Origin of the sequence: Oribacterium sp. oral taxon 102 (assembly GCF_013394775.1) — a bacterium.
Lineage (GTDB): Bacteria > Bacillota > Clostridia > Lachnospirales > Lachnospiraceae > Oribacterium.
In genome coordinates this window covers 1818194-1875864 of sequence record NZ_JABXYT010000001.1, presented here as the reverse complement: position 1 = coordinate 1875864, position 57671 = coordinate 1818194, and the positions used below count along the sequence as shown (strand labels likewise).

General features: G+C 57.8%; 40 protein-coding genes and 2 tRNA genes (2 of these 42 running past the window's edge). 35 read left to right on the top strand and 7 right to left on the bottom strand.

What is annotated here, in order from left to right; translation table 11 throughout:
- The 15 genes from HW273_RS08450 to HW273_RS08380 all read left to right on the top strand — a co-directional run.
- Window positions 1–1240: the 3' portion of a polyribonucleotide nucleotidyltransferase gene (locus HW273_RS08450; protein WP_179011465.1), read on the top strand. It extends 851 nt beyond the left edge of the window; the window shows 1240 of its 2091 coding nt (coding positions 852–2091); its start codon lies beyond the left edge, outside the window; it ends in the stop codon at window positions 1238–1240.
- Between the two features lie 211 nt (window positions 1241–1451).
- Window positions 1452–2909, top strand: a complete 1458-nt coding sequence (gltX, locus tag HW273_RS08445; protein ID WP_179011463.1) for a glutamate--tRNA ligase — start codon at window positions 1452–1454, stop codon at window positions 2907–2909.
- Window positions 2910–3257: 348 nt separating this feature from the next.
- Window positions 3258–4202, top strand: coding sequence for a DNA-directed RNA polymerase subunit alpha (locus HW273_RS08440; RefSeq protein ID WP_179011460.1), 945 nt, complete (start codon window positions 3258–3260; stop codon window positions 4200–4202).
- An 82-nt stretch (window positions 4203–4284) separates the two neighbouring features.
- Window positions 4285–4357, top strand: a tRNA-Lys gene (locus HW273_RS08435).
- A gap of 158 nt (window positions 4358–4515) precedes the next feature.
- Window positions 4516–5337, top strand: a complete 822-nt coding sequence (locus tag HW273_RS08430; RefSeq protein ID WP_179011458.1) for a hypothetical protein — start codon at window positions 4516–4518, stop codon at window positions 5335–5337.
- A gap of 325 nt (window positions 5338–5662) precedes the next feature.
- The gene (locus tag HW273_RS08425) at window positions 5663–6184 is read left to right on the top strand and encodes a hypothetical protein (RefSeq protein ID WP_179011456.1); all 522 of its coding nucleotides are present in this window, start codon (window positions 5663–5665) and stop codon (window positions 6182–6184) included.
- 9 nt (window positions 6185–6193) lie between these two features.
- The gene (locus HW273_RS08420) at window positions 6194–7144 is read left to right on the top strand and encodes a hypothetical protein (protein WP_179011454.1); all 951 of its coding nucleotides are present in this window, start codon (window positions 6194–6196) and stop codon (window positions 7142–7144) included.
- 123 nt (window positions 7145–7267) lie between these two features.
- A complete protein-coding gene (locus HW273_RS08415; protein ID WP_179011452.1) occupies window positions 7268–9403 on the top strand; it encodes a hypothetical protein in 2136 nt (711 codons plus the stop codon).
- Between the two features lie 94 nt (window positions 9404–9497).
- Window positions 9498–10724 carry a heme-binding Shp domain-containing protein gene (locus HW273_RS08410; protein WP_179011450.1) on the top strand — a complete coding sequence of 409 codons (1227 nt, stop codon included), beginning with the start codon at window positions 9498–9500 and terminating at the stop codon, window positions 10722–10724.
- Window positions 10709–11656 carry a heme ABC transporter substrate-binding protein IsdE gene (gene isdE, locus HW273_RS08405; protein ID WP_179011448.1) on the top strand — a complete coding sequence of 316 codons (948 nt, stop codon included), beginning with the start codon at window positions 10709–10711 and terminating at the stop codon, window positions 11654–11656. Before HW273_RS08410 ends, isdE begins: the two co-directional genes overlap by 16 nt.
- 62 nt (window positions 11657–11718) lie before the next feature.
- The gene (locus tag HW273_RS08400) at window positions 11719–12699 is read left to right on the top strand and encodes a FecCD family ABC transporter permease (protein WP_243206772.1); all 981 of its coding nucleotides are present in this window, start codon (window positions 11719–11721) and stop codon (window positions 12697–12699) included.
- Window positions 12689–13507, top strand: coding sequence for an ABC transporter ATP-binding protein (locus tag HW273_RS08395; RefSeq protein WP_330603979.1), 819 nt, complete (start codon window positions 12689–12691; stop codon window positions 13505–13507). Before HW273_RS08400 ends, HW273_RS08395 begins: the two co-directional genes overlap by 11 nt.
- A 12-nt stretch (window positions 13508–13519) precedes the next feature.
- Window positions 13520–15238, top strand: a complete 1719-nt coding sequence (locus HW273_RS08390; RefSeq protein WP_179011444.1) for an ABC transporter ATP-binding protein/permease — start codon at window positions 13520–13522, stop codon at window positions 15236–15238.
- On the top strand, window positions 15235–16974 hold the full coding sequence (locus HW273_RS08385) for an amino acid ABC transporter ATP-binding/permease protein (RefSeq protein WP_179011442.1): 1740 nt from the start codon (window positions 15235–15237) through the stop codon (window positions 16972–16974). Before HW273_RS08390 ends, HW273_RS08385 begins: the two co-directional genes overlap by 4 nt.
- A 105-nt stretch (window positions 16975–17079) precedes the next feature.
- Window positions 17080–17787, top strand: coding sequence for a methyl-accepting chemotaxis protein (locus tag HW273_RS08380; RefSeq protein ID WP_179011440.1), 708 nt, complete (start codon window positions 17080–17082; stop codon window positions 17785–17787).
- Window positions 17788–17939: 152 nt separating this feature from the next.
- Here the strand turns inward: HW273_RS08380 and HW273_RS08375 are convergent, their stop codons facing one another.
- The 6 genes from HW273_RS08375 to flgB form a co-directional block, all read right to left on the bottom strand.
- Window positions 17940–18971, bottom strand: a complete 1032-nt coding sequence (locus HW273_RS08375; protein ID WP_243206771.1) for a C39 family peptidase — start codon at window positions 18969–18971, stop codon at window positions 17940–17942.
- A gap of 71 nt (window positions 18972–19042) precedes the next feature.
- Complete coding sequence (locus tag HW273_RS08370) at window positions 19043–19663, bottom strand: CheB methylesterase domain-containing protein (protein ID WP_179011436.1); 621 nt, start codon at window positions 19661–19663, stop codon at window positions 19043–19045.
- Between the two features lie 109 nt (window positions 19664–19772).
- Window positions 19773–20594 (bottom strand): CheR family methyltransferase, encoded by an 822-nt coding sequence (locus HW273_RS08365; RefSeq protein ID WP_179011434.1) that lies wholly within the window; start codon window positions 20592–20594, stop codon window positions 19773–19775.
- A gap of 1 nt (window position 20595) precedes the next feature.
- On the bottom strand, window positions 20596–21084 hold the full coding sequence (locus HW273_RS08360; protein WP_179011432.1) for a chemotaxis protein CheW: 489 nt from the start codon (window positions 21082–21084) through the stop codon (window positions 20596–20598).
- Between the two features lie 22 nt (window positions 21085–21106).
- Window positions 21107–23215, bottom strand: coding sequence for a chemotaxis protein CheA (locus HW273_RS08355; RefSeq protein WP_179011430.1), 2109 nt, complete (start codon window positions 23213–23215; stop codon window positions 21107–21109).
- 308 nt (window positions 23216–23523) lie between these two features.
- Entirely contained in the window at window positions 23524–23904 is a 381-nt protein-coding gene (flgB, locus tag HW273_RS08350) for a flagellar basal body rod protein FlgB (protein ID WP_179011428.1), read from the bottom strand.
- 306 nt (window positions 23905–24210) lie between these two features.
- Between flgB and HW273_RS08345 the strand changes: the two genes are divergently transcribed.
- The 11 genes from HW273_RS08345 (at window position 24211) to HW273_RS08295 (ending at window position 42851) form a co-directional block, all read left to right on the top strand.
- On the top strand, window positions 24211–26862 hold the full coding sequence (locus tag HW273_RS08345) for a methyl-accepting chemotaxis protein (protein WP_179011426.1): 2652 nt from the start codon (window positions 24211–24213) through the stop codon (window positions 26860–26862).
- Between the two features lie 182 nt (window positions 26863–27044).
- Entirely contained in the window at window positions 27045–29123 is a 2079-nt protein-coding gene (locus HW273_RS08340; protein WP_179011424.1) for a methyl-accepting chemotaxis protein, read from the top strand.
- 170 nt (window positions 29124–29293) lie between these two features.
- The gene (locus HW273_RS08335; RefSeq protein ID WP_179011422.1) at window positions 29294–30085 is read left to right on the top strand and encodes a prepilin peptidase; all 792 of its coding nucleotides are present in this window, start codon (window positions 29294–29296) and stop codon (window positions 30083–30085) included.
- Between the two features lie 281 nt (window positions 30086–30366).
- Window positions 30367–31404, top strand: coding sequence for a pilus assembly protein PilM (pilM, locus tag HW273_RS08330; protein ID WP_179011420.1), 1038 nt, complete (start codon window positions 30367–30369; stop codon window positions 31402–31404).
- Window positions 31405–31464: 60 nt separating this feature from the next.
- A complete protein-coding gene (locus tag HW273_RS08325; RefSeq protein ID WP_179011418.1) occupies window positions 31465–32406 on the top strand; it encodes a hypothetical protein in 942 nt (313 codons plus the stop codon).
- A gap of 12 nt (window positions 32407–32418) precedes the next feature.
- The gene (locus HW273_RS08320; protein WP_179011416.1) at window positions 32419–33189 is read left to right on the top strand and encodes a hypothetical protein; all 771 of its coding nucleotides are present in this window, start codon (window positions 32419–32421) and stop codon (window positions 33187–33189) included.
- A complete protein-coding gene (locus tag HW273_RS08315) occupies window positions 33190–34134 on the top strand; it encodes a hypothetical protein (protein WP_179011414.1) in 945 nt (314 codons plus the stop codon). It abuts the gene before it with no gap.
- 3 nt (window positions 34135–34137) lie between these two features.
- A complete protein-coding gene (locus HW273_RS08310) occupies window positions 34138–34497 on the top strand; it encodes a hypothetical protein (RefSeq protein ID WP_179011412.1) in 360 nt (119 codons plus the stop codon).
- A 19-nt stretch (window positions 34498–34516) separates the two neighbouring features.
- Window positions 34517–35137 (top strand): prepilin-type N-terminal cleavage/methylation domain-containing protein, encoded by a 621-nt coding sequence (locus HW273_RS08305; RefSeq protein WP_179011410.1) that lies wholly within the window; start codon window positions 34517–34519, stop codon window positions 35135–35137.
- A 32-nt stretch (window positions 35138–35169) separates the two neighbouring features.
- Window positions 35170–42471: a hypothetical protein gene (locus tag HW273_RS08300; RefSeq protein WP_179011408.1), complete on the top strand. Its 7302-nt coding sequence runs from the start codon at window positions 35170–35172 to the stop codon at window positions 42469–42471.
- A gap of 128 nt (window positions 42472–42599) precedes the next feature.
- Window positions 42600–42851, top strand: coding sequence for a helix-turn-helix domain-containing protein (locus HW273_RS08295; protein ID WP_179011406.1), 252 nt, complete (start codon window positions 42600–42602; stop codon window positions 42849–42851).
- A gap of 120 nt (window positions 42852–42971) precedes the next feature.
- Here HW273_RS08295 and HW273_RS08290 read toward each other — a convergent pair.
- A tRNA-Leu gene (locus HW273_RS08290) sits at window positions 42972–43055 on the bottom strand.
- A 155-nt stretch (window positions 43056–43210) separates the two neighbouring features.
- On the opposite strand from HW273_RS08290, the gene HW273_RS08285 reads away from it, so the two are divergent.
- The 9 genes from HW273_RS08285 to rlmH all read left to right on the top strand — a co-directional run.
- Window positions 43211–44644 carry an extracellular solute-binding protein gene (locus HW273_RS08285; protein ID WP_179011403.1) on the top strand — a complete coding sequence of 478 codons (1434 nt, stop codon included), beginning with the start codon at window positions 43211–43213 and terminating at the stop codon, window positions 44642–44644.
- A 21-nt stretch (window positions 44645–44665) separates the two neighbouring features.
- A complete protein-coding gene (locus tag HW273_RS08280) occupies window positions 44666–46498 on the top strand; it encodes a sensor domain-containing diguanylate cyclase (RefSeq protein ID WP_179011402.1) in 1833 nt (610 codons plus the stop codon).
- Between the two features lie 221 nt (window positions 46499–46719).
- The gene (locus tag HW273_RS08275; RefSeq protein ID WP_179011400.1) at window positions 46720–49296 is read left to right on the top strand and encodes a heavy metal translocating P-type ATPase; all 2577 of its coding nucleotides are present in this window, start codon (window positions 46720–46722) and stop codon (window positions 49294–49296) included.
- Window positions 49297–49318: 22 nt separating this feature from the next.
- Entirely contained in the window at window positions 49319–49636 is a 318-nt protein-coding gene (locus HW273_RS08270) for a metal-sensing transcriptional repressor (RefSeq protein ID WP_179011398.1), read from the top strand.
- Window positions 49637–49745: 109 nt separating this feature from the next.
- Entirely contained in the window at window positions 49746–52208 is a 2463-nt protein-coding gene (locus HW273_RS08265; RefSeq protein ID WP_179011396.1) for a DUF5717 family protein, read from the top strand.
- On the top strand, window positions 52205–53599 hold the full coding sequence (locus HW273_RS08260; RefSeq protein ID WP_179011394.1) for a DUF5716 family protein: 1395 nt from the start codon (window positions 52205–52207) through the stop codon (window positions 53597–53599). The genes HW273_RS08265 and HW273_RS08260 overlap by 4 nt, the downstream gene beginning before the upstream one ends.
- Window positions 53599–54381, top strand: a complete 783-nt coding sequence (locus HW273_RS08255) for a hypothetical protein (RefSeq protein ID WP_179011392.1) — start codon at window positions 53599–53601, stop codon at window positions 54379–54381. The genes HW273_RS08260 and HW273_RS08255 overlap by 1 nt, the downstream gene beginning before the upstream one ends.
- A gap of 23 nt (window positions 54382–54404) precedes the next feature.
- Entirely contained in the window at window positions 54405–57041 is a 2637-nt protein-coding gene (locus HW273_RS08250) for a valine--tRNA ligase (RefSeq protein ID WP_179011390.1), read from the top strand.
- Between the two features lie 212 nt (window positions 57042–57253).
- On the top strand, window positions 57254–57671 hold the 5' portion of the coding sequence (gene rlmH / locus HW273_RS08245; protein ID WP_179011388.1) for a 23S rRNA (pseudouridine(1915)-N(3))-methyltransferase RlmH. The gene runs 62 nt beyond the window's last position; the window shows 418 of its 480 coding nt (coding positions 1–418); it begins with the start codon at window positions 57254–57256; its stop codon lies off the right edge, out of view.

The window sequence follows — 57671 nt, the reverse complement described above, 5'->3', positions numbered from 1 at the left end:
GGAGGCGCTTGCGATTCTGCCGGACGCGATCTATCAGTATGAGAAGAAGACCGTACGCAAGATGATCCTGAAGGACAGGAAGCGTCCGGACGGCAGAAGGATCGACGAGATCCGTCCGCTGGAGGCAGAGGTGGATTTGCTGCCGAGAGTACATGGCAGCGCCATGTTCAAGCGCGGACAGACTCAGATCATGAATATCACGACACTGGCGCCGCTTTCTGAGGTGCAGAAGGTGGAGGGTCTTAATGAGTATGAGACAGAGAAGCGCTATCTGCATCAGTACAATTTCCCGGGCTACTCTGTAGGAGAGGCAAAGGCATCCAGAGGGCCGGGAAGAAGAGAGATCGGCCATGGCGCGCTCGCGGAGAAGGCACTGCTTCCTGTGCTGCCGAGTGTGGAGGACTTCCCGTATGCGATTCGTGCGGTTTCGGAGACGATGGAGTCGAACGGCTCCACCTCCATGGCATCGACCTGTGCCTCCTGCATGTCTTTGATGGCGGCAGGCGTCCCGATCAGGGAAATGGTGGCAGGGATCTCCTGCGGTCTGGTGACGGGAGAGACGGATGAGGACTACATTGTCCTGACTGACATCCAGGGGCTCGAGGATTTCTTCGGAGACATGGATTTCAAGGTAACCGGTACGCACAGCGGCATTACAGCAATCCAGATGGATATCAAGATCCACGGTCTGACCCGTCCGATCGTCGAGGAGGCAATTCGCCGTGCGCATGAGGCGAGAAACTTCATTATGGACGGAGTCATGCGTGCCGCGATCGCGGAGCCGCGGAAGGAGCTCTCCGAGTACGCGCCGAAGATCATCACGATCCAGATCAACCCGGAGAAGATCGGCGATGTTATCGGCAAGCAGGGCAAGGTCATCAACGGAATCGTCGAAGAGACCGGTGCAAAGATTGATATCGACGATACGGGTATGGTTTCTATCTCCGGCATCGATATGAACGCGCTGCAGAGGGCGAAGGAGATCGTAGAGTCCATCGTGATGGAGATTGAGCCGGGACAGATCCTGAGGGGTACGGTCGTCCGCATTATGAACTTCGGCGCATTCGTGCAGCTCAGCCCGAACAAGGACGGCATGGTACACATCTCGAAGCTTGCCGACGGACGCGTCAATGAGGTCGAGGATGTGGTGCATATCGGCGATCAGGTTACGGTCAAGGTGCAGGAGATCGACAAGATGGGCAGGATCAATCTGACGATGCGGCCGCAGGATCTCGCATAAATCTGCGGGAGGGGAAGAGGAGGGCTCCAGCGCGCTGCGCCGGAGTCCTTTTCCTGCCTCCGGAGGAGCATTCCGTACGGACAGAGATTTGACTGCCGAAAACCTGCCGACACTGCGAGGGTTCCGAAGAAGCGGAGCTGCGCATATACTATGGGATACCGAAGACTTCGGCATACGGATTTTTCTGGAAATGGAGAAAAGAGGAGAGAGGATGAAGATCAGAACACGTTACGCGCCCTCCCCGACAGGGCGGATGCATGTCGGGAACCTGAGAACGGCGCTGTATGCTTATCTGATTGCGAAGCATGAGGGCGGGGACTTCCTGCTTCGCATCGAGGATACCGATCAGGGAAGGCTCGTGGAGGGTGCCGTAGAGCTTATCAATGAGACGCTCGCGGACACGGGACTGGTTCCGGACGAGAGCCCGGAGAAGCCGGGGAGCTGCGGACCCTATGTACAGTCCGCGCGGGTACAGGCGGGGATCTACCGCAAATATGCGGAGGAGCTCGTCCGGAGAGGACAGGCATATTACTGCTTCTGCACGAAGGAACGCCTTGACAGCCTGAAGACGACGGTGAACGGTGAAGAGATCCTGCATTATGATAAACATTGTCTCGCACTTTCTCCGGAAGAGATTCGGGAGAAGCTCGATGCGGGCGTGCCCTATGTTATCCGGCAGAACAATCCGGCTGAGGGGACGACGAGCTTTCAGGATGAGCTTTACGGCGAGGTAACGGTAGAGAATTCCGAGCTGGACGACATGGTGCTGATGAAGTCGGACGGCTTCCCGACCTATAACTTCGCCAATGTGGTGGACGATCATCTGATGGGGATCACTCATGTCGTTCGCGGCAATGAGTACCTCTCCTCCAGCCCGAAATACAACCGCCTCTATACGGCGTTCGGCTGGGAGATCCCGAAGTACATTCACTGTCCGCTGATTACAGACGAGAACCACAGGAAGCTCAGCAAGCGTTCCGGACATTCCTCCTTCGAGGATCTGCTCGAGCAGGGCTTCGTGGCGGAGGCCGTCGTGAACTTCGTGGCGCTGCTTGGCTGGAGTCCGGAGGGGAATACGGAGATCATGAGTCTCCCGGAGCTGATCGAGAGCTTCGATTACCACAGGATCTCGAAGTCCCCGGCGGTTTTCGACATGGGGAAGCTGCGCTGGATGAACGGGGAGTATATCAAGACGATGGATTTTGATGCTTTCTATGCGCGGGCTCTCCCGTATATCCGGGAGAGTCTTCACAGAGAGCTGGATTTCCGCCATATCGCGGAGCTGCTAAAAACCCGGATCGAGGTTTTCCCCGATATCCCGGCGCAGATCGATTTCCTCGAGGCGGTTCCTGATTATAATGCAGCGCTCTTTGTGAACAAGAAGTCGAAGACGGATCCCGCCAATTCCCTGCAGCTTCTCATGGAGGTACTGCCGCTGCTCCGTGCACAGGAGGATTTCTCCAATGACGCGCTCTTCGAGCTGCTCTCTGCCTTCGGAAAGGAGAAGGGCTACAAGACGGGCTTCATGATGTGGCCGATCCGCATCGCGCTGTCCGGGAAGCAGATGACGCCGGCGGGCGCCACGGAGATCATGGAACTGCTCGGCAGGGAGGAGTCTTTAAGGAGAATCGAAGCGGGAATCGAAAAGTTAAAAGTGAAGCAGGCTTGATTTTGGCTGTAAATGCGCTATGATATGAAATATAAGGAATGGAAAATATTCTGCTTCATTATGAAAAAGAGTGCATTATGAGTAAACAGTCATGGGAAGCAGGCTGAGGATACGGATAAGATCAAGGCAGGCGGGAAGTCCGGAAGGGATCTCCCGCCTGCGCTTTACCTAGCAGTTGCTTCTGTTTGATTTAATTGCGAATGTCTTATCTGAATTGTTACGAACCCGAATCGATAGAAAGTATTTGCAAAGTCAAAAAAAAAATGTATAATTACTAAGTTAATGGATAAGGGGGGAGTCTGCGCTTTTCAGCCCTGGCGTTTCCCTGCGGATAAGAGGAGTTTATAGATGGAAAATATGTTGAAACCAGAGTTAGAGGTTGTGGAGCTTTCGGACGATCAGAAGTACGGACGATTTGAATGCGGCCCTCTCGCCAGCGGAGAGGCGGTCGTTCTGGGCAATTCCCTTCGCCGGATTCTCCTTTCCTCTATGCCGGGCGCGGCGGTCAGCGAGGTCAAGGTCGACAGCGTATATCATGAGTTCTCCTCGGTTTCCGGGGTGAAGGAGGATGTCTCCGAGATTATTATGAATCTGAAGAAGCTCGCGATCCGCGACGATTCCATAAGCGACGAGCCGATCACTGCGTATATTGACTTTGCGGGAGAGGGCGTCGTGACCGCGGCGGATATCAAGGTCAGCTCCGAGGTAGAGATTATCAATAAAGAGCAGGAGATCGCGACACTGTCCGGCAAGGATGCGAAGATCTACATGGAGCTGAAGATCACGAAGGGAAGAGGCTATGACGGTGCCAATACCAGAGATCACAGCGAGCTTCCGATCGGCGTGATCGCCGTGGATGCGATCTATGCGCCGGTCAAGAGGGTGAATACTGCCATTGAGGAGCTTGGCCCGGGCAGGGAGAAGCTCGTGCTAGATGTCTATTCCAACGGGACGATGGCTCCGGAGGAGGCGGTTTCTCTGGCGGCGCGTATCATGCAGACGCACCTCCAGCTTTTTATGAGCATGGATGAGGCTTCGCGGGAGAATGCGGTGCAGAGCAGCGGCGGCTCTGAGGACAGCTATGATGAAATGAATAAGAGCATCGATGAGCTGGAGCTCAGCGTCCGCTCCTACAATTGTCTGAAGCGCGCCAATATCAATACTGTAGAGGATCTCTGTGACAAGACCATGGATGACCTGATGAAGGTTCGCAATATGGGGCGGAAATCACTGGATGAGATTCTGGGCAAGCTGGAAAGCATGGGGCTTTCCCTCGCAACGAAGACGGAATAAGGGCAGGATAGCTGAAAAATGTATTGACATTGTCTGTATGATTTGATATGATACTACGGTCGTCGTAAGCGGCCGCAGAAATGCGCCCTTAGCTCAGCTGGTAGAGCAGTAGACTCTTAATCTATTTGTCCAGGGTTCGAGTCCCTGAGGGCGCACGAAAAGCTCCGGATTTCCGGAGCTTTTTGTGTGCAGTTTATGTGAGTGGATATTTGGCGCTTCTTCTCCGCATCCTGCGGTTCATGGCTTGAAAGAAAGCGAAAGTTAGTATAAACTAATTAAGAACTGTTAAAAATCTGTTAGGATGTGGAGAAAAATGGAGAAATTGACGCCTGTGAAGGCAAGGCTGCTGATGAGCCTGATAGAAATTGATGAACACTGCCGGAGCATAAGCTATATGGCAGCACAGCACAATGTGGCGAAGTCCACGATCAGCAGAGCCGCGGATTGGTGCGAGGAGCAGGGGCTGCTGCGCAAGGATCGTGAAAAGCGGATGTATCTTACAGAGCATGGAAGGCAGATAGCGACGCGGCTCGCGCGGGGAAAGAAAATCGCAGACGAATGGTGCAGGCTATATGCCGTTTCCGCACAGAATGCGGAGGAGGACGCGGAGGCGCTTTATCTGGGCTGCTCGGAGGAGCTGCTGGAAAAGCTGTCCGCACAGACCTTGCTTTACAGCGCCAGTCGGCAGATGCACAAAACGCCCTTTCCCAGCAGCTATCAGCTCTGCAGGGCGCTGCCGGACGGAGAATATCAGCTGGACTTTGTATTTTATAAATATGGGGAGCAGCCCGGCTTCCATGTTTCCATGGCAAATGAGGGCTTCGTGCATCCCCTCCGGCTGAAGGTTCACGGGAGCGACGGAACCGTAGTGCTGAGCGCGCTGTCCATCCAGTGCAGGAGCCGGGAGACGGGAAGCTATATGGCAGGAGAGGCAAGGAGCCTTCGCTATGTGAAGGAGGAGCTTTCCTATGACGCTGTCAGGACGGGAAATGAGTTTTTCATTCCCTTTGAAATATTTCATATAATCAGCATTTCAGATTGTAGCTGCCATGCTGTAGCGGAGCTCTGCATCAGGAGTACTGTGGCGGAAATGCACATGCCGGAGAGCAGAGTGTCTCTTCTGCTGATCCTGTAAGGCTCTGCCGGATTTTCAGTGTCATCGGCACTGTGTGCTGCCCTGCCGCACCGCCGGAGTGAAGCGCAGCGCGGCATTTGCAATACGAATATTACGAAGTATGTGCATCGCTGTTGCGGGTGTGCAAAACAGGAAAAGACTGCATGTGAAATATAAAACATGCTTTATTCAGCCATAAATTGTAAAATTTGGATAAAAATAGAGAAAAGCCTATGACAATGGTTGCGGAAGCGCAACAACTGTCTGATTGACGCAGGGAGCGGGGAGCTCCTATAATTCTAACTGCTTAGTTAGTTTCTTCTAACCAAAAGAAAGCGAGAAGCTTATGGCAGACTCAAACAGAAAAACACCAGACGGTTTCCATAAGAAGCCATCCTTGCAGAATGGGATCATCCTGCTGCTCCTTCTGGCACTGCTGGCTACCGGCGCCTACAGTATGTCCGGAAGCAGGAGGAGCTGGTCAGCGGAAGCGGAAACAACGGCTCCGCAGTTTGAAGAGGAGCAGACGAAGGTATCCTCCGAGGGTGACGCGGACAGGGGGATCCGGATTCCGGGCTACTCTGTCATTATGGTTCCGGCAGGAACAAAGAATGTGTCGGTGGATCTGTATAATCCGGAGGAGAATGAGGTGTACTTCAAGGTGAAGCTCACACTCAGCGATACCGGGGAGGAAATCTATGCATCCAAGCTGCTGAAGCCTGGACAGCATCTCTATGAGATCGAGCTGAACAGGGCGCTGGAGGCAGGAGATTACAGACTGCTGCTGGAGTACGAAACGCTTTCCATGGATGGGAGCTACAGCGGTAAAAACGGTGCGAAACTGAACTGTATATTGAGAGCGGCATAGGAGGTTGAAATGAAGCTGAAGAAGATCTTGGCAACGGTAGTGGCAGCGGCGCTGCTGGCAGGAAATATGACGATCCCGTCCTTCGCGGAGCAGGTGGGCCGCGTGGACGGAGCGTATACGGCGAAGCTCACCATGCTTCAAAAGGGGAAGACAAGTCCCAGTATGTGCGACCCTTTGTTTGTGGAGAAGGCGGATGTGACCATATCCGGAAATGACGCGGTGATCCGCAGCTATGTGGCATTTCCGGTTCCGGGATTTCCGACAGACGGGGCGGACGGGACGGTAAAGGACGTGAAGCTGAGCTATCAGGGGCAGAGCTATGAGGCGGAGCTGGATCTGGAGACGAAACCCCTGAAGCCCATGAAGAAAACCGTGTCGATGTTTGGGACGACAGAGGGGGAGGAGATTTCGACGGAGATCGTGAGCTTTACCGTTCCGAAGGCGGCGCTGGAGGAAACAGTGCTTCCGGTATCGGCCTACGTCGGTGTAGTGATGCATTCCAACGTGAGCTTTGATATGAAGCTGGAGGATCTGACGCTGGTCAAGGCTGCAGAGGGAAGCGGCGGAGAGAGCGGACAGACGGAGGATAAAAACAACAGAAGCCTCACGGTGAGGGCAACAGTGGCGGCGACACCGTCTGCCTATACCGTCACCATTCCGGAAGCGATCTCCATGGGAGAGCTGGATCTGAAGCAGGACAATGAGAAGAACTACGATGTGAAGGTCGATATCGAGGCGGGAAATGATGACGGCTATGTGAAGATCAGCGCGGCGGAGAAGGGCGACCTGAAGGCAGGCGGCAGCAGCATCGCCTTTACCAATAGCTTCGGAACCAGAGAATTCCGGCAGTCCGGGACGGAATCTGCGACCCTTTCCGTTTTGGCGAAGGAGCTGAAGAATAAGAAGCCGGGAGACTATACCGGAACCACCGTATTCCATATCGAGTATCTCACGAAATAAACTTCAAGTGATAAAGCACATCACACGGTATCTGTCTTTCGTGCCGCCCCGTCTCAGAATCGGGGCGGTGAAGCCTGCTTCAGATCCGCGGACAGGCTTCGGCGGGAGCATGGGAGAGAGAAAATGAAAAGAGGATTTCGCACGATTGCCATACTGACCGCAGCCATGCAGATCTGTTTCTCCGCGGTGCCGGCGATTGCGCTGGCGGAAGAAGCTGTATCGCAGAATGACTGTGCCGCTGTACAGGAAAATAAGGACGTGGAGGGAGAGCAGCCTGCAGAGGATGGGAAAACCGGAGAGAGGGAGCAGCCTGCGAAGGATGAGGGGGCCGGCAACGGCGGGCTCCCGGAAGGAAATGAAGCCGCAAAGGACGGCGAGGAGAAAAATGCTGTAGCGAGCAGCTCTGTTTTGCGGGAGAGCATGGATGCCGCCGGGAGGATGCCGGAGGAGGAAGCGGTGCAGGAGCCCATGGATATCTCTGCGACGATTCCGACGGGAAACGAAGCGGACTTTACGGTGATCATTCCCTCGGAAATTGTCGCCGGTACACTGCGCACGGATCTGGATACGGAGCTTCGCTATTCCATATCGGCAGAAATGACGGATGGAGAGGAGGGCTATCTGCGAATCAGCTCCGCGCGGGAGGGCGTGCTGTATCATGAAGAGGACAGCGCCTGCGGCATTCCCTTCGAGAATCGTTTTGGGACGAAAAAGCTGAGAAGTACTGAGCTGGATTCCAGAGTTGTGATAGATTCCAGCCTGCTGATCCGGAGAGAGGATGTACGGAAAGCCAAGGCAGGCGAGTACATGGGAACGATCCTGTTTGAAATAGAATATGTCCCGAAGGAGGGAGGAAAAACAGGGGAGGACCCCGGCACGGGGAAACCCGACAAAAAGGATCCGCAGAAGCCGGAAAAGAAGCCGGGGCAAAAGGGAGAGAAGCTGGAGGAGACCGGGAAATATTATGCCAGAATGTCCCTGAGAAGGAATGATGATTTCGAGGAGAAGAGCATGTGCGAGCCGCTTTTCTTCGAAAAAGCGGATCTGGATGTGGGGGAGGAGAATACGAAGCTTACGATGTATATCATCGATCCGGTTCCCAGCTATCCGGAATACGGGACGCCGCTCAAGAACGTTCGTTTTCTTTATAATGGAAAGAGCTACAAGGCAAAGGTAGGAGGCGGAAGGAAGCTTATTAAGCATTTCTCACAGGCGGACGGCTTCATTGATGCGGAGGGGGATTATGAGACCAGCGTCGTGACGGTAACGCTCCCCAATGCGGCGATCCGGGATTCTGTCAACGGAGACCTGCAGTGCGAGGCATATGTCAATGCGGTGATGAAGTCTACGCAGAAATTTCGTGTGGTGCTGGATGACATTGAAAAGGGAAAGTCGGAGACGAAAAAAACCAGCTCTATTGTGCTGGAAGATAAGGCGTATATTTCTGATCTTACCCTTGCGGAGGGGAAAAACAAAAAAAAGAAAAGCGCGCTTCATGCGCTGTTCTCTCATAAGGCGGATATTCTGCCGGATGGAGACAGCGTCTCGCTGACACTGTACTTCATCGATCCGGTGCCTGCCTTTTCCGAGGAGGGCACCGCCTTTTCCGAAGCATACTTCCTCTACGAGGGACAGGAATACGAGGCTTCTATCGATACCTCCGATTCGTCGCTGATCCGGAAATATCAGAAAACGGAGGGAAATATCCCGGAGACAGGAGACTATAAAAGCGGGAAAATGCAGGCGGAGCTGCCCGGCGAGGCAGTGAATGCGTCAAGATCCGGGAAGCTGCGTCTGCGAATGCAGGTGAAGGCGGGACAGGACAGGGAAATGACGGTCTCCGTATTTCTGGAGAACCTGAAGGGCGGAAGCACGAAAAATTCCGCGAGAGTAGCAGGCATCGACCGTGCGAATGCCTCGGAGGGCGGAGGCAGCGCGATTCCGGCAGCTGCGAGCGCGGGTGTTGTGCGTCCGGAAGTCCGGCGTTTTTCAGCCGGTAAGCCTGTGATGAAGCAGGCGGCGCAAGCTCTGTCTGCCGCGAATGCCTCGGAGAGCGGAGCCACCGCAGGGCCGGAGAAGCTTCGTGCATACAGAAGTCCTGCGGAGGAGCGGAAGGAAGCGGGGAACGCTTCCGGGAGGGAGGGGCTACACCTCCCCGAATTGCAGAGAGAAAGGGCGCTGCTGAAAAGGCTGATCAGCATAAGCCTCCTCTTCATCAGCTCCGGCGTGGGTTATGGTCTGAAAAGGAAATTTCTGTGATGGAAAGGAAGAAGATACGGCGGTGGAAATTTTTGCGGAGGCGCAGCAGGCACAGCGGAGATTCTGCAGAAGCCGGAAGCAGAGGAAGGATGAAATGAGGGAACTGCTGAGGGAAGCGCTGCGGAGAAAAAACAGGGGAATCATCGTTTTACTGCTGCTCTGCATTTTCGGTGCAGCCTTCGGGCTTCCTTCCTTTGCCGCAGACTTTACGATGAACATACACGGGAGCTACCGGCATCCTCTCACCGGTGTGATCGAGGATGCCGGCGGAGAGGCAAGCGAGGCGCTGGGCCAGTCCATGGTGCAGAGGATCATGGGAGATAAGGCGTACTATGAGGAGGTGGGGGAGGAACGCTTTTTAAGCGTCGCGTTTGGTATGAGCGACAGCATCAGCAGCTTCCGCTTCGATGTGGATACGGGAAATGGCTTCGCGGAGACGAGCAGCGAGCGATTCTTTGATGGCGACAATGTGGCAGACTATCGGATCCGGACAGTTTCCAAGGAGACTGTGCTCCGAGCGCGGCTCTTTGTGGAGCCCATGGGCAGAAATGTGGTATTTTATATCTATGGAACCGATTTTGTCCCGGGAAATGCCACCTCCTTTCCCTCTCTGATCAGTCACGCGGAGGAGACCGCCGCAGGCGGGGCGGAAGCCGTTCCTCTGCCCGCAGCAGAGAACGTCTCGGAGGCGGCTATGCCGGAAGACGGCTATGCGGAGGCTTCCGCCGCGGAGAACGGTGAAAATCCCGAAGCGATGCCCTCCCTTCCGCTGACTGCGGATGAGCTGCTCGAAACGGCGGAAGGAATCGTCGCAGGGCCTGAGACAACGAGGGCTTACGGCGCGTCTTCTGCGGAGCAGCAGGAGGGCGGCGCGGCAGGAGAAGCCCGTCTCTCTCTGGAGGAGGATTTTGCGGGAACCATTTTTTTATTTGTTCTGGCGGCGAATCTTCTCTCCGGTATCCTTCTGATCGCATTTTATTTCTCACTTCGTTTCCTCTATGACAGCAGAAAGGAGAGGAGAGGAAGGATGGCGGAAGGCCTGAAAAGAAGCTCCATTCTGGATCTGGACGTAGAGGCTCTGGATGCGGAGGATCCGGAGCTTCTGGAAGCCTTTACAGACGACTATGACTTCAAGGCGGATCCGGAACAAGCAGAGGATGCGGATTCGGAGGCGGCATCTAAGGAGGATTTCTGGCCGGAGGACGAGATAGAGCTGCTTTCGAATGAGGAGGCGCCTCTGCCGGAAGCGAGGACGGAGCATTCTGCAGAGACAGGGAAGCAGAGAGGGAAAAAGGAGCGGAGAGCATGCGGAGCAGGGTGAGAGAACGGAAGGGAGAGAGGGCGGCGCGGCGCTTCTGTGCAGGGGCTGCCGCTCTTTTTCTGGGGTTTCTGCTCCTTTCCTGCGGGGCACGGCGCTCCGCGGCGCCGGCTCCCGGAGACGGCACGGCTGCTTCTGCGGGAGTGGACGGGGGAGAACCGAGGCTGGCAGCCACCAGCATGTCGATCGTGGAGATCTGCGATAAGCTGGATCTGCCTCTCGTCGGGGTGCCGGAGAGCAATCAGTTCACACTGCCGGAGCGGTATCAGGGACTTAGGAGAGTGGGAGCGCCTATGTCTCCGGATCCGGAGATTCTCGCGGATCTCGCGCCGGACTATGTGCTGAGTCCACTGACGCTCCGGCAGGATTTGCAGGAGAAGTATGAAAAAATAGGCGTAAAATACCTCTTCCTAAATCTGAAAAGCGTCCCCTCCATGTATAAATCGGTAGAGGAGATGGGGACGCTTTTTCACAGAGAGCAGGAGGCGGAGCAGCTTCTCACGGAGTTCCGTCAGTTTTATCAGAGATTCCGGCAGAGTCATATCGGGAAGGAGGGGCCCAGCGTTTTGATTCTGATGGGGCTTCCCGGCGCCTATGTGATCGCCACGGAGAATTCCTACTGCGGCAGTCTGGTGGAGCTTGCAGGAGGGAGAAACGTCTACAGTGGCACGGACAAGGACTTTCTGAATGGGAATACCGAGGATATGCTGAAGCGGGACCCCGACGTGATTCTCAGGACGGCGCACGCCATGCCGGAGGAGGTGATGCAGATGTTTGATCAGGAATTCCGGGAAAACGATATCTGGCGGCATTTCCGCGCGGTGAAGGAAAACCGGGTGTATGATCTGCCGAGCGAATGCTTCGGCATGAGTGCGAAATTCAATTATCAGGAGGCGGAAGCGTATCTTGATACGATATTTTACGGCGGAGAATGAGGGAGATCGGGCGCAGAGGATGAGAAACGTATCATATGAAAAATGAGAATCATAGGAAGCATATGAGGATAATACTGGCGTTCCTCGCGGTGTCGGCGGGACTGTTTTTCATGCTGCTCCTCTCTATTCGGACAGGGAGCATTTCCATCGATGTGGGAACGCTGCTGCGGGGGCTGTTTTCGACGAAGAACGAGCAGTTTAATATGATCTGGGATCTGCGCTTCCCGCGGATTCTGGTGGCGCTTCTGGCAGGCGCAGCGATGGCGGTATCCGGCGTACTGTTTCAGGCGGTGCTGAAAAATCCGCTGGCGGATCCGGGTCTGATCGGGATTTCCAGCGCGGCGGCGTTCACGGCATCGGCAGTGCTCCACTTCTTTCCGATGCTGTTTTCCTACATTCCGCTGTTTTGCCTGCTCGCCGGGGAGCTATGCTTCTTTCTGGTGTACAGCCTTTCCTGGAAGCATGGACTTTCCCCGCTCCGAATCCTTCTGGTGGGGATTGCGGTGCAGGCTGTGTTCACGGCGCTTTCCCAGTGCCTGAATACCATGACGGGAGCGGCGCAGAGCGGCGCGGCAGCCATTATAAGCGGGAACATCAGCATGAAGACATGGACGGATGTAAATTGTCTCCTCTGCTACCTGCTTCCGGGACTGCTGCTCGCGCTGCTCGCCTCTCCTTACTGCGATCTGCTGGCGTTTCAGGACAAAACCGTGCGCAGCCTCGGCATCGAGGTGAATCTGCTGCGCTTCCTGATCAGTCTGATTGCGGTACTGCTGGCGGCGAGCGTCAGCGCGGTTGTCGGAGTCATCGGTTTTCTGGGGCTGCTGGTGCCGCATATCGGGAGACTGTTCGTGGGAAACGGGCACAGAGTCCTGATCCCCTTCACGATACTGCTGGGCGCATTCCTCTTCCTCTTCGCCGATACTGCCGGACGGATGATCGCCTATCCCTATGAGGTCAGTCCGGCGGTAATAATGTCTCTGGCGGGAGGACCGGTCTTCATTCTATTGTTGAGAAGAAGCGAGGCGCTGCGTGGAAAGTAGGAGAGAAAAGAGAAAAGTCGAGGAAAGGGGCGATGCCTTCGTGGCAGAGCATCTGTCCTTTGCATATGACAGTTCCGCTACGGTGCTTCGGGATCTTTGCTTCCGGATCAAGAGGGGAAAGATTACGACGCTGATGGGGGCGAACGGCTGCGGCAAGTCCACGCTTTTTCATCTGCTGACGAAAAATCTGAAGCCGGTTCTGGGGAATATTTACTGTAAGGGCAGGAACCTCGAGGAGATCCCGCTTCGGGACTTCGCGAGGAATGTAGCAATTGTGCATCAGCACAATGCCGCCCCGCCGGATATGACCGTGCACCAGCTGGTAAGATACGGGAGGACACCGTACCGGGATATGCTGCGGGGGCATGCGGGGAGAGAAGAGGAGGAGAGGCGGGTGGCGAACGCCATGAAAATCACGGGCGTATATCCGCTCAGAGATCGCCCTGTAGAGAGGCTGTCCGGCGGGCAGAAGCAGCGGGCATTTCTCTCGATGGCGCTGGCACAGGATACGGACATCCTGCTGCTGGACGAGCCTACGACCTATCTGGATATCCGCTATCAGCTGGAAATCCTCCGCCTGATCCGGCGCATCAACAGAGCCTTCGGGATCACCATTGTCATGGTGCTGCATGATATCAATCAGGCGATGCGCTACAGTGATGAAATCATCGCCATGTCTCCCCGCGGAACGCTGCTCGCCGGAGGCGCCGCGGACAGTGTCATGGACGAGACGCTGATTCAGCGGATCTACGGGGTCAAACTGAAGCTGTGCAGGACGGAGGAGGGAGCCTTCGTCCTGACAGTATAGACGGAGGAAACGATGATTAAGCTAAGGCTGATCCGCATGGCGCCGGGCTCCATGAAGCATGTAGGGAAGAAAGTTCTTTTTCAGTGGATATCCCTTGCGGCGGGCATTCTCTTCCTGTGGAATCTCACTTCCTTTCTGTGTATGCTGCGGGAGCAAAGGGCGGGGAAGAGGGAGCTTGTGTTATTTCTCCTGCTTTCGCTGGGAGCAGGCTGCCTGCGGCACTGCTGTGCGGAAGGGGCTGCCCGGGAGGGCTTCCTTGCTTCTCGGGAAATCAAGAATCTGCTCCGTGACCGTATTTACAGGAAGCTTCTCGAGATCGGCGAACGCGCCGGCGGGGAGACGAGCTCTGCAGAGCTTTTGCAGAATGCCATAGACGGCGTAGAGCAGCTGGAGAGCTATTTTTCCGCCTACCTGCCGCAGCTGTTCTACGCCATGCTGTCCGCATTGACCCTGTTTTTCGTGGTTTTCAGGATACAGCCGAGGGTGGCGCTGCTCCTCCTGCTCTGTGTCCCGTTGATTCCGCTCTCTATCATCGCGGTTCAGAAGCTTGCCGGACGAATCGTAAAGGGATACTGGGGGCAGTATCTGCGGCTCTCCGACCGATTCCTGGAGAATCTGCAGGGCTTCACGACGCTGAAGATCTATCAGGCGGATGAGGAACGGCACAGACAGATGAATCTGGAGGCGGAGCGCTTCCGGAAAGCGACGATGAGAATGCTGATGATGCAGCTGAATTCCATTGCGGTCATGGATCTGATCGCCTATGGCGGCGCAGGCATCGGGACAATTCTGGCGGTGCGGAGCTATGCCGCCGGAGAGATTGGCTTCTCCGGCGCGGCGATGATCCTGCTGCTCAGCGCAGAGTTTTTTCTCCCGCTTCGGATGCTGGGCAGCTATTTCCATGTCGCGATGAACGGGATCGCCGCCAGCGAGCGGATTTTCCGGCTGCTGGAGGAGGCGGTGCCTGCGGATTCCGGGCTTCGATGTGAAAGCTTTGATATATCGGCGCGGGGGCTCAGCTTTTCTTATCCGGACGGGAAGGAAGCGGTTCGTGATCTGACATTGGAAATCCCTAAGGGGAGCTTCGCCGCGCTGGTGGGCAGGAGCGGCTGTGGAAAATCCACAGCGGCGGCGCTCCTCGCGGGACATGAGCCGGGGTATCAGGGGACACTCTGCCTCGGCAGGACAGAGCTCCGGACGCTGGATCGGCGTTTCGTCAGAGAGAAAATCACGCTTCTCGGCATGCAAAATTATATCTTCAAGGGAACGATTGGGGAAAATCTGAAAATAGGGAAGCAGGATGCCTCTTCGGAGGAGATGAAGCGGGTATTGAAGCGGGTGCGGCTCCCGGAGTTTGCGGAGCGGCTGGACTGGGTGCTCGCAGAGGGCGGCTCGAACCTCTCCGGAGGGCAGAGACAGCGGATAGCGCTGGCAAGAGCTCTGCTCCATGAATCGGAGATCTATATTTTTGACGAGGCGACCAGCAACGTCGACGTGGAGAGCGAGGAGGCGGTGCTGTCTGTGCTTCACGAGCTTGCGGGAGAAAAAACCGTCCTGCTCATTTCTCACCGTCTCGCCAATGTGGCAGAGGCGGATCGAATCTTCGTCATGGAGGAGGGGCGGCTCATGGAGGAGGGAACACACGAGGCGCTGCTTCGGGCAGGCGGGATATATGCCGGGCTCTGGGAAAAGCAGGCGGAGCTGGAAAGCTACAGGAGGAGCGGACAATGAAGAGGTATTCTGCGGTGCATGTGATGTGCAGGCTGATCGTTTTGGTGAAGCCTCTGCTTCTCTTCATGCTTCTGGCGGTTTTTATGGGAGTGCTGGGACAGCTGGCGGCGCTGCTGATCCCGGTGCTGGGAACCTGTGCGCTGCTTACGCAGCTTCAGCTCATGCGGGCGGAGCTGCGATGGGTTTACGCCGGAATCCTCTTCTGCGCGGTGAGCCGTGGGATTTTCCGTTATGTCGAGCAGGAGACGAATCATTATATCGCGTTTCGGATTCTGGCGATCCTCAGAGATCGGATCTTTCTTGCGCTTCGGAGGCTGGGACCTGCCAGACTGGAGGGGAGGGATAGGGGGGATATCCTGACACTGATTACGAGAGATATTGAGCTTCTGGAGGTCTTCTATGCGCACACCATCTCGCCGGTCTGCATTGCGATAATTCTCAGCCTTGCGCTGACGCTCTTTCAGGCGCAGATCGCGCCGGGCTTCGGTATGCTCGCGGCGCTTGCCTATCTTTCGGTGGGCGTCCTCCTGCCGAGGCTGCTCTCCGCCCGGGCAGAGAGAGAGGGGGATGGCTTCAATGAAAAATTCGCGGAAATCAATTCCTTCTTTCTGGAATCTCTCCGGGGCATCCGGCAGAGTATCCAGTACGGGGACGGGGAACGGCGGCTCAGGCGTTTCCGGGAGCTGCGGTGCTCCATGGGGAAAAATGAGGAGAAGCTGGCGGTACAGGAGGGACGCGGGAGTGCAGTGAACGGAAGCCTGATTTACGGCTTTACGCTGCTGCAGCTCCTGTATGGACTGCATCTTCTGAAGGCGGGAAGGATCGGCTTCGCGGGACTGCTGCTCGGCTTTGTGACGCTGTTTTCCTCCTTTGGTGCGGTGACGGCGGTTTCCCGGCTCGGAACAGGGCTTAGCAGAACTATCGCCTCGGGAAGACGGGTGCTGAAGCTTCTTGAGGAGGAACCGGTGGTCAGGGAGCAGACGGCAGGGGGGTATCCGGATTTTACGGGCGCAGAGCTCAGGGATCTCTGCTTTTCCTATGGAGACGCCCCTGTGCTTCGGCAGGTGGATCTCGACATAAAGCAGGGGGAGATTCTGGGAATCGTTGGAAAATCCGGCTGCGGAAAATCCACGCTGCTGAAGCTCCTGATGCGCTTCTGGGACAGGGACAGCGGAAGGCTGGAGATCTCGGAGACAGATATCAGGGAGATCAATACAGCTTGGCTTCGCGGGATGGAGTCGTATCTTACGCAGGAGACAATGCTGTTTCACGACAGCATTGAAAACAACATTCGCATCGCCAGACCGGAAGCGAGCCGCGAGGAGGTAGAGGCAGCGGCGGAAAAGGCATCGATCCATGCGTTTATCCTCGGATTGCCGGAGGGCTATGCCACCAATGTCGGCGAGCTGGGAAGTCGGCTCTCGGAGGGAGAAAAGCAGCGAATCGGTCTGGCGAGAGCATTTCTGCATGCGTCGCCGCTGCTGCTGCTGGATGAGCCCACCAGCAATATCGACAGTCTGAACGAGGCGGTGATCCTCCGCGCTGTCCGAGAGGAAAGGGAAAGAACGGTGGTTCTGGTGTCGCACAGACCATCTACGATCCGGATTGCCGATGCGATTTGTGAGATGGAGGACGGAAGGCTGGAACGAAGGGAGAGTCCGAGTCCGGAGCCTCCGGACAGCTCACCTGCCGCAACACATAATGTTTTTCGGGAAGAGGGGGACAGACTATTATAATCTGCCGGGAAGCGGTCGATAGAATAATATGGCAGCAGGAGTCTATGTGACTTGCGGGCTCCGAGGAACAGACCGCAGTTTTAAAGAATAGGAAGGGCAGGATATATGGCGCTGAAAATGCAGGATTTGGTGGAGAAAGGGCAGATCGAGGAGCTGGTGCGCGGCTGGGAGCTCGTGACCGGCTTTCAGGCAGTGGTGCTGGGTACGGATGAGAGAGTGGTATATGCCGCGGAGAATGTCAATGCGCAGGCTTTTCTGGAGAATGCCGTGGGCAATAGCTTCGATATCCTTGTAGGTGGGCAGAAGCTCGGCACAGCTGCGGTCGGGAGAAGAGAGCACGGCTGGGAGAGCGAGCTTTTACAGGCGGCGAGGAATGCCGGCGCGGAGGAATACGGCTTCGGAGAGGCGCTGCGGCAGTCGGAGCTTTGCTCTGAGGAGCGCTTTGCGAGGGCGAAGACCTTTCTGTCCGACGCACTGAACGGACTCCTGCAGGGGATCTATACCGCGAAAAACTACCAGAGCGTGGTAGAACGGCTGTCCTCCGGAATCGCGGAGACGCAGGCGCTGGTGAAGGAGATCCGCAAGAGCACCAACGACTTGAAGAGCATACAGAGCCGGCAGAAGATTCTGGCGCTGAATGCCAATATCGAGGCGGCGAGAGCCGGAGAGCATGGCAAGGGCTTCGGCGTGGTTGCGGACGAGGTAGGACGCCTCTCGGACAACAGCAACGCGGTGAATGAGAAGATCAGCTCTGTGGTGAAGCGGATCGCGGAGGTCGCCGGCGGGCTCAGCGTCGAGGGAGCACAGAAGTAATTCCCATGCCGAAAGCCTCGGCACCACCGGTAGTATAGATATGTAGGCGATAGGAAAAAAGCATTCCCATCCGGACGGGGGGGAATGCTTTTTTAACTCCTGTGATGTGGGCGTGCAGTCTCCTCCGATTTGAGCAGTGTTACGTTCGTGGCTCAGGGGCTGAGCGGACGGACAGACCAGAGCGGGCCGCCTGCGTCATAGTTCTTCTTGAGCTCATTCATCAGCTGCCCGAGGGACCATTCCTTCGAGGAATTCTCGAAGCTGTTGGGATCCGCGATCCGAACCGTTCCGTTCGGATTCCGTTTTGTGATGATGATGAAGTGACCTCCATTTGTGAGTGCGCCCCTTCCCATCAGAGCGACGAGGACATGTCCGCTCGAGAGGAGAGAGGAGACATTTTCCACGCTTCGATCCTGCACTGAATCGACCATCAGGTCGAAGGCGGAGAGCACGGCGGGAATATAATCGTGATAGGAGCCGCTGTGCGGGGCGTAGTAGCCGTAGTTTGCGGACCAGTCCGCCATCTCGACGGGAGTAATGACGCCCCTGACATTGCCGAAGGCATTGACGAGCATGGCGGCGGTCGTGGGGCCGCAGCCGTAGGAGGTCATCGGGTCTTTTCCGCCGTAGAGATAGCTCCCCCAGTGGCTGTCATGCTGATTGTAGTACATCATTGTACCGATTGAGGTATCCAGCAGGACATTGTAGTCGTTGTAGGAGAAGGAGGCATATTGGATCTCCGGGAGAGGAGGCAGCGTTTCGGCGGAAGCCTCGCTTCCCACTGTATTCCTCTCTTCTCTGCTGCCTTCGGGGAAGGAGGCATCGGGAGAGGTCTCCGTCGCGGGGGAAGTGACCGCTTCATCCTGCGGACTTGTCTCGTTCTCTGTAATTTCCGTCTCCGGGATGGCTTCGTCGCTTTCTGTCTCCGTGCTTACAGTGTCCTCCTTTGAGGCTGCCTCTGCCGCTTTTCCGCCGCCTTCGCTCCCGTCTGCCGGGATCGGTACTGTGTCGGGAAGAGACAGCACTGCCGGAGCCTCCGGGGAAGCGGCGGAGGTCTGTGCAGCCGCCGCGCGGCTTTCCAGCAGGTTCCGGTATTCAAAATGTCTGTATGCAAGAGCGGAGCTGCACAGCACGAGAGAGCTCAGTGCCGCGGCAGCGCCGAAAAGAAGCGCTTTATCACTCATGGTATCTTTCAAAATCCCCGTGCGGGGCTGATACGGGACTTCCCCTGTGACATACGGGAAGCTTGTCTGTTTCATCGTGCCGCACGATATGGCGCGACATGGTGCAGCAGGATATCCGGGATATCCCGGAGAGCTGCCTGCTGCTGCACCGCGCCGAGTTTGTAAGCCTCCATCGGCATTCCGTAGACCACGGAGGAGGCTTCATCCTGGCCGATCGTGTAGGCGCCGCTCTGCCGCATCCGGAGCAGTCCTGCCGCACCGTCGGCACCCATTCCGGTCAGCAGCACGCCGATGGCGCTTCGTCCTACAGAGGATGCAACGGAGTCGAAGAGCACGTTGACAGAGGGACAGTGACCGCTGACCTTTGCCTCCTTCCGGCAGCTGACGGAGTATTCCCCGCCGATATTCACGACCCGCATCTGGTAATCGCCCGGAGCGATCAGGATCAGCCCTCGATGCAGCCGGTCGCCGTTCTTCGCCTCTCTGACCTCCATCTGACAGAGTCGGTTCAGCCGTTCGGCATACATTTCCGTGAAGCCTGCGGGCATATGCTGGGTCACGACGATGCCCGGCATGTCGGCGGGCAGATTCTGCACTACGGCGAGGATTGCCTCGGTACCTCCCGTGGAAGCGCCGATAGCGATCAGCGGCTCGCCGTGCGGGGGAGAGGGGGAAATCCTGTATTCATGCATATCGCAGCTTCCTCCCTTCTTATTGATGGATGCGAAAAAAGCTTAACTGTTCTTACTCGATAGAATAACACAAATTATCGACTAAGAACAGTTATGAATGGGAAGGAGATTATTCGGCGATCGGCTTCTGGTAGACCGAGGGACGCAGACAGCGGTAGGAGCTGGCTGCCTTGTTGATCCCCTCGGAGTGACCGATCAGCAGATATGCGCCGGGATTGCTCGCCTGATAGAAACGCCGGATCAGCGCGTCCTTTGTCGGCTGATCGAAATAGATCATGACATTCCGGCAGAAGATCAGGTCGAAGGACAGCTTGAAGCGGATCGGCTCCATCAGGTTGAAGGGACGGAAGATCACATTTTTCTTCAGCTCCTCCGAGACGGTGTAGCTTCCGTCCGGCTTCCGTGAGAAGTAGCGTTTTTTCCAGTCCTCAGGGAGCCGCTGGAGGCTCTCGGCAGGATAGCTGGGGTTCATCGCCGCCATCAGGGCGCGCTGTGAGATATCCGTCGCGAGGATCCGGGTGTCCCAGCGCCCGCCGAGCTTCCGGAAATATTCCAGGAGATACATCGAAACCGTGTAGGGCTCTTCACCGGAGGAGCAGCCCGCGCTCCAGATCGAGAGGACATGATCCTTCCTGTGCCGCTGTACGAGCTCCGGGATCACCGTATCCTGAAAAAACTGAAAGTGCTGCTCCTCCCGCATGAAGTAGGTATAGTTCGTGGTGAGCTTATTCAGCATCGGCTCGATCAGCTCCCGCCGCTTGCCGGAAAGGATGTCCTCTACATAATGATGGAAGCTCTCATAGCCCTCTGCCTGAAGCGTTGAATGCAGGCGGCTCGCGATCAATTGCTTTTTTTTGTGCAGATCGATGCCGAAGCGTTCCTGCACATAGCGGTAAAGCCGCTCGAAATCCTCGTTCGTTAATTCCTGCATATCACTCCAATGGGGATTCGACGAGCGCCGCCGCGTCGAAGGACATAGCGACCTCGCCGCTGTCCAGCGTCAGCATTCCGTTGGTCAGCTTCTGGCGGTTCCGGAGCGGGATCGGCTGTACCTCGGAGAGGTCGATATCGATCACCTGTCGTACCTTGTCCACGACGATTCCGAGTGTGATCGAGTGGATGGAAACCACGATAATGCAGGTTTTGCTGGTGTAGTCCGCCGCCTCCTTTCCCATGAGGAGGCGGATGTCGATCACGGGGAGGATGGAGCCTCTCAGATTGATGATGCCCTTGACATAGCCGGGAACCATCGGGAGCGTCGTGATGGAATGCCCGTTGATGATCTCAATGACATAGTCGGTGCTCATATACATAACCAGCCCGCCGGACTCGAAGGTCAGACAGCGCTCGATCGAGCTGCTGTCCTCCTGCGGTCTGTCCTTGGCAAGTGTTTCTGTCTGCTCTATATAATTCTCTGCCATATTTTCCTCCGTAGTCCCCTCGTCAGATGGTTTCGATCGCCTGAGAGTAGAGTCCCAGAACATCGAGGATGATGCAAATGTTTCCGTCGCCCAGTATTGAGCAGCCGTTGATGCCGCAGTCCTTCAGATTGAAGGAATTGAAATATGGCGGGAGCGGCTTCACGACGACCTGCTGCTCGCCGATCAGATCATCCACGAAGAGGCAGTAGGAGCGATCCGCCGCCTCGACCCAGATCAGGACGCCGTCCTGCAGGTCGGTATACTTTCCCTCGATATGATAGAAGTCGTTCAGACGGACGATCGGATAGAAGGAATCCAGCCTCTCTATCATTTCGCTGCCATTTTCGTCCCGGATGATCTCCGCATTATCGACCTTGAAGGACTGGCGGATATTGGCGATCGGAATAGTGAAGATGGTGTCTCCGACGAGAACCTTCATACCGTCCATGATCGCGAGGGTCAGAGGGATCTTCATGGTGAAGGTGCTTCCTGCGCCCTGCTCACTGGAAATGCTGAGAGAGCCGCCGACCGCCTCGAGATTCTTCTTGACGACGTCCATCCCGACACCGCGTCCGGAGAACTCCGTCACCGCCTTATTGGTGGAGAAGCCGGGGAGCATGATGAGCTGGAGCGCCTCTTTCCGGCTGTATTCGGAACGGGGCTTCGTCAGAAGACCCTTATCCTCCGCCTTGTCCAGAAGCTTCTCCGGATCCATGCCGTAGCCGTCGTCGGAAATGGTGATCACGACCTCGCTGCTGGTATGCTCGGCGGAGAGGATCAGCTCGCCCTGCGGATCCTTGCCGGCTGCGACACGCTCCGCGCTGCTCTCCTCGATGCCGTGATCCATGCTGTTCCGCACGATATGCATGATCGGATCCTGAATGCTGTCCACGATGGTCTTGTCGACCTCGGTGTCCTCACCGATGATGGTCAGACGGACATCCTTGCCGAGCTTCTGCTTCATATCGCGGACGATACGGTTCATCTTCTGGAATACGCCGGAGATGGAAACCATCCGGAGGGACATCGTAATATCCTGCAGGTCATCCGTGAGTTTGCGGAGCTGGCGTGCGGACTTCATGAAGTTATCCAGACTCTCCTGCGGGAGCAGCTGGAGGACAGGGCTGGAGGTCACCATGGACTCGGTAATAACGATTTCTCCGACCAGATCGTTCAGGCTGTCCAGCTTCTGAAGGTTCACGCTGATCAGGCTTTGCTTGATCGGAGCCGAGCTCTTCTGGGCGGGCTGTGCCGGTGCGGCTGCCTTCACGGAGGGCGCGGGCTTCTGGGAAGAAGAGGAGCTGTCCTGCGCAGTCTCGGCATTCGTCGCCGGGGACGGCGCATCCTCCCTCTTCACGTCGATCAGCTCATAGGAACGGATGTGTCCCTGATTCTGGATAATCTTCTCCGCATTGTGTGCAGCCTCCTCTGTATCGAAAGCGAGGAAGAAGCCGTTGTCGATGACATATTGTGCGGTATTCGGATTCTTGTCGAGATCTGCCGGATAGCAGCGGAAATCGATACCGCATTCCCGGACGGCGTTGAGGATCATATAGGCGCGCAGATTCTCCATGCCGATCCCCTCCTCGAGGAAGATATGGAAGAATTTCCTCGCCGTCGGATCCTCCGGCAGGGCGGGGCTTGCACCGCTCAGCATATCGGATACGGGCACGGACGCGGGAGAAGCTGCTCCGGCAGACTCTGCTGACAGCTCTTCCTCGCCGTTCAGCCGAGCGAGGAAGGCGTTGATCGTTGCTGCGAAGTCCGCAATGTCCGGGTTCAGAGGCGTGCCGCTCTTTACCTTCTCGATCTCGCCGCGGAGATAGTCCTCGGATTTAAACATAAGATCAAAGAGATCCGCCTTCTGCGCCGGTGTCAGGAAGTCGATGCCCTTGTCCCGTATGACGAAGAACAGATCCTCGATGTGGTGCGCGATGGTGGAGATCGATTCGAATTCCATCATTGCGGAGGAACCCTTGATCGTGTGCATGATCCGGAAGATCTCATTGACATCATCCGTAGAAAAATCCCCGACCTTCTCGTCGGCGATCAGCATTTCGTCCAGCTTGTCCAGCAGGGAATCTGTCTCCAGCAAGTAGGTATCCAGCATACCTTCCATATTACTATCCATGGTTTTACCACCCTTTTTATAAATTTGCATTCTGCTACCGAACGTCTAAAAGCAATATCGGCATAAAGACGGCAAAACATAAGTATATTCCGATAAATACTGCATAAGCCCCCGTCATGCGGGAAAATGCGATATAGGATTGCCTGCAGGGAGCATTTGCCCGCATGACGGGGACAACAGGTACGAGAGATGCAAAGCGGCGAGGTGCCGCGCTTATGCGGCATACAATGCGGAACGGCATTCGGTCGCTTCCTGAAATAAAAAGAGAGACAGCCGGTCATCTGCCTGCTGTCTCCCGGACGGAAGCCTCAAAAGGATTTCGTTGCGGCGAGGAGTCTCTTGAAATCATTGTGAATAGAATTCACCATATACTGGTATTCATATGCGGTCTTGACCAGCTCGACCTGCTCCTGATCCATATCGACATTGTTGCCGTCCAGACGGCTGGATTCGTTGGCGGTCGTGTGAAGCGACGCGTGCTGAGAGTCGATGATCCTGCCGATGCTTCGCTGATCCTGCCGTGATGCGCCGAGTCGGTTGAGCAGCTCGTTTTCGAAGCTCAGAAAGCGGGACTTGAAGCCGGGCGTATCGACATTGGCAATGTTATTTACCGTCAGATTCTGGCGTGTCCAGAGGAGGTCGAGCACCTTTTCTGTGAGATTCACGCCGTTGCCGTAGAGTGCGGACATAGTATTTCCTACCTTATTATTATATACTATAAGGGATGGAGAATCCCTCTTTGCCATAAGCATCGAGAATCTATACTGAGAAGCATAGCATTCCCGCCGGAAAAAGGCAAGCCCTCCCGCGGTGTTCGCATTGCTTCACGGCAGATGGCGGCAGAGCGGCGAAGTTCTTCGGAAGCTGTCATGGCAGATAGGAATATCTGTTCACAGTGGCAGGCGCGAAGCGTTGAATTATTGCTTGAAAAATATACTTATAAAAATGATAAAGAAGCCGATTAGTATAATAGTCTAATGTGGAGGACCATAAGGATGAGACAAAACAGCAGAAGCAGAAAATCTGACAGAGGGATCAGGCAGAGGAAGCCCAGAACGAATCGGAGCTGGAGCCTGAGCACGAAGCTGTCCGGCATTCTCGGCATTGTGACGCTGGCGCTATTCATTGTCCTGAATCTGATGATCGTATTTGTTGCGGGAAGAGCGTTCAGCAGAGAGAAGATCCACGGGCTTTGCAGCATTTCGGATGCGAATGCGGAGAAGCTGGCGCAGACCACGCTGGTGAACGAGAGCATCACGCGGAATCTTGAGAACAGCCTGAAGATCATGTATGGGAAAAAGGACTACAGCGAGATCTTCATCTCGAACCCGTACAGCCTCGTCGACAATACGCATCGGATCACGGATATCCGCTTTCAGGAGGAGCAGCTCATCCTGAATACACTGCGTTCCGCTATAGAGGGCAATGAGAATATCGTCGGTGGCGGTGTTTTCTTCGAGAAAAATGCCTTCCAGTCGAATCTGGAGAATTACGCGCCGTATATCTCGAGGGATGATGCGAAGAACGGAATCGTCCGGAACATCGACTACGCGATTTACGGGGAGGAGGACGGATACTTCAGGAAGGTGCAGGAAACCCGGCAGCCGTTCTATACCGACCCCTATACCGGCAAGCTGAGCGGGCAGACTATCGTCACCGCAGTGTATCCGATCTTCTACTGGGAGCAGTTTGTCGGCGCTGTGATCATCGATCTGGATCCCAGAAGCTTCGGCAGTCTGTCTGCCATGCAGAATGAGAAGTACCGGACTCTTTTCTTCGATGTCATCAGCTCGAGCGGCACCATCGTTTCCTCAACGACGGATAGCGCGGAGCTGAAGCGGATCGAGGATCTTATGTCCGCGAAGAGCAGCAGGGAGGTCAGGGAAGGGATGTCGAAGGGCAGCCAGTTCGAACTGCTGATGGGCGATCACGTTCGCTGTCTGACGCCCGTGCAGATGGGCAGCGAGACATGGTGGATGCAGGCATCGATTGAAGCTGCTGAGTTCAATGCGGACAAGATGCGGCTTTTCTGGACGCTGTCCGCGGCAGAGCTCGTTATCCTTCTGGAGATCCTGCTTCTGACGATGGCAGTGGTGCGGAAGTCGCTTCGCCCGCTCACGATGATTTCCTCCACGGCAGACAGGATGTCGCGCGGTGAGCTGGATGCCGAGCTGGACTATCCGTACCATGATGATATCGGGGATCTGGTGCGGAGCATCAACGCGATGCAGCGCCGGGTACGGGAGATTATCGAAAATCTGGGCGAGAAGCTCGGCAAGCTGTCCGGCGGAAACTTCGCGATCGATCATCCGGGCGATGGGGAGCTCTATATTGGAGCCTACCAGCCTCTGCTCGCCTCACTGAATTCGATTTCAGAGCAGCTGAGCCGGATGATCTCGAATATCCGGGACGCGGCGAAGAAGGTGAACGACGGGGCGGGGCAGGTCAGCTCCGGCGCGCAGGCGCTCTCGCAGGGCGCGATGCAGCAGGCGTCTTCCATAGAGGAGCTTTCGGCATCAATGAACACGATCTCCGGAAAGGTACAGGAAACGGCGAAAACGGCGCAGCAGGCGTCAGCGCTGAGCGCGCAGGCGAGAGACGCGGTGGATATCAGCAACAGCAAGATGGAGGAGCTTTCCAGAGCTATGCAGGATATCACCGAGAAGTCCCATGAGATCGGCAAGATCATCAAGACCATCGATGACATTGCCTTCCAGACCAATATCCTTTCTCTCAATGCGGCAATCGAGGCGGCGAGAGCGGGCGCGGCAGGCAAGGGCTTCGCTGTCGTAGCGGACGAGGTCGGCAACCTCGCGCAGAAGTCGGCAAAGGCGGCGCAGAATACCAGCGACCTGATCGGAGAAGCGCTGGAGGCGATCAGCCGCGGCGCAGAGATTACGGAGAAAACAGCGGAAGCGCTCCGCACGGTATCCGGCGGCGCCATGCATGTCAATGGGCTGATCCGGAATATTTCGGATGCCTCCAATGAAGAGGCGAAGGGAATCGCACAGTTTACGGCAGGACTGGATCAGATCTCCTCCGTCGTGCAGACAAATTCGGCGACCTCGGAGGAGAGTGCGGCAGCGAGCGAGGAAATGGCGAGACAGGCGCGTCAGCTGAATGAGCTCGTGGCGTTCTTTAAGCTCCGAGGAGAGACGAATGCTGCGATTTCGGAGAGTCTTTCGGTGCAGGCTCCGGAACCGCTTCCGGAAACTGCCCTTGTGCCTCCGACAGCGGAGCCTGCCCGAAGCGAGACAGAGCCTGTGTCCTCGGAGAAGTCTGCCGGGATGACAGCTTCGCAGAGTGCGGCGTCAGAGCAGGAGGAGTCGAATTGCGCGAAGAAGGCTACTCCTGCCCCGCGGATGTCCATGCAGTCTCCGAATCCTGCTGAGAGGACAGCTTCGCAGAGTGCAGAGCCAAAGCAGGGGGAACTGAGACACACGGAGAAGGTCAGTCCTGCTCGGCAAGTGCCTGCGCAATCTCCTGAGGAGCCGAGGCATGCGGAGAAGGCAGCAAAGAAATCAGAGCCCCGCGTCAATCCGCCCTCTGTGCCGCATCCGGAGGAGAGGGCGGCGGAGTCTCCCATCAGGAGACCGGAGACGGCGGAGCTGATGAAGGACTTCCATTTTGACGAGTCGAAGTATTAAGCTTTTTGCAGTGAGGCAAAGCGAAAGCCGGAGTATCGATGCTGCTTTGCTGACAAAAGAATATAAGGAATCGCTGATTTCAGGAGGAGAGGGATCTGCCGATGGGCTGTGCTCACCGGCAGATCAGTCTGAGAATACAGAGAAATGCAGCACTTCTGTACATTTCATGGAGGAAACAGAAAATGAAGAGGAAAGAAAAAAGCGGGAGGGATACCGCGAAGAAAAAGTATCATAGCATTGTCACAGATCTCTCCGTGTCGATCGTTGCCCTGTCTGCCTTTGCGGTAACGGTGCTTTGCGTGGTTTTTGCGCTGCTTTTTAATGCCAATATCAAGACGACGCTGAAAAAACAGGTTTCATCCGGGGCGGAGGCGAACGCGCTGACGCTGGAGAAATACATCGGAGAGATGCAGGTCTACGCTGAAACCATGGCGGATTCCTTCGCGAATTTCAGAATAATGGGAGAGGCGCAGGGCGGTGCGATGATTCGCGGCACGCTGATGAGCGTGGTGAACTCGGGCAGGGTCTACTCCGCTTATGCCGCCTTTGAGCCGAATGCATTTTTCACGAGCACGCCGAGGGGACTGTCCTATTACGCCTACAATCTCGGCGGCGGGACAGAGGTGACTACGGCGAATGATTACGATAGCTATTCGTCTGGAGAGTATTATCAGATCACCAGGGAAACGCAGAAGATTCATGTCACGGAGCCATATCAGTACACGATGCCGGACGGGTCGAATATCTGGATGATCACGCTGAGCGCGCCGATTTATGTCAACGGGGAGTTCGTCGGTGTGGCGAACTGTGACATTCTGGCAGATTCCCTGAACAGTCTCTGCTATGAGTGCAACGGCTTTCAGAAGCGGTATCAGAGTTTTGTGGATGCCAAGAACCTGACGGTTATGAACAGCCTGAAGCCGGAGCTCGCCGGGCAGCCCAGCGGTGCAGAGGCGCAGATTTCCCGCATTAAAAACGGAGAAAGCCAGGTGATCGATCGTTCCTACGATCCGGTGCTCGGGGAGGAGGCAGCGTACTGCTATACTCCGGTCACCGTCGAGGGAACGGACATGGAGTGGTATTCCGGCTTCGTTGTGAGCTATGCGGAGGTGCAGAAGCCGCTGATTCGTGCGATCCTTTTCGTGATTGTCTTCGGCCTGTTCGGCATCGCGCTGATGGGTGTGCTCTGCGTGCGCTTCCTCCGCAGGAGCATGGCACCGCTGAAGCCTCTGTCCAAGCTGGCGGACAGCATCAAGAATTTTCAGCTGGATCAGATCGACACGGAGGTTAAGTATCCGAACAATGAGATCGGAGAAATGGCAGCACGCTTCACGGAGATGGCGGAGCATCTGGTGCTCATCATACGGGATATCGATTATCTTCTGGATGCGCTGGCAGACGGGAACTTTGCGATAAAGAGCGAGAATCGTAAGCATTATGTCGGCTCGCTGCAGCATCTCCTCCTGTCGATGCGGAAGATACGGGATCGTCTCGGCGTGTCGCTCTCGGTGGTGAAGACCTCGACAGAGCAGATTGCCGGTTCCTCCTCACAGATTGCCGATGCAGCACAGGCACTCGCGCAGGGCGCTTCGGAGCAGGCATCCTCTCTGGAGGAGCTGACCTCAATGGTGAACGCGATTAACGATGATGTGCGGAACAATGCGAAGTCCGCGGAGGAGGCAAGCGCCTTCGCCGGAAATGCCAGAAGTGCGATTGAGGCAAGCAATCGGGAGATGCTGAGCCTGAAGGATGCGATGGACGAAATCGCCGATTCCTCCATGCAGATCCAGACGGTTATCGGTATGATCGATAATATTGCGTTCCAGACCAATATTCTGGCGCTGAATGCGGCGATCGAGGCTGCGCGCGCCGGAGAGGCAGGAAAAGGCTTCGCCGTCGTGGCGGACGAGGTGCGGAATCTCGCGCAGAAGTCGGCGGAGGCGGCGCAGAGCACCGGAACGTTGATTACGACCTCGGTAGAGGCGGTGGAGAAGGGCAGAGGCATCGCGGCAGAGACCGCGGAGGCGCTGCTCCGGGTTGCGGAGTATGCGGACAAGACGCGTGAGATGATCAGCAGCATTTCAACAGCCTCCGGGAAGCAGGCAGATGCGATCGACCAGATCAATATCGGCCTGACGCAGATTTCCTCCGTCGTGCAAACCAATTCCTCTACCTCCGAGCAGAGCGCGGCGGCTTCCTCCGAGCTTTCCAACGAGGCGGAGAAGCTTCGGGAGATGGTAGCACCGTACAAGTTCGCCTGAGGAACCAAGGCTCGTTTCCCTGCACGGGAAGCGGGCCTTTTCCGGAAGGACGACCGCATGTCGCAGTGCTGGAAATTCCCGCATGGGTGTTATATACTTGTATAAGTTCCTGTCAGGCGGCGGAATATCCGCCGTGTTTTAATATGGACATTGCGCGGAGGAGAATGGAAATGACGATAGAAGCGGCGTATACTCTGTATCTTTCCACTCTCGCTTTTTTTCTCGGTGCGGCATTCGGGAGCTTTCTGGACTGCATGGCGGTACGCGCTGTGAGGGGCGAGACTGTTCTTTGGGGACGCTCACGCTGCGGCTGCTGCGGACATGTTCTCGGCGCGCCGGAGCTCGTACCGGTGCTGTCCTATCTATTTCTTCGCGGGAGATGCCGGCATTGCGGAAAGCGGATCTCTGCGGAGAGCCTGTATTGCGAGCTTGCGCTGGGCGTGGTTTATCTGCTTCTGTATCTCCGCTTCGGGCAGAGCGTCCTGACCCTCCGCTATATGGCGCTCTGCGCTGTACTGCTGGAGCTGTCCCTCATCGACCTGAAAAGCTATACGATTCCGGATGCGGCGATTCTGACAGGGCTCGCGATCTGGTTCTGTACTCTGCCATTCACATCCGGCGCGCCGGGGATCTGCCCCACGCTCCCGGAAGAGCTGCTGTACTCTCTGCTCGGCGGCTTCGGGCTCTTCCTCTCTCTGCTCCTGCTTTCGCTGCTCTTCGATCATCTGTCCGGCAGAGAAAGCTTGGGCGGCGGAGACCTGAAGCTTTTTTTTCTGCTGGGACTGTACCTGAAGCCTGCAGCCGGGCTTTTTGCGCTGATTCTGAGCTGTCTTCTGGGGCTCGCCATGGCAGGACTCCTCAGGATGCGGCGAATCCCGTTCGGTCCTGCGATTTCTCTCGCCTTCGTCCTCTCCCTTCTCTTCGGACAGGAGTTCGTCGGCTGGTACCTGCGGGGATTATGATTCACAGTGTCAAAAGTCAGCCCCCACGGGATGCTTGCATCCCGGTGCGGGGAGGACTTTAAGACACGCCCCGCATGGAGCGCGAAGTGACGCGGTAGCGGCATGGGAGCGCGGAATGAGGGGGATTGCGGGAATCGCGAAGCGATGAAGCAATCTGAATCATAAGCAGAATGCGAAAAGTCAGCCCCCACGGGATGCTTGCATCCCGGAGCGGGGAGGACTTTAAGACACGCCCCGCATGGAGCTTTTGCATTTTCAATTAGAAAAGTAGAGGAAACGATATGAAGCCATCCCAATGCCTCGGAATTGATATCGGGAACTACCGCGTGAAGATCTGCTATGTGAACCGCGGCACGGTACAGGATTTTTTCTTAGAGCCGCTGCCGGAGAATATCGTGCAAAACGGCGTGATACAGGCATGGGCAGCGCTGGGAGAATTCCTTCGGGAAATTCTGAAGAAGCATGGGATACGGTGCAGAAACGCGGTTTTTTCGGTGCCGCTGAGTGTCTGTTATCTCCGGAAGCTGGAGCTTCCGCTGATGACGGTCGATCAGCTTAGGACGAATCTTCCCTATGAGTTTCACGACTATATCGCGGAGGAGGCAGGCGAATATTATTACGATTATTCGGTGCTGCAGCGGACGGAGCGCACGCTCGTCATACAGGCGGCGGCGATGTCGAAGCAGCTGATTGACAGATACAGGGAGCTGCAGAGGTTCGCGAAGCTGAATCTGCTGGGACTGATTCCGGAACCGCTCGCCTATCAGCGGCTGCTCCGCCATTATAATGAAGCGAATGCCGTTTCGATGGATCAGGACTATGCGGTGCTGGATATGGGAGAGCAGGCGCTGCGGATTCACTTTTTCAGCGAGGGCTGGTATGAGACGACCCGCACGCTGGAAACCGGCGGGCGGAATGTAGTGGAGAGGGTCTCGGAGCGGAGCGGCTCGGACAGCCACATCGTACGGCTCCGCATCGAGGCGGATCAGGACGGGATACTCGGCTCGGACGAGCTCCGGCAGCTGTACGAAGCAGATGCGGTGCAGCTTATGCGTGTGCTGAACTTCTACAGCTTTAATAATCCGAAAAATACGATCGACGCGCTCTACTGCTGCGGCGGAGGCGTCAATGCCGAACCGATGCTGCACGCCCTGACAGAGCAGATCAGCCTGCCGGTGCGTCTCCTGACCGAGCTCATGGGAACTGTTCCGGAGCCGTATCGGCGGGCGGCAGCGGAGGGGCCACAGGCATATGGCGTGACCCTTCCGTTGGATCACAGCGGGGACATCCCGGCGGAAATACCGGTGGAAGAGGGGTAAGAGGACTTGGCAGCAGCAAAGGGTTATAAAAGAAGAATCAGGCGCAGAGAGAAATATCCGATGAAGCGGGGCATCAATCTTCTGTATCAGAACCGGCATACGGGAGAGACACTGTTCACGCTTCTGGTCTTCGTGCTTTTTATGGGCTTCCTCTTCTTCTTCAGCCGGCATTTCGTGGCAGAGCCGCTCCGGAGAGCGGATCAGGCGGAGGCAGTGTACCATGCGAAAGAGCAGGAGCTGGAGAGGCTGCAGGAGGATAACAGCGTTTATGCGCAGGTTCGTGCGGAATACAGCCACTACGGCAACGGCTACCTGAACGAGACGGAGAGAGCACGGCAGGATCGCATCACGATGCTGAACGTTATCGACGCCCGTATCGGCGGTGGCGGTGATGTGCAGCGCATCTCCATTACGGACAATGTCGTTAGCATTACGATGCGGCTCTCGGACGGGGAGCGCCTGCCGGAGATCCTCGGACGTCTGGAGGAATCAGAGTATGTGAGCTATGTGACCGCCTCTACCGCCGCAACGGTGGAGCAGGATCGCTTCGGGACAGAGAGCGTGCGGCAGGACAGAGGCAGTTATGTCACCGCGGAGATCACCGTCTGCTTCCGGACAGAGGAGGAGGTGAGGAACGCGGTGGCGGCGGGGACGCCCTCCTATGACGCCGTACTGGATGCGGCGCTGCGGGCGAACGGAGAGAATGCCTATGTGCCGGTGCTGCGGGAGAGCCGCGCAGCTGCTGTGCCGTCGGAGGCGGAGCGTCATGCGGACAATGCAGGCAGTACGGCGGGTACGGACAGCACCGCTATGCACCAGGCTGTACGCGTACCGGAGACAGCGGCAGCCTCCCCGGAGGGACAGCGCGGCGGAGAGCGCACGGCAGAGGCTGCACTGAAGCCGACGCAGACGCCGATCCCGACGAAATCTGCGAATGTACAGACCCCGTCGGAGGAGAGCACGGAGATCACGAGTCTGAACAATGGCTATAATCCGAGATAAGCAGGAGGTAAGATGCTGAGCAGAGCCTTTACGAAGAGAGAAAAGCTGCTGATGCTGCTTCTGGCAGTCGTGCTGCTCTGTCTTTTTTACAATCAGTTTGTGAAAAAGCCGGTGGAGAGGCGGATCGCCGCCGCAGATACGACGGAGCTGGAGCAGCAGATCGGGACGGAGGAGAGCCGGGCGGAGCGTATCCGTGCGATGCGGGCGGAGATGGCTGCGAACAGGGACGGCGGCAGCGGCTATGTTTCGACCTACAACAATTTCAATGCGGAGGCAAACGCGCTGAATGAGATCATTCAGGCGGCGGAGAGCTTTCAGTTCAGCTTCCGGCAGCCGGTGGCGACCGAGGATGTCGTGCGAAGGGAGATCGGAATCAGCTTCACGGCGGCGGATTATCGGCTCGCGCGGCAGATACTGCAGCAGATTCACGATCTGGGATATCGCTGTCTGATACAGAATGTGGAGCTCTCCGCGGATCGCGGGCGGCGCTACGATACTTCGCTTCCGGAGGGAGAGCTCTCTTTGGAAAATGCGGCGGTGCGATGCAGCCTGAACGTCATTTTCTATGAGACGCTCTATGACGCGGATACGGAGGAGGGGCTTGCCTATGCGGAGGGCACGGCGCCGGGTAAGCGCGGCGGACTCGCGAACGCGGACGTCTCCGGGATCGTGAGGTCGGATCTGGAAACCGCAGCGGAGTCCTGGGCGAGCGGCGTACTCTACGGGCAGAACGGCACGGGCAGGAATCCTTATGCGGAAAGCTATGCGGCGGAGAGCAGGTAAATGAGGAAGATACGGCGGGGGCTGTCCCGAATCGGGGAAAAGTGCATATCGGAGGCAGGAGCATCGCTCTCGATCGCGCTGCTGTTTTTCGTGCTTTGCGCGGTCTGTGCCTCTGTGATACTGACGGCGGCGAGCACTGCGGCAGGACGTATCCGGCGCATCTCGACGAGCGACCAGAGCTGCTACAGCGTGCGGAGTGCCGCACGCTATCTGAATGAATGCTTCTCGGAGACGGAGCTTCTGTTTCGGGAGACGCGAACCACCGTGCGGACAATCCGCACTGCCGTCCGGCAGAATGCATCCGGGGAGACAGCGGAGACAGAGGAGAGCATACTGCACTACAGTTATACCGCGCCGGAACGCGTCATAGGAAGTACCGCAGAGAGCCTGCAGGAGGGCTTCCTCGGGGACGCGGCGCTCACACTCTATCGGAAGGAGCTCGGCATGGTGCAGCGAGGACAGGCGGAGGAAGCGCTTGTCTATGAGGCAGTGCCGGAGCTTACGGATCTTCCGGATCTTTCGGAGGATGCGGCGGAACGGCTCTGGGCAGCGGAGCTTGGGACAGCGCGTCTTCGCAGCGGGGAAACGGAGCTTCTGCTCCTGCTTCGGGAGAGCGCCGCGGGCACGGCGGATGCCGCGCTCTCTTCTGCGGCGAAGCTTCGCTTCGAGCGGGACGGCGGCATTACCGTCACGGAGCTCTGCAATACGGAGCCGGATGCGGGCGGCGGGCTCGTGAAAAGCAGGAATGCTTATACCATGCAGCTCTCCATTCCCGCGGAGAAGCGCGTGGAGAGACGGATTGTCAGCGAACGCACGGAGGATGACCTGAGCGGAATGAAGGAGGACGGAACCGGTGTACGCGTCACGACGACCACGACGGTGGAGGAAAAGCTGACATCCCTTCTCTGGGGCGTGGGAAGGATCCGGAAAGGAAGGGCAGACTAGGCTATGAGGAGGAAACTGCAGGAGCAGAGCGGAGAGAGCATCGCAGAGGCGCTCCTTTCGACGTTGGTCGTCGCACTGGGGGCGCTGCTCTTCGTGACCGCTGTCTTGGCGGCGCAGCGGATGCTGACGAGGAGCCGGCGGCAGCTCGCGGCATATTATAACAGCGCGCAGACGCTGGAGCAGGGCAGCGGGAGGAAGGAAAGCTACACGATCCGCGTGAGCAGGCGGGACAGCGACGGGAGCCTGCGCCCTGTCATTTCGGAGAAGGGCAGTCCCGCGCAGTTCGAGCGGAGTGTGACGGTCGATACGAATCAGACAGCGGGAGACGGAATCCCCGTTCCGACGGTAAAGACGTACAGGTAGGGGCAGGAGGGAGGCTTCGGTGAGAGAGAGCTTTCGGAAAATACAGAAGCGCTGTAGCGATACGCATGGTTTCACGCTGACGGAGCTGCTCGCGACGGTGCTCCTCGTGTCGATGATGTCGGCTGCGGTGGCGGGCGGTGCAGCGGTTGTACAGCGTTCGCTGGAGCGCATCAGCCTGCAGGCGAACAGCGAGCTGCTGCTCTCGATGACGGTGGAATGGATGAAGGATGAGCTCCGCTATGCGGAGGACGTGAGAGTCGATTCTGACGGCGTGCTGCTGGGGTATCGGAGCGGGAGTGACGGCGGAGAGCGCCGTTTCGAAAATGCGCCGGGGCAGAAGGGGATAGCGCTCCGCTATTCGGCTGCCGCGCCGCCTTTGGGAATGGCAGGGACGGAGGGAAACCGTATTCTCGGGGAACGGGAGCTGCTGCTTGTAGGACAGAGCGCCCGGACGGAGGAGCTTTATGCGGTGCTCGGGAGCGGCACGGAGGGGGTATCCTACGAGCGGTCTGCGAATTGCTTCACGATCGGACAGATCACGGTTTACCGGCGGAATGACGGGAATGGAGAGCCGCTCTCGGAGCTTCGGGATGTGAAGATCAGTCCGGTGAACCGGAGTGCTTTTTTGACGGAAGGCTGAGATACCCCGCTTGGGAGAGAGGGAGAAAACAGGTGAGCAGGATAGAGAAGAAGCTGAAAAGCGCACTGGCGTTCACACTGGTGGAGCTGCTGGCGGCGGCCGCGCTGCTGTCGATTCTGGCCGGACTCTCCTTCACCGCGGTGGTGCAGTACCGGAAAGAGCTGAAATTCATGGAGCTGGAACGGAGCGCGAAGGAGCTTTTCCTCGCGGCGCAGAACCACCTGACACTGTCCGAGCTGGACGGCAGCCTCGACAGGCTCCGGGAAAATGCAGGCAGTGCGCGGCTCGGCTATGCCGGAGCGGACGGGACATATACGGTGATTGTGAGCACGGAGGAGACGAGCGGAAACGCGGAGGATATCCTCGGGCTGCTGCTTCCCTTCGGCGCGATCGACGACTATGTCCGGACAGGCGGCTCCTATCTGATCCGCTACAGCCTCCCGACGGCGACAGTGACGGATGTTTTCTACGCAGACAGCCTGCTCCGCGCGCCGCGGCTCGGCTATGCTTTCACGGGAGGACAGGATCTTAGCGGCACCGGCACACTTTCGCAGGAGCTGGAAAGTGCGAAAGCCAGCCCCGCCTCCGATGCTGCACGGAAAATGCGGAGGGCGTTTCCCGGGGGAAACGGCAGCGCGATGCTCGGCTACTACGGCGGCAGCGCGGACGGCGTCGAGCGGCAGCTTCTCCGAACGGCGGGACTGCGGCTCGTAAACGGCGCGAAGCTCTACGCGGTCGTGGAGGACAGCAATGCGCCTGCTGCGGGAGAGAGCAGGACGGCGGTGACGAAGCTTCACATCCGGGGCGTACAGAGCGGCGCGGAGCAGATCCTCGAGCTTACGGCAGACGGCGGGCGGAGAGCGCGGAACGTATTCAAGGCGGCGCTTGACAACCGATATCTCGTGGTACTGGATGATATCAGCACAGGAAGCGGGACAGACCTTCATTTTGCAAGTCTGTTCCGCGGCGGCGTGCCCGGCATTGAGAGCAGTGCGCCGCTGATTCCCGGGGAGGATATCGAGCTCTATACGGAGGTGAGCGCATCCGGGAAGCTCAGCAATCTGCCGCGGAGTCAGACCCTCACGGTAAACAGCCTCTTCGGTGCGCGGCGGATATCGCGGACGGCGGACGGAACGGAGGCGCTGCGGGACATTACCGTCTCCGACATCCGCCACCTCGAGAATCTGGACGGGACGATCTCCGGCTTCGCGCCGGAGAGCCTGCCGGCATATTTTATGAAAAAAGAGGGAGGCGTCTCCTGCGTAGCGGTACAACAGACGGCGGATCTCTCTTTCTCGCGCTTTCTCTCGGAAAATGCGGCGATCCGGCGGGAGTGGGACAGCAGTGCGCCGGAGGACGCAGAGCTTTTCGGCATCGACACTGCTGCCGGCAGGCGGGGCAATATGCAGCCGGGGTGCTTCCTGCCGCTGAATCTATCCTATCGGCTTCGCTATGACGCAGACTTCTCCGGGGGAGCGGGAGAGAGCGGGAACAGCTCGGGAGACGGCGGAGAGAAAAGCTATGAGCGACGCTTCTATAAGATTTCGGATGTAAATATCGACATGGGCACGAGCCGGGGCGCGGAGAAGCATGCTGGTCTCTTCGGCGTAGTTCGAAGCGACTGCGAGATTTCCCGCCTGCTTCTCGAGAATTTCTCCGTAAAGGCGGCGGATATCGCGGACGCCGGAGCACTTGCGGGGGTCGTGGAGACAGGGGCAAGCCTGTCCGTTGATTCAGTGCTCGTGAAGAGCTATGATCTCTCGGACTATGGCGGGACCCTTCCGGACGGGACTGACGAGGCGTCGAGGCGGAAGCGGAAGGAAACGCTCGAAGCACTGGAGCAGCGGGAGATCGCTGCGGCAGACGGGCAGGCGGGCGGGCTGCTCGGGGAGAGCCGCGGCGCGCTGCGTATCGAGAACAGCAGTGCGAGCGTATATGTCCGATCGGAGAGAGGCGCTGCGGGCGGACTGCTCGGTGCAGCTGCGGGCGGCAGTCTCACGATAGAGCGGAGCTATACGGCAGGGCACAGCCTGAACGGGACGTATCGGGATACGCTGCCGGGGGAAAGTACGGAGCCGGAGAAGGCGCAGGGGCGCGTAAATGTGATTGCCCCTTCCGAGACGGGCGGCGGATTTTCCGGCGCTGCGGGCGGGCTGCTCGGTGCGGTGCGGGATGTCGCTCCGTTTCGCTTACATATTGTGTATGCGACAGGCTCACTGTATGGCGGGCGTTATGCGGGCGGCCTGCTGGGCTATATAGACCCTGCGCAGGGAGGGACGGTCACGAATGCCTACGCGGCGGGCATCAGCATAAGCAGGAGGGAGGGAGACGGGAACTATGTCGGGAGCCTTGCCGCGCAGGTCGGCGACCTCCGGTTTGACAGGGCGTACGGCATCCTCGGGAATACGAGGGGAGGAACGCCGGTAGCGCCGGGACAGAGCGGCATCGAGGAGCTGTCGAGAGGAGACATACGGATTGCAGGCTCGGGCACAGCGCAGGGGAGCGGAAGAAGCGGCAACGAGGATCGGCTCGCCTATCCCTATGATTCGTGGCTCCGCACGCGCTACAGTGCGAAATACAGCTACAGGACGATCTCAGAGCTGCTGGATACGGAGACGGGAAGCGCCGCAGGGAGCGGGACGCTCCCCTATTTCCTGCGTCATCATGTCGGGGACTGGGAAGCGATCGATGGGGAGAGCACGGATACGCTTCTCTATTTCGACAACGCGGCGATCCTTACCGCCCTCATTCTCCAACCGATTTCGGAGGATACAGAGGAGGAGAAGCTGACGCTGGTGCTGTCTGATAGGACGAAGGAGGCAGAGAAGGAGCGGTATCCGATTGAGGTAAAGGCGCTTGGGAGCGGAAAGCCCGAGAGCACCGTGCATGCGCAGAGCGGAAAGGCGGCGCCGCGGAGTAGAGCGGAGGTCCTCATCACAGGGGAGGGGGAGCAGAAGCAGAGATACCTGAAGCTCAGTGTCTTCCTCGACGATATCACGACAGGGGATGGGCATTTTGCGGACATTTCCTCTATTGAACCGGGCAGCGATCTCGTCGGCTATGCCTATGCGGGAGAGAAGGAAGCGGGGGAACAGCGCTATGAGAGAGAGCTGAACGAGCTCGAAAGGGCGGCGCTCTATCAGGCGCTGGCCGGTGAAGCCCCGGACAGCGGAACGGGGGCAGAGAGTGCGGCGCACCTGCGCCGCTTCTTCGGAACGCGGAAATATATGCATAAGGATGAGACGAACAGCCTTTTTGCCTGCTCGGAGCGGGTTGACAGAACTGCCCTCTATGAGCGGAAGGACAGACCGGAGGAGGAGAGAATCGCCTATATTGCGAGCCTCCGGCATTTGCAGAATCTGGACGGCAGGGTATCGGAGCTTCCGGACGGGAAGAAAACATGGGCAGAGCAGATCGAGGCACTCTATGCTGTCTCAAAGGACGGGAGGGCGGGGTTCTTTGACGAGATCAGGAACCGGCGCGGTCTGACGGCGAGCACAGTACTCAGGATCTATGCTGCGGGGGACGGGAAGGCACTCTCTGCAGCGGGCGCTTTTTTCGGCATCCGGAATGAGAGCCTGCACTGCTACAGCGGCAACGGCCACACGATCTCCGACCTCAGGCTGCAATCGGCAGCCCTGGAGGGGGCGGGTGATGCGGCGGCACTTCCGACAGAGGAATCAGAGGCAATGGGGCTCTTCCGCTATCTGGGAGACACACAGCCGAAGCTGGAGATCTGTAATCTGGCGCTCCTTGATGTGGAAGCGCGGGGGCGGCATGCCGGAGCGCTGGCAGGGCTTAATCAGAGCAGCAATCAGCTTCTGCTCTCCCATGTGCTGGTGGAAAATCCTAGGATTTTTGCGGAGGGACATGCCGGCGGAATGGTTGGCTATACCTATTCGAGCTCTAACAGCAGTCTGCGCTTCGAGGACTGCATTGTCCGGAGCGACGAGGCGAGAAGCGCGGCGGCAAACGCTGAGACGGGCAGAATGCTGGTTGTTTCACTGGGAGGGACAGGCTCCGCGGAGCCGGAAACGGACGACGGCATCGGTGCAGCGGGTGTTTCCGGCTGTGCCGGGGGCTTCCTCGGCGTGTCCCGGGGGACGGATCTGCATTTTCAGCGCTGTCTCGCCTATGGAGAGCAGGCGATTGTTCTTACGCTGGGACGCGGCGGGGAGGACAGTGCCGGCGGGCTGGTCGGATCTCTCGTCGGGGGAAGGAACGGCAGCAGCGGCGTGCGTATCCGGATCGAGGATGGAGCGGCATCCGTCTATGTCGATGCACGGAACGGCGGCAGTGCCGGCGGGCTTGCCGGGGCGCTGCATGTCTCTGCAAATCAGAAAAAGGACAATGCCTCCGCGCTGCTGCGCTGTTACAGCGGCGGGCACACCGGAGAGCATGTCTTTCAGGACAGTGCAGCGGTAGGGCTTTCCGGCAGCATAGAGGCAGGGAATCCGAAGCTTGCCGCGCTTTCCGCCTCGGAGATCTATGTGGAGAAGAGGGGCGGCTACAATGTCTATGGGCGGCGCAGCAGCGGCGGACTGCTCGGCACGGCGGACGGCGATGCCTGTATGGAGCTGACGGACTGCTTTTCCGCGGGCTCCGTGAAGAGCAGCGGGAGCACAGGTGAGAGCAGCAGCGGCGGTGCGGTCGGACGTCTGGGGCTTTCGGCAGGGCTTCGTCTAAGGGATAATTATGTGATCGGACGGATATTCGGGACAGGCTCCGCGCTCCGCGGGGCATTCCTCGGCAGGGCGGACAGCGCGCTGTCCGGCGCTTCCCGGAACAACCTCTGTCTCACGGGGATCAGCTATACCGATCAAGCCGGCTATGTCGGCGGCGGCATAGCCCTTCCGCAGAGCGCGTTCGGGAAGACGGGCTTCCAGGAGCTTCGGGGAAAGTCCGGGGAGAGCCTGAGCAGTTTTACCAGACGCTATGAGAACGGGACGGATTATCCGCTTCGGAACCGAACGAAGCTTCCGAGGGAAGAGCGGGGGAGCGGAGATTTAGAAGGGCTCGAGAGCCTAAGACCCGATGCGGTGACGAGAATTGCCTTTTACGGGGATTGGGAGGAGCAGCTTCGGATCGAGAATGGGAACCGGCTGATGCTGCATTACAATGCCGAGGATCGGGAAAGCGCATTCTCGATTCGGATCCGGGGAGAGCAGAGCGGAAGAACCTATTACCTCTACATCGATAAGAATCCGCAGTATAAAAAATGCTGGTTGATGGATGAGAAGGGAGAAAGGGTGGGATGGGCTTCGCAGCTGGATACAAGCATGGTGCAGGATGCGGACGATCCGAACCGCTTCCGTATTTCTCTGGATAATCTTTCGCGGAGAGCGGGAGATTTCCATGGAGTGACCGGCGGCAAATTCTATCCCGGAGAAAATATTTTCATTTCCGTAGCAAAGGGGAGTGAAAATGACAAGGTAACGGAGCTTGCGTACAGCCCGGAGGAAAGGTATAACAGTCTGTTTGAACGGGTGGAAAAGCTGGAGGACGGCAGTCCGAACCATTACAAGGCAATTATCAGCAATTCCCGCCATCTGGAGAATCTGAACGAACGCGGCTCCTCTTTGAACCGGATTCCGCCGGAGGATCTCGCTAAATTTACGGTAGTGGAGGCGGAGCAGGACTGCGACATTATCTGGAGCGATCCGAATTGGTACAAAAGTCCCGGGGAAAGGGTGAGACTGAACAATAAGTATGATCCCTATGTGCAGGAGATGGAGCAGCAAAAGGAATCCTCCAGCATCCATTGGAACAGCTGGACTACGGTGACGGAAAAGGGCGCTTTCTGTCCGCTCGAGATCGACGGAAGACTCGCGCGCTATGACGGGAAGGGACATACGATTTACGGATTGGAGATTGCAGCATACAGTCATACCGGCAGCAATACCGCTCTTTTTGCCAGTATACAGAGGGACTTTGTGCTTTCCGATCTTCGTATTCAGAATATAACGGTCGGCAGCACGACGAATGCTGCGGCGCTTGCTGCGACGGTAAAGGCAGGGAGCTGCCTTACGATCCGAAAGGTCAGCATTGACAACGGAGGAAGCGCGCTTACGCTCGCAGCGGATAACTACTGCGGCGGCTTCGTGGGGTACAGCGAGGGAACAGTGGAGATCACGGATTCTGCATTGCACGCAGACCGCATCTCGATCCGCACGAGCAAAAGCCTCTCTGCCGGGGCTCTGGTCGGAAGATCCGGTCTGCTTTCCATAGAGAATACCCGCGTAACGGCGGACAGAGAGGTGCAGGTCAGCGGGATACAGAATGTGGGCGGGCTTGCCGGAAAGATCACGGAGAGCGCGGTTCTGAAAAACAGCGCGCTTTCCGCGCCGAGGCTTAGGATCCGAAAGGAGAGTACAGGAAACAGCGAGGACAGCGCCGGAGGACTTCTGGGCAGCGTGTCCGGCAGCCTCCGGATCGAGGGCTGCGCAGTGAACAGCCCCGATGCCAGAGTGCTTTCGCTGGCGCAGGGCAATGCCGGCGGACTGGTCGGGACAGCAGCGAATATCCGAGAGCTTCTGCTGACGGACAGCTTCACGGGCGCCGCGGTCTATACGGCAGGGAGCTGGGCATCAGCCAACGGCGGGCTTTTCGGAAGTCTCCGCCTGAACGCGGATGCGCACAGGGCGGGGGATAGCGCTGCCGCGCCGCAGATCGAGAAGTCCTATGTCTCAGGGCATACGGTAAACGGACAGTATGGGGAGAAGACTGCCGTGCCCGAGGGGCCGGATGCGGAGCAGCAGGGGGAGTATTACGGGCAGATCGGCAGGAAGGAGGTCGGCGGACTGCTCGGAACGGTGAGCGGCGGGCAGCTGGAGCTCGTGGAGTGCTTCAGCACGGCATCGATCTATAACCACAGAGCCGCATACCGGTCCCGTTCCGGAGGGCTGGTCGGAGAGGTCGACGGAACCCGTCTCTCGATCCGGAGCTGCTACTTTGCCGGAAAGCTTTCGGACAATGCCGCGAGCAGTCAGGGAGATTATAAAAAGGGCGGGATACTCGGGAATCTCTCAGATGCTTCGCAGCTTGTGACAGCAGACGGGACGGGCTATCTCGCTCTGCTGAATCCTGATCTCGCCGGAATCGGCAGCCTGCCTGTGAATGATCCGAGGCAGCTGCCTGCGCTCGACGCCGCGCGCCTCGGCGATCTGAATCAGGACGGACAGCGGAGCCTCGTTTCCTCGGAGAATACCCATCCCGCGGATGGGATGCTGACGGGACAGGCATACCCGTATGAAATCTGGACGGGCTTTACGGATGAGACGGGGCAGCGCATCCCGCTGTATTATGCCGGGGACTGGTACCTTCCCGCGCCGTAGAGCAGGGAGATTCCCTGCGGAAATGAAAAGACCGGATTCGCCGGAAATGGCGATTCCGGTTGCTTTTCGGGAGAAAATCACATAAAATCCCAGTGTAGCGCCGCTTTTGGCGGAGGAAAGGATGAACTATGCGTTTTCGGTATCCTGTGATCGATGTGGAGAAGACAGGAAAAAGGATAGAGGAGCTTCGAAAGAAGAGAGGCTTCAAGGTGCGGGAGATTGCCGTCCTGATGGGCTTTCAGGAACCACAGGCAGTGTACAAGTGGCAGCAGGGGAAGGCGCTGCCAAGCCTGGACAATCTCTTCGCATTGAGCCGTCTCTTCGATGTCCGGATGGAGGATATTATCGTGGAGAGAACGCTCTCTGCCGAGGCTGCCTGAGATATGCCTGCTGTCCCGTCAAATGTCCGAACGCTCGTGCAAACAAGCCTGCCTCGCGTTCGTCCGCCTGACAGGGGACTTATACAGTAAAAAGCCCCATCTTCTGATGAGGCTTCATACTGCGGGAAGTGGGACTTGAACCCACACGTCCTATCGGACACAAGATCCTTAGTCTTGCCTGTCTGCCAATTCCAGCATTCCCGCGAACAGCATGTATCATAGCAAAAGCCCGGATAGCTGTCAATCCCTTTTTTGCCTGTCCCTCTGTTTTTCGGCGGGGAAGTTGCTCTTTGCTTATCCGCGCTGCATTTTCTGCCGATAATGAGTAGGGAATAGATAGGACTTTCGGGAGGACTGCAATGAGGAGAATCAGGGTGCTCGCGCTTCTTTTGCTGTCGGGGGCGCTCGTCGCCTGCGGACATGCGGGAAGGCGGGAAACAGGAACAGTGGAAAAAATCACGCTTTGGCATTATTATAAAGGAGAACAGAAGAAAAGTCTGGACGCTGCCCTGAAGCAGTACAATGAGGGGGAAGGACGGAAGCATGGCATCGAGGTCGATGCGGTCTGCTCCGGCTCTCTTTTCGATCTGGAGAATGATATCAGCGCGATCATGGAGAACCATCCGGTCAGCGGGGAGCTGCCGAATATCATTATGTGCTACAGCGGGCTGGCGAACCGGCTGGATAAACGGGGGATGCTGGAGAATCTGGCGCCCTATTTCACGGGCGCGGAGCTGGAGCGCTTCGTAGACAGCTACCTCTCGGAGGGGATGCTCTCCGGCAGCCGGAAGGACATCAAGATCCTGCCGCTTGCGAAGTCGACGGAGGTACTCTATCTCAATGAGACTGACTGGGAGCGTTTCTCGGAAGAGACGGGCGCGGAGCTCGGGAAGCTCTCGACCATGGAGGGGATCGCGGAGCTTTCGGAGCTGTATTACCGGTGGACGGATGAGAAGACGCCGGAGCCGAACGACGGCAAGGCGTTTTTCGGAAGAGATGATATTCCCAATTTCCTCTATATCAGCGGGAAACAGCTGGGCATCGATGTGCTGTCGGCGGGAGAGGGGGATCACGCCGCGATAAACTTCCCGCGGCAGCTCGCAGAGCGGCTCTGGCAGAGCTACTATATTCCCTATATCAAGGGGTATTTCGCATCCGGTGCGCGCTATCATTCCGATGATATCAAGACGGGGAATGTGCTTTGCTATGTGAGCTCCTCGGCAGGGGCGAGCTACTTCCCGAAGCGTGTCATCCTGAGCGATACCGAGCGCTACCCCATTCAATGCAGGGTTTTGGCGGCGCCGAAGCTTGCCGGCGGGATGGATTTCGCGATCCAGCAGGGCGCGGGGATGGCAGTGCTGAAGGGAAGCAAGGCGGAGGCAGCGGCGGCAGTGGAGTTCCTGAAATGGCTCTCCGGCGGGACGCAGAATATCCGCTTTGCGGTCAATGCCGGATATCTCCCGGTGGAGAAGACGGCGGCAAGCGAGGCAGAGATCCTCGCGGCAGTGCCGGAGATCCGGCTCACGGACGCGATACAGGTCGGTCTGGAGACGGTACAGGACAACGAGCTGTATACCACCCCGCCGGTGCAGAATGCCGGACGGATCCGAAAGGGCGTCGGCAGGATTCTGTCGGAGCAGGCGGAGGAGAACCGCAGGCTCCTTTCAGAACGGCTCGCTGCAGGACAGAGCATGGAGGCTGCGGAGGCGGGACTCACCGGGGAGGAGAGCTTCGAACGCTGGTACAATACCGTATCGGAGAAGCTGCAGGGACTGGCGGCATCCGAGGATTGAGCCGCTGTGTAAGGAATGGATATGAGAGAAGCGAAGGGCTACAAGAAAAAACCGATACTGCTGCTGATCATCGTGCCGCTTTTTCTGCTCCTTTTGCTGGAGGGCGCAGTTCTCATTGGGAGCTTCTACCGGCAGGGAATCGTGAAACGGCTCCGCGGGAACGCGGAGGAGATCACGGAGAGCAGGGTGCAGACGCGCAGGAACGGGCTGGAGAGCCGAATGACAGGGCAGTGGATGAATCTCGGACACGCCATGCAGAAGCTCAACGCGCGGACGGAGCGTATGCTCGCGGAGGGAAGCATCGATCTCATGACGCTGGATCAGAGCTCGGAGACGGCGAGGGACTATCTCAGCGCTGCTACGGAGGATCTGATCACGATGATGCGGGCAAACCGCGTGACCGGCGCCTTTCTGGTGTTGAATCATGAGGATCTCTCTGTCTCCATGGAAAGTGGGAACTACTGGAATAAGCCGGGGCTCTATCTTCGGGATCTCGACCCGAATGCCAGAGCCTCCGGCAGAAACGACGACATTCTGCTGGAACGCTCTCCGGCCGCCGTGGTATCGGATTACAGCATGTCCACAGACAGCGGCTGGGACAGCTGCTTCGCGTTCGGCAGCAACCAGGTTCCCTACTATGATTTTTTCTACCGTCCGATGCAGGCGGCACTGGAGAACCGGGATCGGGATTGGCAGGAGCTGGCGTACTGGAGTAAGCCCTATCGTCTGGAGGGAGAGGAACGCATCGCGATCGCCTATTCCGTACCGCTTCGGCTGGAGAGCGGTGAGGTCTACGGCGTGCTGGGAGTCGATATCCTGCTGGAGCAGCTGGGGAATTACCTCCCGTATCAGGAACTGGATCAGGATGGGGACGGCGCGTATTTTCTTTCCTTTCAGCCGGATCTCCTGAAGCCGGAGCTGGATACTGCCGTTGTCTCGGACAGCGGCGGCTGCCGTCTGGTGACAGGCTGGAAAAGCTACTTCAATCTCCCGGATGCCTATGTCTATAAGCAGGCGATCCGCATCAACAGCTCCATTTACGGAGACGGACAATGCTGGCTCGGCGCGGTGCTGCCGTGGAGAAGTCTCAATGCATTTTCCCGACGGCTGCTCTACTCGAGCGGGGTTTCCCTGCTGCTGTCGCTGCTGCTCGGCGCGTTGGGGAGCGTCGGCGTTGCTTTCTGGATACAGAAGCCGATTCTCACCATTGTACGGGGGCTTCGGAAGCAGCGGATCGATCAGGTCATCCGTCTGGAAAAGACCGGAATAGCGGAGCTGGATGAAATGACGGACACGCTGGAGGAGCTTTCTCGGAGGCTGCTCAGGGAGCGGGAGAATATCCGCTATGAGCGGGATCATGACTTCATGACCGGCCTGTATAACCGCCGCGCCTTCGACCGGGAAATGAAGATTCTGCTGGAGGAGAAGGCACGGGAGGGCGGAATCGGTGCATATATGATGATGGATCTCGATAACCTGAAGCTGATCAATGACACCTATGGACATGCGTTCGGGGATCATTATATCTGCGCCGCCTCCAAGGCAATCCGGGACGGAATCGGAAATGACGGGCTCTATTCCCGCGTTTCTGGTGACGAATTCAATGTCTTTATTTACCGGCAGGACGGGAATCGGAAGAGGGTGGAGTCTGTCATCGCACGGATGAGCGATGCGCTGTACTCTGCTTATATAGATCTTCCGGATGGGCGGCGGCAGTTCGTCCGGATCTCCGGCGGCATCAGCTGGTATCCGGAGGAGGGAACGCGGACGGAGGAGCTGGCGAAGAAGGCGGATCTTGCGATGTATGTTGTGAAGAGGGCATCGAAGGAGCATGCCCAGCGGAAGCAAAGATAAGGAAACGCTGATGAAATCGGAGAAGCTGCGTGCCAACGAACGTGAGCCATGAATAAATCAGCGTTTTCATAAGTATGGGGGCATCGCAGATTCACGGTGTCCTTTTTTGTGCCCGCTATTTGAAAAAGGCTTGACAATAGTACCCCACAGGGGTATATTGTGCATTACAAGCAAGATACCCATAAGGAGTATATAAAGCAATAAACGGAAAGGGAAAAGACATGAAACAATATGTCGTCACAGGGATGAGCTGTGCTGCCTGCCAGACGCGGGTCGAGAAGGCGGTAAGCAAGCTCCCTGGGGTAGAGAGCTGCTCGGTTTCCCTCCTGACCAATTCAATGGGGGTGAGCGGCGATGTATCGGAGCAGGAGGTCATCGCTGCGGTTGAGAACGCCGGCTACGGCGCATCCGTGAAGGGGGACGTCTCGAAGAAGGCAGGGAGCAGGATTGCCGCGGAGGAGGAAGCGCTCCGGGACAGGGAGACGCCGGTGCTGAAAAGGAGGCTGCTCTGGTCGGCGGGCTTCCTCCTGCTGCTCATGTACCTCTCGATGGGACATGGGATGCTGGGGATGCCGCTTCCTGCCGCCTTCGAAAACACAGCAGTGCTGGCAACCACGGAGCTGCTGCTTGCCATCATTGTCATGTATCTCAACAGGAGGTTCTTCACGGTGGGAACGAAGACGCTCCTCGCGGGCGCGCCGAATATGGACACGCTGGTGGCGCTCGGCTCGACAGCGAGCTTCGTCTATTCGCTCGCGGAGCTTTATCTGATCCTGCTCGCGATGGGAGAGGGGAACAGCGATATGGTGCGGCACTGCGGGCATCAGCTCTACTTTGAGACGGCGGCGATGATCCCGACACTGATCACAGTGGGGAAGCTGCTGGAGGCGGCTTCGAAGGGCAGGACGACAGATGCACTCCGGGGACTGATGCGGCTCGCGCCGAAAACGGCAGTGCTGTACCGGGACGGGAAGGAGCATACGGTTCCGATCGAGGAGGTACAGACGGGCGATCTCTTCGTGGTGCGTCCCGGAGAAAATATCCCGGTGGACGGCGTTATCGAGGAGGGGTGCGCCGCGGTGAACGAGGCAGCGCTGACCGGAGAATCCATCCCGGTAGATAAAACGGTCGGAGACAGGGTCTCTGCGGCGACGCTGAACCAGTCCGGCTATATCCGGGCACGAGCGACGAGGGTCGGAGAGGATACGACGCTTTCGCAGATCATCCGCATGGTGAGCGACGCGGCGGCGACGAAGGCACCGATCGCGCGGGTCGCGGATCGGGTTTCCGCGGTATTTGTGCCCGCGGTGATCGGGATCGCGGCAGCGACCATGCTGCTCTATCTCGTGACCGGACATCCGTTTTCCCAGGCGATCTCGCGGGCAGTGGCGATTCTCGTGATCAGCTGTCCCTGCGCGCTGGGACTTGCGACACCGGTGGCGATCATGGTCGGAAACGGTATGGGGGCAAAGAACGGTATCCTCTTCAAGACTGCTGTCTCGCTGGAGACGGCGGGGCAGCTGGAGATCGTCGCGCTGGACAAAACCGGGACGATCACGAGTGGTGCGCCGGTGGTGACGGAGGTGCTCCCTGCGGAGGGCGTCTCCCGGGAGGAGCTGCTGCATGCTGCGGCTTCTCTGGAGCTCCGCTCCGAGCATCCGCTCGCAAGGGCGGTCAGCGCCTACTGCACAGAGCAGGGGATCGTCGGAGCGGAAGTGACAGCGTTTCAGGCGCTTCCGGGGAACGGGCTCTCCGCGATATGGAACGGCGAGCAGTACCTGGCGGGCTCGGGCCGTTTCCTTGCGGAGCGAACCGCAGTTCCGGCAGAGGTGAAGAGAGAAGCGGAGCGCCTCTCGGAGGAGGGGAAGACCCCGCTCTTCTTCGCAGCGGGACAGCGGCTGCTCGGCGTAATCGCCGTTGCCGATACGCTGAAGGAGGACTCGCCGCAAGCGATCCGTGAGCTCCGGAGACAGGGCATCGAAATTGTCATGCTGACGGGAGACAATGCGCGGACTGCGGAGGCGATCGGAAGGCTCGCAGGGGTGGACCGCGTGATTGCCGGGGTGCTGCCGGACGGCAAGGAGGCGGTGATCCGGGAGCTCCGCCAGGGCGGAAGGCGGGTCGCCATGGTGGGAGACGGCATCAATGATGCACCGGCACTCACGAGGGCAGATCTCGGGATCGCAATCGGCGCGGGGGCAGATGTCGCAGTTGATGCGGCGGACATTGTCCTGATGAAGAGCCGTCTCTCCGACGTGCCGGCAGCGATCCGGCTTTCCAGAGCGACGATTCGCAATATTCATGAGAATCTGTTCTGGGCGTTTTTCTATAATGCGGTCTGCATTCCGCTGGCGGCGGGCTTTTATTCTTACCTCTTCGGCTGGAGCTGGGAGATGAATCCGATGGTCGGCGCGGCAGCGATGGCGCTCTCGAGCTTTACCGTCTGCATGAATGCGCTGCGGCTGAATCTCTTCCGGCTCTATGACAGCACGGGAGACAGGGAGCTTCGGCGCGGGAGACGGCAGCAGGATAGAAAACAATACATTGCCGGAGACGGCAGAAAAACAGAAAAAGAAAAGGAGAAGACAATGAAGAAGACAATCAAAATCGAAGGAATGATGTGCGGACACTGCGAGGCGCGGGTGAAGAAGGCGCTGGAGGCGCTGGCAGGCGTAGAAAGAGCGGAGGTAAGCCATGAGAGGGGCGAAGCTGTAGTGAGCCTTGCAGAGGAGGTTTCGGACGAGCTGCTGAAGACGGCGGTAGAGGCGCAGGACTACAAGGTGACCGGCATTGTCTGAGAGAAGTACAGGAGGTGAGCGTATGCCCGGATGCTGCACGGCGGAGGGAGCCGCAGGGAGAAAGAAGGCGGTTCCCCGGTCAGAGAAGGAGCAGAAGGAGCTGGTAACGAGACTGAACCGCATCGAAGGACAGATCCGGGGGATTCGCGGCATGATCGAGGACGGCCGCTACTGCGTCGATGTACTGGTACAGGTCAGCGCCGTACAATCCGCGCTGCAGTCCTTCGGCCGGGAGCTGCTCGGCAGCCATATCCGTTCCTGCGTGGCGGATGACATTCGAAACGGCGGGGAAGATGCCGTAGAGGAGCTGGTTATGCTCCTACAGAAAACGATGCGCTGAGGCAGGATATCGCCCCTCCTCTCCGGGAAGTCGGAGGGGGCGGGGCATTTTTAGGCTTTATTCTCGTACGAAGCTGTGCTAAAATATCTCTCTACGGAGTGAGAAAAAGATGAGAGAGAGAATAAGCAGGCTGGCGCGCGGGATCGTGGATACGGATATCCCGAAGCTTCAGATGAGCGTCAGCTCCTTTCGGGGGAGCTATGCGCCGGGGGAAAGGCATCAATTTAATACGGTACTGCGCTCTTCCAATGAGGTGCCGCTGAAGGGACTGATTTATTCCACGAATCCGAGAGTGAGGCCGGAGAAGGATGCGTTCGGAGGACTTCGGTCGAGGCTCGGCTGCGAGTGCAGCACGGAGGGACTGCAGGACGGCGATACGATAGAGGGGATGCTCATCATCGTCAGCAATGCCGGTGAGTGGCAGCTTCCCTATCTTTTTTTGATAAAGGGAAATACCGAAGAGCGGCCGGAGACAGCGGCGGAGGAAAGCGGGGAGTACCCGCGTATGCTTTCGGAGGAGCCGGAGGAAGAGAATGACAGCCGCTTCAGGGGATACCTGCAGGAGCTCGAGGGCGCCTCGGAGACGCTGCATCTCTATGAGCATCTGGTGGAGGCGATGCCGTATAACTACGCGGAGCCTCTGCCGAGAGAGGTCTATCTTTATTTCGACTATGAGCAGGCGCTTCGGGAGAGTCTCGCGCTTCCGCTCTACTGCAATATCCTTCGGGCATTTCCTGCCGAGTCCGACATTTACCAGCGCTTCGAGCGCCGGATCCGCGAGTTCTCGGTGGAGGCGCTGCTGCATGGCAGAATCGACGAGCGCTACGCGCTGCTCTATACGCGGATGCTCTTCCCGGATATGGTAGATCGCCGTATGGCGCGGGTGCTCCCGCGACTGCTTCACAGCTACCGGATCTCGGTACGGGCAGAGGGACTCCGCGCCGTCGTGCTGCGCTACCCGGAGCTTCGGGAGCCGCGGCGCTTCCCGCTGAAGGACGGAACCGCCTGTGTGCCGCTGCTCTTTCCGGATGCGGAGATTCGTTTCGAGGACTGCGACGGGAAGCTCTGGGATATTCAGCACCGGAGGGAACGGCTGCTGGAGCTTCCGGAGATTGCTGCATGTCTTGCCGCATTTCCGGAGGAGGCAGGGGAGTATCGGCTCGCTCCGGTACGGCGTATCGTACAAAGCGGCATACAGAAGCTCGGACAGCTTCGGCTGTGCGAGGCGCTGTTTTCGGAGGCGGAGATTTCGGATGCCTTCCGGCAAGAGCTCGCGGAGGCGGTGCTGCGCTACCATGCACGGATGAAGCATTCCGACCGGGAGCTGCTCTCGGAGCAGGATCGGGTCTTCCTTCGGGAGCTGCCGCCCTCCCTCCTCGGAAGAGAGGAATATGCGGAGCTGCTTCGCAGTTTGATCCGGCTTCAGGAGCTGGAACGCGCGGCAGCGCTCTACGGGGAGGGGCAGCCGCTGCATCTTGAGCGGGATCTCCTGGAGCAGCTGCTCTCCTTCCGGATTGCACGGCTCTGCGAGGACGGCGGAGCGGAAGAGCAGTCCGGTAAGCGTGCCGGGAGAGAGGCGGTCTATGGGCTCTGCCTCGCAACGTATCAGGCGTTCCGGGAGGGAAGCCGGAGGCGGGAGCTGCTGCTTTTCCTGCTAGAGCACTATAACAGCAGCTCATGGCTCATGTATGAGCTCCTGACGAAGAGCGCGGAGCGGCTCTGCGCCCTCCGGGGCGGCTGTGCCCTTTCCGCACTGCCTGCGGAGGAGAGGGATGCGGTGAATCGGCTCTCGGAGCGGCTGCTCGCACAGATGCTCTTCAGCGGGATGGAGGAGGGGATTGACGAGGTACATCGGCTCTATCAGGAGAGCGGCGGAGGAGAGCCGCTTTTGGAGAAGGCGTTCCTTACGAAGAAGGCGGCACTGTACTTCCTCAGGGAGCGGGAAACGGAGCGGAGCTTCTTTACGCTTCTGTACGGTCTGATCCACAGGGAGAATATCAAGGAGCGGCTGCCACTGATCTACCTGCTTGCGATGAGCAAATACATGTCCGCGCAGGAACGGCTTTCCGACGAGGAGAAGCTGGAGCTGCAGGAAATGATGAACGTACTGACGGAGAAGCGCCTGATCTTCGCATATACGGAACGGCTTGGGCGGTTCATTCCGCTGCCTGCTTCGGTGACGAACCGAAGCTATATCGAGTACCGGAGCGATACCGGCGAGAAGCCGGTGCTCTATGTGAAGATTCTGCCGGACGAGACGGACTTTCGGGAGGAGGAGCTCGAACGGGTATATCAGAATATCTATGTCTGCCCGCTGCTTTTGTTTGCGGGAGAGCAGGCTGTCTACAAGATCTGCCGGATCGGAGAGGAGTTTCCGGTACAGCAGGGGTCTGTGAAGTCCGTGCCGGAGCCCGTAAGCCGGACGGAGGGAGACAGCTATGCGCTGCTGAATGAGCTGTCCGGTCTTCTGGAGGCGGGAGACTGCCGGGAGCTTCGGGATAGGATGCTGCAGTATACGAGAAAGGAAGCGATGATCCGGGTGCTCTTCGCGAGGGGGGATGGAAAGCTGTGAGTCGAAATATAGGAATCTCGCTGGACGATGATTTTACAGAGCTCTGTATCGGGACAGAGGGTCAGGAGCGTACGCTCCCGACCATGCTCTGCAAAAAGAAAAACAGTGATACATGGCTTATCGGAGAGGCAGCGTACAAGGCGACGCTGGACGGCTCCGGCGTGCTGGTGGATAAGCTTCTGTCCCTGCTCCGAAAGAATGGAACTGCCACGATAGAGCATACCTGCTACAGCGGAGAGGAGCTCATGGAGCGTTTCCTCCGGACAATTCTGTCCGAGGATTGGAAAGCGGCGGAGGAATCGGCGGAGCCTGCGACGGAAAAGCCTGCGGAGCCCTCGGCGGAGAAGCGCAGCTTCCTTACGATCCTCCCGGCGGGCAGCAGCCTGTCCGAGGAGGAAGCGGAGACGGCGGAAGCGCCGAACTCGGAGAGCGGGCAGGAGCCTGCGGGAGAAGAGGGAGGAAACGAGGCCGTCGTTCTCTCGATCCGCAGGGCAGAGCAGGAGCTCTTCCGTAAGCTCGGGACGATACTGGAGCGGATCTGCGGTAAAGCGGTGCATGCCGTCGTCGTTAGCCACACAGAAGCGTATGTACATTATATCCTGCATCAGGACAAGAACCTCTACAGCCGTCTGGTTGGGATGTTCGAGCTTTCAAACCAGTGTCTCTATTACTATGAGATGCAGGTTTCCCGCGGGAGCCGCCGTTATGCAATGGCCGGTTCGGAGGCGCAGGAGGAGGCGTTCAGCCTGGACATCCTGAAAACACCCTCCGGAATTCGGATCGCGGATCGTATTCTCTCGGCACTTGCGGATCGGAACCTGCATAAGAAGTCCTTCAGCTCCATCTTCCTGAGCGGACGGGGCTTCGAGACGACAGATTTCGCGCCGGACTTCATGCGCCGGCTCTGCCGGGGACGGCGTGTCTGCATTGAGCCGCGGATCTTCGCGATCGGTGCGCTCTGCTATGCCCGTCTTTTATCGCAGGGAGAGAAGGAGGAATATACCATCCTCTGCGATACCCGCGCGAGCTGCGATGTCTCTGTCCGGGTCGTGCAGAAGGAGAGAGAGCAGAGGCTGCCGATCATCCATGCCGGAGACTGCTGGGCGAATCGTTCGATGGAGTGCGAGATGATTCTGGATCGGCAGAACTATGTGGACTTTCAGCTGAGCCCTCTGCTCGGCGGGCAGCGTCCGGCGCAGCTTCGGATGCTTCTCACGGGCTTCCCCGAGAGGGAGAACCGAACCACGCGGATCTCGCTGAATGCAGATTTTCTGGATGCCGGACGTCTTCGCGTCACGGTGAAGGATCTGGGCTTCGGGGAGCTTTTCCCGGCGAGCAGCGCCGTGGTTTCGGAGGAGATTGACCTCCGGCGGACAATGGGGGATGGGTAATGGGACTTCTGTTATGCACACCGAGAGCGGAGCAGCCCTTTTACTACGAGAAGCTCGATCGGAAGCTCTGGTCGATTCAGGAGCTCTGCTACATATTATACCGTTATCCGGTCGTGATCCCGGAGGACTTCGTCGACGCGAAGCTCTGCCAGTGGCTCTCGCAGATCGGGCTGCAGCGGCTTTCCGAGCGGCTTTTGCAGTTTTTGCAGATGGGGGAGGAGCAGGATCGGCTGATTCTCCGTATTCTTCGGGAGGGAAATTATTATACCGAGCGGGAGATTCAGGACTTCGGATTGTCGCTCCGGCGTCTTCGGGAGATCGAGCACGGCGCACGGCAGGAAATGCTTGGGGATACCTATTTCCGTATGGGAAGATACGGCAGGGCGGTAGAGGCGTACCGCAGTGCGGTCTCGGAGCGGAGGGGCGGCAGGGTGCGGGAGAAGCTGGCGGACAGTCTCGTGACGGTGATGCAGCTTCGGCGCGCGGCAGGGCTCTATGAGGATGTTTACCGCGAGAGCGGAGAGACGGAGGCACTCCGGAAGCTGTATTTTCTGGAGAAGCTGGAGCCGGCGCTTAAGGTATTCGCCCCTTACCGGGAGAGAGTCACGGCGGAGCTGCTCTCTGACTGGGAGAAGTGCTATGAAGAGGCGCTGCAGTCCGCCGGGCATTCGGAACCGGCAGAGGAGATCCGCCGGAGCTATGCACGCGGAGAGGCGGCATTCCGGGCAGATGCCGCCGGAACGCTTCGGGAATGGAAGCGCGCGTACCGGGAGAAGGTCTGAGAAGAGGAGAGAGGAAGAGGAGAATGAGGGAACTTGCGAAGACATACGATCCGTCGGAGGTAGAGGATCGGATCTATGAGATGTGGATGAAGGGGAACTGCTTCCATGCGGAGGTTAATGCGGACAGGAAGCCGTTTACGATCATGATGCCGCCGCCCAATGTCACCGGCCAGCTGCACATGGGACACGCGCTGGACAATACGCTGCAGGATTCCCTGATCCGTTTCAAGAGAATGCAGGGCTTCGAGGCGCTCTGGCAGCCGGGCTGCGACCATGCCGCGATCGCGACGGAGGTCAAGGTCACCAATAAGCTGAAGGAGCAGGGCATCGACAAGCATACGCTCGGCAGAGAGGGCTTCCTCCGCGAGGCATGGAAGTGGAAGGAGGAGTACGAGGACCGGATTGTAAACCAGCTCCATAAGATCGGCTCCTCCGCGGATTGGGAGAGACTTCGCTTCACGATGGATGAGGGCTGCTCCCATGCGGTGCAGACGACCTTCCTGAACCTGTATCGGAAGGGCTATATCTACAGGGGTTCACGGATCATCAACTGGTGTCCGGTCTGCCAGACCTCGCTGTCCGACGCGGAGGTTATTCACGAGGAGCAGGAAGGGAGCTTCTGGCATATCAACTATCCGATCGTCGGAGAAGAGGGCAGATTCGTCGAGATCGCGACGACTCGTCCGGAGACACTGCTCGGTGATACCGCGGTGGCGGTCAATCCGGAAGACGAGAGATACCGAGACCTGATCGGGAAGGAGCTTTCGCTCCCGTTGACCGGCCGCACGATTCCGGTGATTGCGGACGAGTATGTGGATAAGGAATTTGGAACCGGCTGCGTGAAGATCACGCCGGCGCATGATCCGAACGATTTCGAGGTTGGCAGGCGCCATCAGCTTCCGGAGATCAATATTCTGAACAATGACGCTACGATCTGCTGTCCGGGATCGAAATACGATGGCATGGATCGCTACGCGGCGCGGGAGGCGGTCGTGGAGGATCTCCGGGCACTCGGCCTCCTGGTCAAGGTGGTTCCGCATCTTCATAATGTCGGCACGCACGACCGCTGCGGGACGACGGTGGAGCCGATGATCAAGCCGCAGTGGTTTGTAAGAATGGAGGAGATGGCAAAGCCGGCGATTGAGGCGGTAAAGAGCGGAGCGCTGCAGTTCGTCCCGGAAAATTACAGCAAGACCTACCTGCATTGGCTGGAGAACATCAAGGACTGGTGTATTTCGAGGCAGCTCTGGTGGGGACATCGGATTCCTGCATATTACTGCATGGACTGCGGGGAGATGGCCGTCGCAGAGGAGATGCCGGAGACCTGTCCACACTGCGGCGGGAAGCATTTCCGGCAGGACGAGGATACACTCGACACCTGGTTCTCGAGCGCGCTCTGGCCGTTTGAAACGCTGGGCTGGCCGGAGGACACCGAGGCATACCGGTATTTCTATCCGACAGATGTGCTTGTCACCGGCTATGACATTATTTTCTTCTGGGTAGTCCGCATGGTATTTTCCGGCATCGAGCAGACCGGGAAGCTTCCGTTCTCGAAGGTGCTGATCCACGGACTGGTGCGGGACGATCAGGGACGCAAGATGAGCAAGTCCCTCGGCAACGGCATCGATCCGCTGGAGGTGATTGAGAGGTACGGCGCGGATGCGCTCCGCATGACGCTCCTTACCGGCAACGCGCCGGGCAACGATATGCGCTTCTACTGGTCGCGGGTGGAGGCGTCCCGGAACTTCATGAACAAGGTCTGGAACGCGTCCCGCTTCATTATGATGAATCTCGACAAGGCAGAGCTTCCGGTGGAGGTGCCGAAGGAGCTGACGATCGCGGACAAGTGGATCCTCTCGAAGCTGAATGCCGTAATCACAGAGGTAACGCGGAATATGGAAGCGTTCGATCTGGGGATCGCCCTCGATAAGATACAGAGCTTCCTCTGGGAGGAGTTCTGCGACTGGTACATCGAGATGGTGAAGCCGCGGCTCTACAGTGAAGGAGACGAGACGAAGTCCGCGGCGCTCTGGACGCTGCAGCATGTGCTGACGACGGGGCTGAAGCTCCTGCATCCGTTCTGCCCGTTCATCACGGAGGAGATCTTCGACACACTGACGGATCCGGAGACGCCGCTGATCCGGGAGACATGGCCTGTATTCGAGCCGCGCTTCGACTTCGCAAGGGAGGAGACAGAGCTTGAGACCATCAAGGAGGCAGTGCGAAGAGTCCGGGCAATTCGTACCGAGATGAATGTCGCGCCGTCCCGCAGAGCGAAGGTCTATGTCGTGAGCGGGAACGCGGCGACAGCGGACATCTTCGAGAGGAGCCGTGTCTTTTTCGCGACACTTGCCTATGCCTCCGAGGTCATCGTACAGGCGGATCGGGAGGGCATCTCCGCAGATGCCGTTTCCGTGGTGATCCCGGATGCGAACCTCTATATCCCGTTTGCGGAGCTTGTGGATATCGAGAAGGAGAAAGAACGGCTCCGAAAGGAACAGAAGCGGCTCACGGGAGAGATCGCCCGCTCGAACGGCATGCTCTGTAATGATCGCTTCCTCTCTAAGGCACCGGAGGAAAAGGTACAGGAGGAGCGGGAGAAGCTGCAGAAATATCAGCAGATGCTCGGGCAGGTCAAGGAAAGGCTCGCCGGGCTGTAAAAGGGGCGGATGCCCTCATAAGCCATTCGCTGAATTCGCTGAAATTCCATTTCAAATTCATGGCAATCGTTTCTGTTTCAGCGAATGGATTGGCGGAGCTGTTACAAGCTGTAGGAAAGTCTCACAGGCGCTTTATTACAGGCCTGTGATAAAGCGCGTGCTGTTCCCGACTCTTGATCGGGGGCTGCCGGGGAGCGGAACGGAGACGGGAAATGAAGCTGAGACTTCTCACGGTAGGCAGAATGAAGGAAGCATACTGGAGGGACGCTGTCGCAGAATATGCGAAGCGTCTCTCTTCGTATTGCACGCTGGAGATCCTTGAGGTCGCGGATGAAAAAACGCCGGAGCATGCTCCGGCGGCAGCAGAACGAAAAATCAAAGAAACAGAGGGAAAGCGTCTGCTTACAAGAATCCCGGAGCGCTCCTTCGTCGTCGTTCTCGCGATCGAGGGAGAGATGCTGAGCTCGGAGGCACTTTCCGCGGCGCTCTCCGAGCAGCTGCTTCGCGGGATGAGCGATATCACGCTGGTAATCGGCGGGTCGCTGGGCTTGTCTCCGGAGGTTCTTGCTCGGGCGGACAGGAAGCTGAGCTTCTCGAGACTGACCTTCCCGCATCAGCTGATGCGGGTCA

Coding starts and splice junctions, on each gene's coding strand:
- gltX (WP_179011463.1), top strand. CDS start 1,452: ATGAAGATCAGAACACGTTACGCGCCCTCCCCGACAGGGCGGATGCAT.
- HW273_RS08440 (WP_179011460.1), top strand. CDS start 3,258: ATGGAAAATATGTTGAAACCAGAGTTAGAGGTTGTGGAGCTTTCGGAC.
- HW273_RS08430 (WP_179011458.1), top strand. CDS start 4,516: ATGGAGAAATTGACGCCTGTGAAGGCAAGGCTGCTGATGAGCCTGATA.
- HW273_RS08425 (WP_179011456.1), top strand. CDS start 5,663: ATGGCAGACTCAAACAGAAAAACACCAGACGGTTTCCATAAGAAGCCA.
- HW273_RS08420 (WP_179011454.1), top strand. CDS start 6,194: ATGAAGCTGAAGAAGATCTTGGCAACGGTAGTGGCAGCGGCGCTGCTG.
- HW273_RS08415 (WP_179011452.1), top strand. CDS start 7,268: ATGAAAAGAGGATTTCGCACGATTGCCATACTGACCGCAGCCATGCAG.
- HW273_RS08410 (WP_179011450.1), top strand. CDS start 9,498: ATGAGGGAACTGCTGAGGGAAGCGCTGCGGAGAAAAAACAGGGGAATC.
- isdE (WP_179011448.1), top strand. CDS start 10,709: ATGCGGAGCAGGGTGAGAGAACGGAAGGGAGAGAGGGCGGCGCGGCGC.
- HW273_RS08400 (WP_243206772.1), top strand. CDS start 11,719: ATGAGGATAATACTGGCGTTCCTCGCGGTGTCGGCGGGACTGTTTTTC.
- HW273_RS08390 (WP_179011444.1), top strand. CDS start 13,520: ATGATTAAGCTAAGGCTGATCCGCATGGCGCCGGGCTCCATGAAGCAT.
- HW273_RS08385 (WP_179011442.1), top strand. CDS start 15,235: ATGAAGAGGTATTCTGCGGTGCATGTGATGTGCAGGCTGATCGTTTTG.
- HW273_RS08380 (WP_179011440.1), top strand. CDS start 17,080: ATGGCGCTGAAAATGCAGGATTTGGTGGAGAAAGGGCAGATCGAGGAG.
- HW273_RS08375 (WP_243206771.1), bottom strand. CDS start 18,971: ATGAGTGATAAAGCGCTTCTTTTCGGCGCTGCCGCGGCACTGAGCTCT.
- HW273_RS08370 (WP_179011436.1), bottom strand. CDS start 19,663: ATGCATGAATACAGGATTTCCCCCTCTCCCCCGCACGGCGAGCCGCTG.
- HW273_RS08365 (WP_179011434.1), bottom strand. CDS start 20,594: ATGCAGGAATTAACGAACGAGGATTTCGAGCGGCTTTACCGCTATGTG.
- HW273_RS08360 (WP_179011432.1), bottom strand. CDS start 21,084: ATGGCAGAGAATTATATAGAGCAGACAGAAACACTTGCCAAGGACAGA.
- HW273_RS08355 (WP_179011430.1), bottom strand. CDS start 23,215: ATGGATAGTAATATGGAAGGTATGCTGGATACCTACTTGCTGGAGACA.
- flgB (WP_179011428.1), bottom strand. CDS start 23,904: ATGTCCGCACTCTACGGCAACGGCGTGAATCTCACAGAAAAGGTGCTC.
- HW273_RS08345 (WP_179011426.1), top strand. CDS start 24,211: ATGAGACAAAACAGCAGAAGCAGAAAATCTGACAGAGGGATCAGGCAG.
- HW273_RS08340 (WP_179011424.1), top strand. CDS start 27,045: ATGAAGAGGAAAGAAAAAAGCGGGAGGGATACCGCGAAGAAAAAGTAT.
- HW273_RS08335 (WP_179011422.1), top strand. CDS start 29,294: ATGACGATAGAAGCGGCGTATACTCTGTATCTTTCCACTCTCGCTTTT.
- pilM (WP_179011420.1), top strand. CDS start 30,367: ATGAAGCCATCCCAATGCCTCGGAATTGATATCGGGAACTACCGCGTG.
- HW273_RS08325 (WP_179011418.1), top strand. CDS start 31,465: ATGAAGCGGGGCATCAATCTTCTGTATCAGAACCGGCATACGGGAGAG.
- HW273_RS08320 (WP_179011416.1), top strand. CDS start 32,419: ATGCTGAGCAGAGCCTTTACGAAGAGAGAAAAGCTGCTGATGCTGCTT.
- HW273_RS08315 (WP_179011414.1), top strand. CDS start 33,190: ATGAGGAAGATACGGCGGGGGCTGTCCCGAATCGGGGAAAAGTGCATA.
- HW273_RS08310 (WP_179011412.1), top strand. CDS start 34,138: ATGAGGAGGAAACTGCAGGAGCAGAGCGGAGAGAGCATCGCAGAGGCG.
- HW273_RS08295 (WP_179011406.1), top strand. CDS start 42,600: ATGCGTTTTCGGTATCCTGTGATCGATGTGGAGAAGACAGGAAAAAGG.
- HW273_RS08285 (WP_179011403.1), top strand. CDS start 43,211: ATGAGGAGAATCAGGGTGCTCGCGCTTCTTTTGCTGTCGGGGGCGCTC.
- HW273_RS08280 (WP_179011402.1), top strand. CDS start 44,666: ATGAGAGAAGCGAAGGGCTACAAGAAAAAACCGATACTGCTGCTGATC.
- HW273_RS08275 (WP_179011400.1), top strand. CDS start 46,720: ATGAAACAATATGTCGTCACAGGGATGAGCTGTGCTGCCTGCCAGACG.
- HW273_RS08270 (WP_179011398.1), top strand. CDS start 49,319: ATGCCCGGATGCTGCACGGCGGAGGGAGCCGCAGGGAGAAAGAAGGCG.
- HW273_RS08265 (WP_179011396.1), top strand. CDS start 49,746: ATGAGAGAGAGAATAAGCAGGCTGGCGCGCGGGATCGTGGATACGGAT.
- HW273_RS08255 (WP_179011392.1), top strand. CDS start 53,599: ATGGGACTTCTGTTATGCACACCGAGAGCGGAGCAGCCCTTTTACTAC.
- HW273_RS08250 (WP_179011390.1), top strand. CDS start 54,405: ATGAGGGAACTTGCGAAGACATACGATCCGTCGGAGGTAGAGGATCGG.